40 protein-coding genes (1 of these 40 cut by a window edge) are annotated in these 44,136 nt (G+C 60.3%); 21 read left to right on the forward strand and 19 right to left on the reverse strand.

Annotated elements, in window-relative coordinates:
- The 6 genes from U1A53_RS02630 to U1A53_RS02655 form a co-directional block, all read left to right on the forward strand.
- Positions 1 to 10, forward strand: the final stretch of a protein-coding gene (locus U1A53_RS02630; RefSeq protein WP_322278807.1) for a PVC-type heme-binding CxxCH protein. Its footprint begins 5,393 nt before the window's first position; 10 of the gene's 5,403 nt are visible here — the last part of the coding sequence; its start codon lies beyond the left edge, outside the window; it ends in the stop codon at positions 8 to 10.
- Positions 11 to 56: 46 nt separating this feature from the next.
- Positions 57 to 2,483, forward strand: a complete 2,427-nt coding sequence (locus tag U1A53_RS02635; protein ID WP_322278808.1) for a DUF4838 domain-containing protein — start codon at positions 57 to 59, stop codon at positions 2,481 to 2,483.
- Between the two features lie 129 nt (positions 2,484 to 2,612).
- Entirely contained in the window at positions 2,613 to 3,011 is a 399-nt protein-coding gene (locus tag U1A53_RS02640; RefSeq protein WP_322278809.1) for a hypothetical protein, read from the forward strand.
- 19 nt (positions 3,012 to 3,030) lie between these two features.
- Complete coding sequence (locus U1A53_RS02645; RefSeq protein WP_322278810.1) at positions 3,031 to 4,140, forward strand: sialidase family protein; 1,110 nt, start codon at positions 3,031 to 3,033, stop codon at positions 4,138 to 4,140.
- Between the two features lie 9 nt (positions 4,141 to 4,149).
- On the forward strand, positions 4,150 to 5,127 hold the full coding sequence (locus U1A53_RS02650) for a sialidase family protein (protein ID WP_322278811.1): 978 nt from the start codon (positions 4,150 to 4,152) through the stop codon (positions 5,125 to 5,127).
- An 11-nt stretch (positions 5,128 to 5,138) separates the two neighbouring features.
- Positions 5,139 to 5,846, forward strand: a complete 708-nt coding sequence (locus tag U1A53_RS02655) for a hypothetical protein (protein ID WP_322278812.1) — start codon at positions 5,139 to 5,141, stop codon at positions 5,844 to 5,846.
- A gap of 72 nt (positions 5,847 to 5,918) precedes the next feature.
- On the opposite strand, the gene U1A53_RS02660 is transcribed toward U1A53_RS02655, so the two are convergent.
- Positions 5,919 to 6,626, reverse strand: a complete 708-nt coding sequence (locus U1A53_RS02660; RefSeq protein WP_322278813.1) for an FKBP-type peptidyl-prolyl cis-trans isomerase — start codon at positions 6,624 to 6,626, stop codon at positions 5,919 to 5,921.
- A 126-nt stretch (positions 6,627 to 6,752) separates the two neighbouring features.
- On the opposite strand from U1A53_RS02660, the gene ilvC reads away from it, so the two are divergent.
- Positions 6,753 to 7,781 (forward strand): ketol-acid reductoisomerase, encoded by a 1,029-nt coding sequence (gene ilvC, locus U1A53_RS02665; protein WP_322278814.1) that lies wholly within the window; start codon positions 6,753 to 6,755, stop codon positions 7,779 to 7,781.
- Positions 7,782 to 7,859: 78 nt separating this feature from the next.
- Here the strand turns inward: ilvC and U1A53_RS02670 are convergent, their stop codons facing one another.
- Both U1A53_RS02670 and U1A53_RS02675 read right to left on the reverse strand, forming a co-directional pair.
- Complete coding sequence (locus U1A53_RS02670; RefSeq protein ID WP_322278815.1) at positions 7,860 to 9,455, reverse strand: sodium:solute symporter; 1,596 nt, start codon at positions 9,453 to 9,455, stop codon at positions 7,860 to 7,862.
- A 56-nt stretch (positions 9,456 to 9,511) separates the two neighbouring features.
- Entirely contained in the window at positions 9,512 to 9,844 is a 333-nt protein-coding gene (locus U1A53_RS02675; RefSeq protein ID WP_322278816.1) for a hypothetical protein, read from the reverse strand.
- A 205-nt stretch (positions 9,845 to 10,049) separates the two neighbouring features.
- Here U1A53_RS02675 and U1A53_RS02680 point away from each other — a divergent pair, with 205 nt between their 5' ends.
- Positions 10,050 to 10,628 (forward strand): methyltransferase domain-containing protein, encoded by a 579-nt coding sequence (locus U1A53_RS02680; RefSeq protein WP_322278817.1) that lies wholly within the window; start codon positions 10,050 to 10,052, stop codon positions 10,626 to 10,628.
- A gap of 7 nt (positions 10,629 to 10,635) precedes the next feature.
- Here the strand turns inward: U1A53_RS02680 and U1A53_RS02685 are convergent, their stop codons facing one another.
- Complete coding sequence (locus U1A53_RS02685; RefSeq protein ID WP_322278818.1) at positions 10,636 to 12,075, reverse strand: sulfatase; 1,440 nt, start codon at positions 12,073 to 12,075, stop codon at positions 10,636 to 10,638.
- Between the two features lie 81 nt (positions 12,076 to 12,156).
- On the opposite strand from U1A53_RS02685, the gene U1A53_RS02690 reads away from it, so the two are divergent.
- Positions 12,157 to 12,966: a hypothetical protein gene (locus U1A53_RS02690; RefSeq protein ID WP_322278819.1), complete on the forward strand. Its 810-nt coding sequence runs from the start codon at positions 12,157 to 12,159 to the stop codon at positions 12,964 to 12,966.
- Here U1A53_RS02690 and U1A53_RS02695 read toward each other — a convergent pair whose 3' ends face one another.
- Positions 12,967 to 14,220 (reverse strand): serpin family protein, encoded by a 1,254-nt coding sequence (locus U1A53_RS02695; protein WP_322278820.1) that lies wholly within the window; start codon positions 14,218 to 14,220, stop codon positions 12,967 to 12,969.
- 43 nt (positions 14,221 to 14,263) lie between these two features.
- Positions 14,264 to 15,742, reverse strand: a complete 1,479-nt coding sequence (lysS, locus tag U1A53_RS02700; RefSeq protein ID WP_322278821.1) for a lysine--tRNA ligase — start codon at positions 15,740 to 15,742, stop codon at positions 14,264 to 14,266.
- A gap of 128 nt (positions 15,743 to 15,870) precedes the next feature.
- On the opposite strand from lysS, the gene U1A53_RS02705 reads away from it, so the two are divergent.
- Positions 15,871 to 16,716: a hypothetical protein gene (locus U1A53_RS02705; protein WP_322278822.1), complete on the forward strand. Its 846-nt coding sequence runs from the start codon at positions 15,871 to 15,873 to the stop codon at positions 16,714 to 16,716.
- A gap of 131 nt (positions 16,717 to 16,847) precedes the next feature.
- Here U1A53_RS02705 and U1A53_RS02710 read toward each other — a convergent pair whose 3' ends face one another.
- Entirely contained in the window at positions 16,848 to 17,750 is a 903-nt protein-coding gene (locus tag U1A53_RS02710; RefSeq protein ID WP_322278823.1) for a PIG-L family deacetylase, read from the reverse strand.
- A 112-nt stretch (positions 17,751 to 17,862) separates the two neighbouring features.
- Positions 17,863 to 19,359, reverse strand: a complete 1,497-nt coding sequence (locus U1A53_RS02715) for an MFS transporter (protein WP_322278824.1) — start codon at positions 19,357 to 19,359, stop codon at positions 17,863 to 17,865.
- 148 nt (positions 19,360 to 19,507) lie between these two features.
- On the opposite strand from U1A53_RS02715, the gene U1A53_RS02720 reads away from it, so the two are divergent.
- The 4 genes from U1A53_RS02720 to U1A53_RS02735 are packed head-to-tail and all read left to right on the forward strand — an operon-like array spanning position 19,508 to position 24,160.
- A complete protein-coding gene (locus U1A53_RS02720) occupies positions 19,508 to 19,903 on the forward strand; it encodes a BlaI/MecI/CopY family transcriptional regulator (protein ID WP_322278825.1) in 396 nt (131 codons plus the stop codon).
- On the forward strand, positions 19,900 to 22,518 hold the full coding sequence (locus U1A53_RS02725; RefSeq protein ID WP_322278826.1) for a M56 family metallopeptidase: 2,619 nt from the start codon (positions 19,900 to 19,902) through the stop codon (positions 22,516 to 22,518). Before U1A53_RS02720 ends, U1A53_RS02725 begins: the two co-directional genes overlap by 4 nt.
- A 46-nt stretch (positions 22,519 to 22,564) precedes the next feature.
- Entirely contained in the window at positions 22,565 to 23,590 is a 1,026-nt protein-coding gene (locus tag U1A53_RS02730; RefSeq protein WP_322278827.1) for a methyltransferase, read from the forward strand.
- A 51-nt stretch (positions 23,591 to 23,641) separates the two neighbouring features.
- A complete protein-coding gene (locus tag U1A53_RS02735; protein WP_322278828.1) occupies positions 23,642 to 24,160 on the forward strand; it encodes a cation transporter in 519 nt (172 codons plus the stop codon).
- 61 nt (positions 24,161 to 24,221) lie between these two features.
- Here the strand turns inward: U1A53_RS02735 and U1A53_RS02740 are convergent, their stop codons facing one another.
- The 5 genes from U1A53_RS02740 to U1A53_RS02760 all read right to left on the reverse strand — a co-directional run bounded on the left by U1A53_RS02740 (position 24,222) and on the right by U1A53_RS02760 (position 28,556).
- Positions 24,222 to 24,596 (reverse strand): hypothetical protein, encoded by a 375-nt coding sequence (locus U1A53_RS02740; protein WP_322278829.1) that lies wholly within the window; start codon positions 24,594 to 24,596, stop codon positions 24,222 to 24,224.
- Positions 24,597 to 24,608: 12 nt separating this feature from the next.
- Positions 24,609 to 25,442 (reverse strand): aldolase, encoded by an 834-nt coding sequence (locus U1A53_RS02745; protein WP_322278830.1) that lies wholly within the window; start codon positions 25,440 to 25,442, stop codon positions 24,609 to 24,611.
- Between the two features lie 110 nt (positions 25,443 to 25,552).
- Positions 25,553 to 26,647, reverse strand: a complete 1,095-nt coding sequence (locus tag U1A53_RS02750; protein ID WP_322278831.1) for an iron-containing alcohol dehydrogenase — start codon at positions 26,645 to 26,647, stop codon at positions 25,553 to 25,555.
- Positions 26,644 to 27,855 (reverse strand): class I SAM-dependent RNA methyltransferase, encoded by a 1,212-nt coding sequence (locus U1A53_RS02755; protein WP_322278832.1) that lies wholly within the window; start codon positions 27,853 to 27,855, stop codon positions 26,644 to 26,646. Before U1A53_RS02755 ends, U1A53_RS02750 begins: the two co-directional genes overlap by 4 nt.
- Positions 27,856 to 27,863: 8 nt before the next feature.
- The gene (locus U1A53_RS02760; protein ID WP_322278833.1) at positions 27,864 to 28,556 is read right to left on the reverse strand and encodes an outer membrane lipoprotein-sorting protein; all 693 of its coding nucleotides are present in this window, start codon (positions 28,554 to 28,556) and stop codon (positions 27,864 to 27,866) included.
- Positions 28,557 to 28,629: 73 nt separating this feature from the next.
- On the opposite strand from U1A53_RS02760, the gene U1A53_RS02765 reads away from it, so the two are divergent.
- The 6 genes from U1A53_RS02765 to U1A53_RS02790 all read left to right on the forward strand — a co-directional run bounded on the left by U1A53_RS02765 (position 28,630) and on the right by U1A53_RS02790 (position 35,643).
- Positions 28,630 to 30,075 (forward strand): glycosyltransferase family 39 protein, encoded by a 1,446-nt coding sequence (locus tag U1A53_RS02765; RefSeq protein WP_322278834.1) that lies wholly within the window; start codon positions 28,630 to 28,632, stop codon positions 30,073 to 30,075.
- 17 nt (positions 30,076 to 30,092) lie between these two features.
- Positions 30,093 to 30,803 carry a glycosyltransferase family 2 protein gene (locus tag U1A53_RS02770; RefSeq protein ID WP_322278835.1) on the forward strand — a complete coding sequence of 237 codons (711 nt, stop codon included), beginning with the start codon at positions 30,093 to 30,095 and terminating at the stop codon, positions 30,801 to 30,803.
- 60 nt (positions 30,804 to 30,863) lie between these two features.
- Positions 30,864 to 31,832: a hypothetical protein gene (locus tag U1A53_RS02775; protein WP_322278836.1), complete on the forward strand. Its 969-nt coding sequence runs from the start codon at positions 30,864 to 30,866 to the stop codon at positions 31,830 to 31,832.
- Positions 31,833 to 31,861: 29 nt separating this feature from the next.
- The gene (locus tag U1A53_RS02780; protein WP_322278837.1) at positions 31,862 to 32,236 is read left to right on the forward strand and encodes a hypothetical protein; all 375 of its coding nucleotides are present in this window, start codon (positions 31,862 to 31,864) and stop codon (positions 32,234 to 32,236) included.
- Between the two features lie 129 nt (positions 32,237 to 32,365).
- Positions 32,366 to 33,445 (forward strand): sugar phosphate isomerase/epimerase family protein, encoded by a 1,080-nt coding sequence (locus tag U1A53_RS02785; protein ID WP_322278838.1) that lies wholly within the window; start codon positions 32,366 to 32,368, stop codon positions 33,443 to 33,445.
- 44 nt (positions 33,446 to 33,489) lie between these two features.
- Positions 33,490 to 35,643, forward strand: a complete 2,154-nt coding sequence (locus tag U1A53_RS02790; RefSeq protein WP_322278839.1) for a RecQ family ATP-dependent DNA helicase — start codon at positions 33,490 to 33,492, stop codon at positions 35,641 to 35,643.
- Between the two features lie 45 nt (positions 35,644 to 35,688).
- Here U1A53_RS02790 and U1A53_RS02795 read toward each other — a convergent pair whose 3' ends face one another.
- From U1A53_RS02795 to U1A53_RS02815, 5 genes are read right to left on the reverse strand one after another with little or no spacing between them, the layout of a single operon-like run.
- Complete coding sequence (locus U1A53_RS02795) at positions 35,689 to 36,132, reverse strand: hypothetical protein (RefSeq protein WP_322278840.1); 444 nt, start codon at positions 36,130 to 36,132, stop codon at positions 35,689 to 35,691.
- A gap of 31 nt (positions 36,133 to 36,163) precedes the next feature.
- A complete protein-coding gene (locus U1A53_RS02800) occupies positions 36,164 to 36,379 on the reverse strand; it encodes a type II toxin-antitoxin system HicA family toxin (RefSeq protein ID WP_322278842.1) in 216 nt (71 codons plus the stop codon).
- A complete protein-coding gene (locus U1A53_RS02805) occupies positions 36,372 to 36,578 on the reverse strand; it encodes a type II toxin-antitoxin system HicB family antitoxin (protein ID WP_322278843.1) in 207 nt (68 codons plus the stop codon). Before U1A53_RS02805 ends, U1A53_RS02800 begins: the two co-directional genes overlap by 8 nt.
- 52 nt (positions 36,579 to 36,630) lie before the next feature.
- Positions 36,631 to 38,313 (reverse strand): hypothetical protein, encoded by a 1,683-nt coding sequence (locus tag U1A53_RS02810; RefSeq protein ID WP_322278845.1) that lies wholly within the window; start codon positions 38,311 to 38,313, stop codon positions 36,631 to 36,633.
- Positions 38,314 to 38,333: 20 nt separating this feature from the next.
- Positions 38,334 to 41,048, reverse strand: a complete 2,715-nt coding sequence (locus tag U1A53_RS02815; RefSeq protein WP_322278846.1) for a hypothetical protein — start codon at positions 41,046 to 41,048, stop codon at positions 38,334 to 38,336.
- A gap of 162 nt (positions 41,049 to 41,210) precedes the next feature.
- Between U1A53_RS02815 and U1A53_RS02820 the strand changes: the two genes are divergently transcribed.
- Complete coding sequence (locus U1A53_RS02820; RefSeq protein WP_322278847.1) at positions 41,211 to 41,573, forward strand: cupin domain-containing protein; 363 nt, start codon at positions 41,211 to 41,213, stop codon at positions 41,571 to 41,573.
- A 1-nt stretch (position 41,574) separates the two neighbouring features.
- Here U1A53_RS02820 and U1A53_RS02825 read toward each other — a convergent pair.
- The coding region (locus U1A53_RS02825; protein WP_322278849.1) for a DUF1549 and DUF1553 domain-containing protein at positions 41,575 to 44,136 on the reverse strand (2,562 nt) is incomplete at its 5' end.

Genomic DNA, 44,136 nt, shown 5'->3' on the forward strand with positions numbered 1-44,136 from the left:
CGGGAAGTAGTCCAGTTGCGCCGCAACTGGCGGCTTGTGATCAGCGTTGGTTCATCATGATCCGCGTCCTTCTCTCTGCACTCGCATTGACGGCTTTTCTTCATGCGGAACCCTTCACGCTCGCCAAGGAAGGGCGCGCGCTCGTCCCCATCGTCGTTTCTGAGCAAACGCAAAGCATTGGCGCCGAACTCGCTGGCATGCTGAAGCGCATCACGGGTGCGGATTTCACGATCGAAACCTCGACTGAGCCACATGGCATGTACGTTGGCCTCAACACGGCACCGCATGCCATCACCGAGCGCGAGAATTACACGCTGCGCTCCGCGAAGGACCGCCTCCTTATCCTCGGCAACACGCCGCAGGCGGTGGAGCATGCTGTGTGGGATTTTCTGCACCGCATCGGCTTCCGGCAGTTCTTTCCGGGCAAAACGTGGGAGATCGTGCCGCAGCAGCCGACGCTGATCATTGACGTGAATGTCACCGAATCGCCCGACTACCATGTGCGGAAGATCTGGGCTGGTTTTGCTTATCTCAAGGAGCGCAACGACGTTTATGACGAGTGGTGCCGTCGCAATCGCGCCACGTCAGGCATCACGCTGAGTTCAGGCCATGCTTACGACGGCATCATGAAGCGCCATGAGGCTGAGTTTGCACAGCACCCGGAGTATCTGAGCCTCGTGAATGGGGAGCGGAAGGGGAACAAGTTTTGCATCTCGAATGCGGAGTTGCGGAAGCTCGTTGTGGCTGACGCATTGGACCAGTTCGTGAAAAATCCGGCGCTCGACTCGATTTCCAACGAACCGAGCGATGGCGGTGGCTGGTGCGAGTGTGCGGAGTGCGCGAAGATTGGTAGCATCACAGATCGTGCACTGCTGCTGGCGAATGAAGTCGCGGAAGCGGTGAACACTAAGCATCCGGGCCGCATCGTCGGCATGTATGCTTACAACGAGCATTCGCCGCCACCTTCCATCGAGGCGCATCCGCAGGTCGTCATCGGCATCGCCACCGGCTTCATCCGTGGCGGCTACACGATGGACCAGCTTCTGGCCGGATGGCAGGCGAAGGCGAAGACGCTCGGCATCCGCGAATACTACAGCGTGAACACTTGGGATCGTGATCTGCCCGGCGCGGCGCGCGGCGGGAACATCGAGTATCTGCGCAAGACCATTCCGCACTTCCATGAAAGTGGCGCACGCTTCATGTCTGCCGAGGCGAGCGACAACTTCGGCCCCAATGGGCTCGGTTACTACCTGGCCAGCCGCCTGATGTGGGACGTGAGGGAAGCGAAGAATGTCGAAGTGCTCATCACCGACTTTCTCGACAAGTCCTTCGGTCCTGCACAAGCACCGATGTCGAAATTCTATGCACTGCTGGATGGCACGAAGCGTCAGGCGCTCAGTGATGATCTCCTCGGCCGCATGTATCGGCTGCTCAATGAAGCGCGCGCTTTGACTCGTGACTCCTCGATTCGCGCACGACTCGATGATCTATCGCTCTACACGCGCTACGTCGAGTTGTATCATGACTATGCCTCCGCGCAGGGCAAAGAAAGGCAGGCGACCTTTGAGCAGCTCTTCCGTTTCATCTGGCGCATCCGTCACACCGGCATGGTGCATGTGAAGGCACTGTGGCGCGATCTGCCGAACCGTGACAAGTCCGTTGCGCTGCCCGCGCTGGCCAAATACAGCGATCCTGAGGCCACGAATCCGTGGAAGTCGAATGAGGGCTTCACCGCCGATCAAATCGCCGGGTTCATCCGTGACGGCATCGCGAATCGCAAGCTGCTCGACTTTGAGCCCGTCGCCTTCAGTTCCAAACTCGTTCCTGCAACGGCTTTGAAGCTGGGGCAGGTGCCGAAAGGCAATGCGGGCATCTATTTGCGCGGCGTGCGCGATTTCTGGACGTGGATCGAGAGGGAGCCGGCAAGCATCACGCTCACCGGCAAGGCCGGGATCATTTATCCAACGCGTGGCAGCGCGAAGGTTGATCTCTATCCGCTGGCTGAGGCAGAGAGCAAAGCGGTGGCGCACTTCGAGATTCCGCCGGACAAGGCTGACCACGACATCGAACTCAAAACGGCCTTCAGTGGCCTGCATCGCATTGAAGTCAGCGATGCCGGGCAGGGAACGGTCATCACCTGGAAGGACGGCATGCCGATGACCGTCGTGAGCAGCCAGGAGCAGCCCGCGAAGCTCTATGGCCGCTGGCATTTGTATTTCTATGTGCCGAAGGGGACGAAGATCATCGGCGGCTTCAGCGAGGGTGAGGGCTTCCTGCTCGATCCCGCTGGCAAAACGACGCACACCTTTGCCGACAAGCCGGGCTACTTCAGTGTTCCCGTTCCCGAAGGCGGTGACGGCAAGCTTTGGAGCTTCAAGCACAGCGCTGGCAATCGTTTCCTCATGACTGTGCCGCCGTGTCTGGCAAGGGATGCGAGTGAGTTGTTGTTGCCGGAGGAAGTGGTGACGAAGGATTTGGAATGACGGAGCGCGAGTATGGCGCAGCCTACTCGCCACTTTTTCCTGGCGCGTCGAACTCCACGAAGCCAGTCTTCAAGCCATCCGACCCCGCCATAACAAACAGGCGAGTGGTCTTCGACACACTCGCGCTCCATGAAATCGACGATCATCCAGCAGGCACCGCTCCGGCTCATCACCGTGAAAGCGAAATCCTTCCCCGAAGGCATTCGCGCCGCATGGCAGGAGATCGAGTCGAAGCGGAAGATCAAAGGCCGCAAAGCCTATGGCTTGATCCGTGAGGGCGAATACTTTGCCGGATTGGTTTCGGATGGCGAACTTGAGGAGCGTGTGGCCGGCTTGCACGTCGTCGAAGTCACTGGCGGTCCATGTGCGCGCATCAAGCTGGAGGACTGGCAGAAGAACGTCGCTCAAATCGGCCCGCTCTTTGCGCAGATGGCGGCTGAGCATGAAGTCGATCCTACACGACCTGCGATGGAGTTTTACCGCAGTTTCACGGAGCTGCATTTGCTGCTGCCGGTGAAGAATGGCTGAGCAGTGGCGTTTATGGCGCATGAAAACGATTTTCGCGGTGCTGGCATTGGTTTCATTGTTGCATGCTCAAGACATCGCCCCGTTTCCGAAGGCGCATGTGCAGAGTGTGTGGGTGCAGTCGATCTGGGCGGATGGGAAGCACAACGGGTTCCCGGGCATTGCACGCGTGGGTGACTTTTATTATGTGACATTCCGCAGCGGGGAAGGACATGGCTCGGAGAAGTCGGACATCGTGGTGATTCGTGCTGCGGCCAAGGATTTGTCGAAGTGGGAGAAGGTGGCGTCGTTTACGCGTGATCATGATTGCCGTGATCCGCTGGTGTTTGATAACAAGGGCAAGGTACAGCTCGTGTTTCACTCAAAGGAGGACTTTTACTCGCAGTCGGCGGACGGTTTGACCTGGAGCGAGCCGAAGGAGCTGGAGACGGAGTTTGTGGAACCGGGGTCGGACAGCCGCCTGACATTCACCTCGCAGCGGAAATGGCTGTTTCGCATTCGCCAGGGCCCAGATGGGGCGTTTTACAGCCTGGGGCGCTGCGGCATTCACGGGAAGGACAGCAAGGGGTCGTTCGGGCTGATTTTGTTTCGCTCGGAAGACGGCGTGAAGTTCAAGGGCATGCACACTTATGGCGAGGGGCCGACGAGCGCGCTGAATCAAGCGGGCGGCACGGGCTGGGGCCATGAGGCGGATGTGGCGTGGACGCCGGACGGCACGCTGGTCAGCGCGATCCGCAATGGCAATCCAGGCATCGTGGTGCTTGGCAAAGCACCGCAGGGACCGTGGAAGGCGTTTGCGACAGATGCGTGGAACTTTGGCGGACCGGCGCTGCATCGCACCAAGGGCGGTGGCATCCTGCTGGCGGCACGTGCGCTGCCGGAGAAGAAAACGACGGGGTTCCCATCGGTGTGCAAGGTGTGGACGGTGACGGCGGAAGGTGTGGAGAAGCCGTGGGTCATGCCAAGCGGTGGTGATGGTGCGTATCAGAGCTTTGCGGATGGTGTGGGCGGTGATGAGGTGCTGCTGGCGTATTATTCCTCTCACGAGTACCCGCAACCAAACGGCGTGGGCAAGAATCCGGCGAACATTTATCTCGCGCATCTGCGTGTGAGACATGTGGCACCTGAATGATCCTTTTTTATGAAAACAACACACATCATCCTCGCAGCGGCCTGCTGCGCCTTGTCATCGGCAGCAGCCGAGGACCTCGTCAAACCGCTGGAAGTCCGCCAAGTCTTCGCCAACGGCAAACACAACGCTTTCACGGCGATGCGACGCTTCAAAGGCGAGCTGTTTCTCGCCTTTCGTGCGGGTGACGGACACAACTCACCCACGGCGGACGTGCTGGTGTTGCGCTCGAAGGATGGCAAGGAGTGGCAGCAGACGTTCAAGTTTGATGTGGCCAAAGATGATCGCGACCCGCAAATGGTCGTTACGGATCAGCGGCTGTTTCTGTACTGCCCGTCGATGAACGGCAAAGAGCTGACGACATGGCTCATGTACACCGATGATGGCCAAAAATGGAGCGATGCGGTGAAGATCTACGAGCCGCAGTTCATTCTGTGGAAGCCGTGCATCCACGACGGTGTCTTTTACTCCACCGCTCATAAAAAAGACGAGACGAGCGGCGGCAAGGGCCGCGAGGTGCATTTTGTGAAATCGGCCGATGGCGTGAAGTGGGAGAAGATCTCGACGATCCGCGCGGGGAACTGGGAGAGTGAGACGACGCTGTATTTTGAGCCGAATCATCATGTGGTGGCCTTCCTACGCCAAAAATACGGCAGCCCGCAGGCCCAGGTGCTGGAGTCGGACCCGCCCTATGCCGAATGGAAGGCGCGCCCGGCGGGTGTGCCACACTTCAGCGGCCACAGCGTGCATGTATTCAAGGGCGTGACCTACCTGCTCTCACGCTTCACGAAGCCTGGCAAAGAAGGATTCGGCTCGATGATCTACACCTTTGCCGATGGGAAGCTGACACTTTACTGCGAGCTGCCTGCTGGTGGTGATTGCGCCTACTTGGAGGCCGTGGAGGATGGCGAAAACATGCTGGTGAGTTATTATTCGACCCACGAAGGCACTACCAACATCTACCTCGCGGTGGTGCCGTTGGTGAGATAGAGGTCGCCAGCATGCCGAACTATTCGCAACTCAACCCGGAACTGCTGGTCACCACGGTGGAGCAGCTTTCCAAACGTGTTGGCGAGCGTTTCCCACAGGCGGGGCTTTTCAAGGTTTCGCGACATCTATGTGACATCGCGGCCGAATCCAGGAACCGGGTGAGTGAAACAGGGCGCCGCTCGCTCTGGATTCGCTGTTTGATCGGCCTGCTGCTGGTGCTGCTCATGGCGGGAATCGCGATGAGCGTCGTTGCGTTCAAGATTCAGCCGAAGCCGGGCTCGGTCACCTGGCTGGAGTTTGTTCAGGTGCTGGAATCCGGGATCAACGACATCATCTTCGTGGGCGCGGGCATCTTCTTCCTGGCCAGCCTAGAGACTCGCATGCGGCGGCGGCGCATTCTGAAGGCGCTGCATGAACTGCGCTCGCTGGCGCATGTGATCGACATGCATCAGCTCACCAAGGATCCGCAGCGTGCCGCAGGGGTGCTGATTGCCACGCCTTCCTCGCCTCGCAGCGAACTCTCGCCGGACCAACTCATCCGTTACCTCGATTATTGCAGCGAGATGCTGTCGCTGGTGGGCAAGCTGGCGGCGCTGTATTTGCAGCGTTCGGATGACGCGGTGGTGTTGAGCACGGTGGATGAGATCGAGGGCCTGACGACGGGCTTGTCACGTAAGATCTGGCAGAAGCTCATGATCATCCACGCGGGGCCGAAATAAGCGGCGTGATGTGGAAACAAAAAGGGCGACCCGGTTTGGATCGCCCTTCAGTGTGAATGATGATGACGTGAGTTACTTCACGATGCCGAGCAGCTCGACTTCGAAGACGAGGGCTTCGTTCGGGCCGATGTCGCCACCTGCGCCCTGCTCGCCGTAAGCGAGCTGGGACGGGATGAAGATCTTCCATTTGGAGCCGACCGGCATGAGCTGAAGGGCTTCAGTCCAGCCTTTGATGACTTCCTGCACGCCGAAAGTGATGGGCATGCCGCGCTCGACAGAGCTGTCGAACACTTTGCCGTCGATGAGGGTGCCGTGGTAATGGACGTTGACCTTGTCGGTGGCGGCGGGCTTGGGTCCGTCGCCGACTTTGACGATTTCGTATTGCAGGCCGCTGGCGGTGGTGGTCACGCCTTTGCGCTTGCCGTTGTCCGCGAGGAATTTGTCGCCGATCGCCTTGGACTCCTGACCGCGAGAAGCGGCCTTGGCCTGCATGCTGGCTTCAAAAGCCTGCATGGCGGCCATGAGTTCTTCCTGGGTGTACTTGGGCTTTTCACCGGCGAGACCGGACTTGATGCCGTCGGTGAGGGCGGTGAGATCAATGGCAATGCCCTGACCTTTGAACTGTTCGCCGAAATTACGGCCAATGAAGTAGCTGACTTTGTCCATGGGAACGGCGGTGGTGGCAGGGGCTGCGGCCGGCTGTGCGGGCTTGACCTCCTGGGCTTGAATGGCGGTGGCAGCCGCGAGCGCGGCACAGAGCAGGGCGATGGTGGGTTTCATATTGGAGGCGCGGAGACTACCCATGGCCCCGGTGCGGTCAATCAAAGCGTGCGCCGGACGGGAAAAACCCGGTTGACCCCGCCCCCCCCTTGAAGCACTATCGCCGCCCTTCAAACCAGAACCTATATGCCCGCGAAAATCTATACTGAAAAAGACGCCAGCCTTGCACCGCTCAAAGGCAAGACCTGCGCTGTGATCGGCTTCGGCTCCCAAGGCCACGCCCACGCCCTGAACCTCAAAGAGAGCGGCGTCAATGTCATCATCGGCCTCTATCCCGGCAGCAAGAGCCGCGCTGTGGCCGAAGAAAAGGGCCTCAAGGTCTATGACACCGCCGAGGCCGTGAAACTGGCTGACGTGATCTTCGTGGCCGTGCCGGACACCAAAATTGCCGGCGTTTTCGATGCGGACATCAAGCCGCACCTGAAGAAGGGCAAGACCCTGCTGTTCAGCCACGGTTTCGCCGTGCATTTCAAGACGATCAAGATTCCTGCGGATGTGAACGTCATCATGGTGGCCCCGAAAGGCCCCGGCCACATCGTCCGCCGTCAGTACACGGAAGGCAAAGGCGTTCCCGCCCTGATCGCCATCCATCAAAACGCCGACAAGCAGGCCAAGAAGATCGCTCTCGCCTGGGCGCACGGCATCGGCGGCACCCGTGGCGGTGTGCTCGAGACCACCTTCAAGGAAGAAACCGAAACCGACCTCTTCGGTGAACAGACCGTGCTTTGCGGTGGTGCCAGCGCCTTGGTGCAGGCTGGCTTTGAGGTGCTGGTGGAAGCCGGTTACGCTCCTGAGATGGCCTACTTCGAGTGCTTGCACGAATTGAAACTCATCGTCGATCTGATGAACGAGTCCGGCATCGCGGGCATGCGTTTCTCCATCTCCGAAACTGCCAAGTGGGGCGACGTCAAAGTCGGCCCGAAGATCATCGACAAGTCGGTGAAGAAGCGCATGAAGGAAGCCCTCAAGGACATCCAGTCCGGCAAGTTCGCCAAGGAATGGATCCGTGAGACCAAGACCGGCTACAAGAAGTTCAACAAGCTGCTCAAGGCAGGCGAGAAGCACCCGATCGAGAAGACTGGCGCCCGCCTGCGCGGCCTGATGCCGTGGATCAAGAAGCGCGACATCAAGGGCCAGCAGGCGAGCTACTCGTAAGCGAGGTCAAGACGGTCAAGCATCGTCAAAGAGTCAAGAAAGGCGCGGATCGGAGACGATCCGCGCTTTTTTGTGCCATCATTCCTTGGCGTGTGTTGCGTCAATGGCGCGGGCCGAGGCCTGGCGTGAGTCGGGTGTCTTGAACAAGATGGCCACGCCAATGGTCACGAACGTGCCGAGAGTGATGCGCCAGGGGAAGGACAGCACGAAGGGCTGATCGATGCCGAGCTTGGTCTGAATGCCGAGCACGTTGCTGAGGAACAGCACGGCCACGATGCCGCAGACCATGGCGATGATGTTGCCCGTGTCGCAGCCGCGTGTTTTTGTGAGCACGGCGAGCAGGAACACACCGAGGAGCGAACCGAAGGTGAAGCCGAGAATGCCGAGAACGAGCGGCAGAATTTCAACCTTCGGATTGTGCGCCATGAACCAGGCCGTCCAGATGCCCACTATGATGATCAGGAAGGCGAAAAACACCGTGCTCCAGCGCAGAACCGAGATGCGCTTCGAGTCCGGCGCGTCCGCAGGCAGTCTTGGCAGGATGAAATCGCGCGACAGGCTGGTGGCGAGTGCGTTGAGCGCCGTGCTGAGCGATCCCATCGCCGTGGCGAGGATGCCCGCCGTGACGAGGCCGCGCATGCCTGCGGGCATCTCATTCATGATGAAGAAGGGGAAGACCTCACGGCTTTCCACCGGCAGCGCCGCGTTCGGATGCGCCAGGTAGTAGGCCTTCAGCAGCACGCCGATGAGGATGAAGGCCGAAACGATCGGCAGATCGACAATGCCGGAGAGAATCGTCGCAAAGGCGCTTTGGCGGCGGTTTTTGGCCGTGAGCATGCGCTGAACGGTGTCCTGGTCGATGCCGTGCGTGCTCATCGTCACGAAGGTGCTGCCAATGATGGCGGCCCAGATCGTGTACTCGCTGGTGAAGACATTCTTGATCCAGGCCCACGCGCCTGTTTCCGCAGGCTTCGCAAAATCGAAGAACACGGGTTCCTTGATCACATCCACCACCGCGCCCCAGCCGCCGGGAATTTTCATCAGCAGATACGGGATCGTGAAGCCGAGCGAGGCCACCAGCACGCCCACTTGGATGAAATCCGTCCAGATCACCGCCCGAATCCCGCCCACCGAAGTGTAGAGCGCCGTCAGCAGCGTGACGACCACCACCGCGCCCGCGTAGAGCCAGAATTTTGTGTTCGCATCCACCGCGCCGCCCTGCCACATCGCCACGGCCAGCACGAGGATGATGGCTGAGACATACAGCCGCGTGCCCATCGCCAGCACACGGGTGAACATGAAGGTGATGGAGGCAAACTTCCGCGTCACCGGTCCGAAACGCGTCTCCAGGAACTCATAGAGGGAGATGACGCCGTGCCGGTAAAAGATCGGAATGAAGAGGAAGCTCACGATGATGCGCGCCAGCACGGTGCCGATGGCAAACTGCGCGTAGCTCCAGTTCTGCCGACTGTAGCCGGACTCCGGCGCGCCGAGAAACGTTGCCGCGCTGATCTCCGCCGCCAGGATCGATGCCAGCACCGCCCACCAGGCGATTTGGCGGTCTCCGAGAGTAAATCCCTCCACACTGCCGCTCTTGCTACGCTGCGAGAGACCGATGCCGAGGATGATGGCGAAGTAACCGAGGATGACGAGCGCGTCGAGGAGGTAGGGCATGGCGTGTGTGGCGCGAAGTCTCGCCGCAAAGCACCATGCCCGTCAAGCCTCACGACCTAACGCTTGGTGATGTTCTCCAGCTCCAGACGTGGCAGCGCGCGCACAATGACCCGCTGCTGCACCGAGGTGCCCCGTGGCGAGACAAGCGTCACCTCTTCATACACCTTGCCGCAGTCCGCGTTGGTCAGGGCGCGGTTGATCAGACGGCGTGTGATCACGGTGGCGTCACCCATGCGCTGGCTGGTGACGTAGCCTTGCGGCGTGACCTGCGTGGTCGCCACAGGCACTCCGCGCTTATTGTACACAGTTTGAGGTTTGGCACACTGGGACAGCAAGGATGTGGCGGACAAAGCAAGGACCAGACAGGGAACAGCGAGGATGTTTTTCATGGTTGGTTGAATCTACCGCCCGAATGATGCGGGCAGGCCATGTTTGATCATGTGCTTCAAGGCCTGTTCAAAAATCTCATTATCAGTGTTCTAACCTAACAATAATGTTACAAAATATCGCAAGACGTGTGCTTGGCCGCACGGTTTGACAGTGTTCACGAAAGCCCTCGCACTCTGGCGTTCAGTCGCTAGCATCCGCCCCCGAATGTCCGCCGCCACCTTCATCAAAGAACTCCGCCACAACTGGAAGACCATCGGCGCGGTGGCGCCTTCCAGCCCGGCGCTGGCGGAGCGCATGATGGAGGCTGCGGGCGTCTGGCAGGCGCGGCGCATTCTCGAACTCGGCCCAGGCACAGGGGCGTTCACGACAGCCATCGCCGATGCCATGCCGCACAGCTCCGAATACCTCGGTATCGAGCTGAATGACACCTTCGTGCAACAGCTCCGCCCGCGTTTTCAAAAGCTGCGCTTCGAGTGCGCGGACGCTCAGCATTTTGACTTCACCCAAGTGTTCGCCGCAGGCGAAAAGTTCGACACCGTCATCAGCGGCCTGCCTTGGACGGCCTTCCCGCGTGGTCTGCAGGAGGCGATCCTTGGCAATGTGCTCCCGCACCTCGCCCCTGGCGGCTGTTTCGTCACCTTCGCCTACTGGGGCTTTCATCAACTGCCCAGTGGCCGGCGCTTTCGCGGCCTGCTGCATGAGATGACCCACGGTGTCGAAACCAGCCGTGTCGTCTGGCGCAATCTGCCGCCGGCCTTCGTTTACATCGCCCGCAAGGCCTGAGCCGCGCTCACTCCGCCTGCTTCTTCTTTTTGCCTATGCCCTTCTTTTTGGGTTCGGAACTGGTCTGTGGCGTGTTCTTCGTCGGCATCGGCGCTTTGATTTCCTCTCGCCATGTGATCATCTTCGCATGCAGTTCCTTCGCCTTTTCCGGCATCTCGGTGGCGAGGTTCTTCGTCTCGCCGATGTCATCCTTGAGGTTGTACAGCTCCAGCCTGCCATCTTCGAAGAATTCCATCAGCTTCCAGTCGCCGACTTCGATCAAGCCCACCGGAGTTGTGCGCCAGGTGTTTTCGCCCGCGCCGAGATAACCGGGGAAATGCTGATAAATCGCCTCCCGCTTCAAACTGGCCGCTGAATCACGGAACAACGGCACCAGGCTCTCACCGTCCAGCGGCTGGCCTTCCGGCACAGCTGCCTTGCCGAGTTCCGCAAACGTCGGAAACAGATCCACATGGATTGTCGGCACATCGCTGCTCGATCCGGCCTGTGTTACGCCCGGCCAGCGTACTATGAGAGGCACTCGCGTCCCCCCTTCATACAAGCTGCCCTTGCCGCTGCGCAGCGGAGCGTTGTCCGTGGTATCACCGCCTTTTTTGATGCCCTCCCGCGTGTAACCGCCCACGCCGCCGTTGTCGCTGGTGAAAATGAGCACCGTGTTATCGGCCAGTTTGAGTTCATCCAGCGTCGCCATCACACGGCCGACGCTTTCATCCACGCTCGCGATCATCGCCGCATAGGTCGGATCGTGATGCCCGCCGACGGGAGCCTTGTCCTTGAACTTCGCGATTAGCTCCGGCTTCGCCTGATACGGCGAATGCACGCCGAAGTGCGGCAGGTAGAGGAAGAACGGCGCGTCCTTATGCCGCTGGATGAAATCCACCGCCTTGTCCGTCAGGAAGTCCGCCAGATACTGCCCTTTGGGATACTCCGTCTTGGGATTGGTTTTGAAGTCGAAGTGCTGGCCCGACGATGAGATAGCCTCGTCGAAGCCGCGCTTGCCTGGATGATGGTCACCGCTCTCGCCCAAGTGCCATTTGCCAAACATCCCCGTCGCATAACCCGCTTTCTTTATTGTCTGGGCGATGGTGATCTTCTCCAGCGGCAGATTCTGCGCGTTGTCCACCGGGCGCAATGGACGCGATTGCCAATCGAAACGGTCAATGCCACCGACGGTATAGATTCCCGTGCGCGGCGCATATTGCCCGCTCATCAACGCCGCCCGTGTCGGCTGGCAGTTCTGGCAGTGGTGATGTCGCGTCAGCTTCATCCCTTGCGACGCCAGCTTGTCGATGTTCGGCGTCTCGTAGTATTTCGAGCCAAAGCAGGCCACATCCGTGTAACCGAGGTCGTCTGCGAGGATGAAGATGACGTTTGGCCTGTCCGCCGAAGCCTTGGCGAAGGAGGACGCGAGAAGCAGGACGAGGAGAGCGATGGAACAGCGGTTCATGCGCCCGTGAACGCCGCCCGCAGCCGTCGGATTACACATTTCAGCATCGACATCGGTCAAACCTCCCGCTTTGATCGCGCCATGTCCCGCTTCTTCCTTCTTTTCAGCTTTTTTGCCGCTCTGGCCACCGCCGCCGACACCATCAAGCCGGGTGTCCGCTCTCCGATCACTTTCAAAACTTCGCCTCAGGTCTCTGACAACGAGCAGCTCAAAATGCGCATGCACGCCGCTGAGACGCCGCCGCCCTACGATGTCAGCATGGAGAAATTCGACATCATCGTGCCGAAGAAATACAAGAAGGGCGATCCCCACGGCCTCTTCATCTGGATCAGCCCGAGCAACGCCCCGTCCATCTCGCCCGAATGGGAGGCCGTGCTGGCCGACAAGAAGCTCATCTTCGTCGGCGCGCACAATTCCGGCAACAACCGCGAGGTCTTCGCCCGCATGCGCATGGCCGTCGATGCCAACGACAACCTCCGCGAGCTTTATGACATCGACGACCAGCGCGTCTATGTCTCCGGCTTCTCCGGCGGCGGTCGCGTCGCCAGCATGCTCGGCGTCACCTATGCCGACATGTTCACCGGCACCATCGCCTTCATGGGCACCAATTTTTACACCGACATCGTCAGTCTCGACAAAACCGAGGTCTTCCAGATGCGCTACATCCCGCACGACGAGATCATGGCTCACGCCAAGAACGAATGCCGCTACGTCCTCGTCACCGGCGAAAAGGACTTCAACCTCAAGAACACCAGCGCTGTGTTTGAGAACGGCTTCAAAAAAGAAGGCTTCAAGTCCGTCGAGCTGATGAACATCCCCGCCCAAGGCCATCAGCCGCCGAAAGGCGAATGGCTCAAGAAGGCGATTGAGTTTCTCGACGGAAAAAAGTGATCACATTGGATCATTCACCCGCCCAAAAAACAAGCACGCGCCGCTCTCCACATGCTGGATGGCAAAGAGGAACGGACGGTCCGCTTTGAGTTCGATGGGTTTTTGGGTTGGAGCTGCCGCCCCTGCATCGGTCATCACCACCACCGTTGCCGCAGCGGCCTCCGTGCCCTTTTCATTGAGTTCGATGAATGTCTTGTGGAAGACCTCGGAGATAGCGAGGTAGTCATCCGGCTTCTTCGGAGCCATCGCGTCGAAGTCGGCACTTCCCTGCGGTTTGTCGAAGGCCGTGGTCATGCCCATCTTTTGCAGCACCTCGCCGAGCGGCACCGTCGGCGGTGTGATCTTGAATTTTGGCAGATGCAGGATCACCTCGCGAGTATCTGCCTTTGCACACGCGAGCAGCGTTTCCGGCGTCAGCTTCTTCTCCAAGTTTGATACGCCATTGATGTCATCTGGCACGATGAGCAAAAAATGCAGGTCATTGCCCGCATACGGCAGCGTCACCGCCTGAAAGCCGCTTCCGTTCAAATACCGCATGTGCTCCTGTTTGCTCATTGTTGGCACTTCGGCGGTCGTTTTGGCTCCGTTGACATGAAATGGCTTCGGAGCTGTCGCCTGCACGTTGAAGTCGTCCGCCCACGCCGCTTTGAAATACAGCGCGTTCACCAAAACGAGCCTTGTCTCCTTGCTGAGGCCGTTTTCGGGGATCAAGTCGCGAATGCGCTTCTGCGTCTGCTTTTCCACCCAGCCATTGATCTCCCGCGTGGCTCCGGCGTGGTCCTTGAGGAAGTTCATGAACTCCATCGGTGCTCCAAAATGGCTCTTCACGCTCGAAAGGAACGTCTCGCGGAATTCATAGCCCTGCTGCCCAAAGAGACGGTTCGCCACATGCAGCTTCAGCGCCTCGCCGGAACCGCCAAATTTCTTCATCTGCTCCACCTCCTTTGCCGAGTTCTCCCGTGCCTCTTCCAAAGCCTCATTCAGCGCCGCAAAGGACTCTCCCAGCGCCTCCTTGTCCTTTGGAAAATGCAGCACCCGCGCCATCTCCTCCTGCGTCGCGCCGCTCGCCCCGAGATAAGTCATCCCCAGCGCTGACTGGATCGAGTACGGCGAAAGGCAAACGTTCCCCGCCTTCGGCATCTGCCGGTGCAGGTCGAGCCCGAGCGCATTGACTGCCGTTGCGGCGATTTCTGGTGATGCCGCGACGACGTGGGCGGCCAATGACAGCGACAGGACAAAGGCGATGATTTTCATCGCCGCCAGTTTGCCCGTTCGCGAATCGAACAGCCAGATGATTTTAATCTTTCCGCTTCAACTGCGGGAAGAGCACCACATCACGGATGCCTTCGGCACCAGTGAGCATCATGATCAGGCGGTCGATGCCGATGCCGATGCCACCGGCGGGCGGCATGCCGTGTTCGAGGGCGAGGATGAACTCTTCGTCGATCTTCTGCGTTTCTTCACCGGCCTGATGCTCCAAGCGCTCGCGCTGGACGATGGGGTCGTTCAGCTCGGAGTAACCGGGGCTGATCTCCTGGCCATTGATGATGAGTTCATACACATCGACGATGGAATCGTCCTCCGCGTTTTGCTTCGCCAGCGGCACGAGTTCTTTCGGGCAGTGCGTGACATAGAGCGGATCGAACTGCGGAGCCTCGACCAGACGCTCAAATACATGTTGAGTGACCTCGTAGTCCTCGAAGTTCGGCCCGATCTCGACACCCAGCTCCTTCGCACGCGCCTTGCGCTGCTCCGGCGTGTATTCATACCACTTCGGATCAACGCCCTTCAGCAGATCCGTGTAGCGCACACGCCGCCATGGGCGATCGAGATTGATCGTGCGCGTCACATTGCCGTCCTCGTCCTTGTGCTCAATTTTCAAACCGCCGCAGAAAGTTTCCGCGAGGTGGCAGATCATGCCTTCGACCAGATCGGCCATCTTCTCGAAGTCCGCGTAGGCCCAGTAGGCCTCCAGCATGGTGAACTCCGGATTGTGACGACGGCTCATGCCTTCGTTGCGGAAGTTGCGGTTCAACTCAAAGATCTGCGTGAACCCGGCCACCAGCAGCCGCTTCAGGAACAGCTCCGGCGCGATGCGCAGGAACATCGGCTGGTTCAGCGCGTGGAAAAACGTCTCAAACGGCTTCGCGGCAGCTCCACCGGGCACGTCCTGCATCATCGGCGTTTCGACTTCGAGGAAACCGCGTTCCTGCATGTAGTTGCGGATCGCCGCGACCATCTTGCTGCGCGTCACGAAGATCTCGCGGCTGCGGTCATTGGAAATGAGGTCCAGGTAACGCTGGCGGTATTTGATCTCCTTGTCCGCGATGCCGTGCCACTTGTCCGGCAGCGGACGCAGCGCCTTCGACAGCGGCGTCAGCTTCTTGATGTGGATGGATTTCTCCCCGCGCTTCGTGATGAAGGTGAAACCTTCCACGCCGACGAAATCGCCGATGTCCACGAGCTGGATGAACTGCGCATAGGCCTCGTCACCCACATCGCCCTTGCTCAAATAGCACTGCATGCGCCCGCTGATGTCGCCGAGATCAAAGAACGTCGCCTTGCCCATCTCACGACGGGAAAGAATGCGGCCCGCCACGCGCACATCGAGCGCTTCGGTGAAGTCCGCCTTCAGCGCGCCGGGCTGATGCGTCGTGTCAAACCGGCTGCCGAACGGGTTCAATCCGGCCTTCACCTGCGCGTCGAGCTTTTCACGGCGGATTTGCAGGAGTTCGGATTCGGAATGTTCGGGAGCAGTGGCTGGCGTCGGTTGCATGGTTGTGCGGATAAGTGGGCCGTGTCTTTAGCCGCTTCCAGAGCCTTTGCCACCGCAAACCTTGCCCCGAGGGCCGGCGTCGTGTTGGGATTTGCCAGACGCGGTCACGGATGCCAGTATCGGCCCGCATGCGGCTGCTCCACATACTTTCTCTCTCCACCTGGATTTCTACCGGACTCCTTTACAGTCAGCAGAATGAATGGCCCGAGGTGCAGAAGTTCGCCGTCGGCCTCAAGGACGTGATCTGGGATCTCCAGGGCACGAATTCCCTCAAGTACCTGCGCTTCGATGGCGAAAACTTCCACGCCGTCACGCAGGCGGGCCAGTCGCGCAGCAAATACAAGGAGCATGCCTTTGTGGATGTGGGCGTGTTCCAGCTCGTCTTCAGCGAATCACGATCCGCGTGGTATTTTGTCAGCGATGATCTCAAGCTCGTCACGCCGGTGAACGTGAGTGGCGAAATCGAGTTCAAGGCGGAGACCGGCACGGCGGTCAAACCGGTGACCAATTTCTCGCAAGACATCCAGAATGTCGTTTGGGTCGGCGGACCTGAGAAAACGCCGATCAAACTGCGCTGGAACGGTGCGGAGTTTGAGGTCGGGGTGAAGACCAAGACCTGGGAGGTGCAGAAGGTGCGGCCAGTCATCGCGAACCGGCGCGTGTTTGAGTTCGTGCATGAAGGCGACCCGATCTGGATCACCTTTTCCGCCGATGGCACCGAAGCCTGGTGGCTGAACATCACGGATGTCTTCGGTGGCCATGCGCGTTCCAATCCTAGCACGACCGCGCTGGATGTTAAAACGACCGGCCTGCCGCCCACGCAAAACGATGTGGCGAATCACGCTGAAGACCTGCTCAAGGCCGGCGACCGCATACGCGCGGCCACCCTGCTGCGTGAGCTGGAACGGAAGAACGCCACGAAGCCAGAAGCGCTCCAGCATTTGCAGGAGCGCTTCAAAGCATTGAAGCCCTGACGTGGCTCACCTTGGAGCGCGAGTATGACGAAGCCTACTCGACACTTGAGTGCGGGCGGTGGCGCGAATGACCGCAGCGTGGTCGAAAACACCGCAGGAAAGTCAGGCGAGTTGAAAACTCGCGCTCCGGCTCACTTCGCGTCGTAAAATGGAAAGAGCTGCTTGATCTCCTCCGCGCTCGGACGGCGGCCATACTCGCAGACCTCGAAGGTCTCGGCGTATTTCACCGCCTTGCCTCTTTCCTCGCCATAGAGCTTGATCAGCAGTTCACGATACTTTTCCGCCTCGCTGCCCTGACGTGCGCCCCAGCGCCGCTTCAGCCATGCGCGGCGTCCTACTTCATCACTGGCCGGTGGCACGCTCTTCACGTGCTCCTCCGAGCCATTTGCGCCGCCTTCGTAGTGCTGGGAGGTCAGTTCGTGAATACCATCGAGTTTTTGCTCAAAGGAGTCGTCCACGCTCACGGCGATGTCCGGCGTGAAGGGATAGGGCTTCTGGAAGCCGTCGCTCGAATACAGGAACACCGGATTCTTCGTCAAGTGCGGCACATCCGGGCAGATGAACGGCACCGTGACCATGAACGCCGCGTCCTGGAGCAGCACGCCGACATAACGATGGTCGGGATGATAATCCCATGGCCGATGCGTGATGACGATGTCTGCCTTCCACTCGCGAATCACGCGGGTGATGAGCTTGCGATTCTCCAGCGACGGCACCAACTCGCCATCATGAATATCGAGCACCTGGGAGGTCACCCCGAGCTTTTTGGCGCAAGCGGCGGCCTCGGCTGTGCGACGCATCGCCAGCGGTCCGCCCGCCTCATTCCAGTGGCCCACGTCACCGTTCGTGACCGACACCAGCTTCACATGATGCCCCAGCCGCGCCCACTTCACCGCCGTGCCCGCCGTTTTGTACTCCGCATCATCCGGATGCGCACCGAAAACGATGATGCGCAGTTTGCCATCGTCTTTATCTTCGGCGTGGAGGGTGAGACTGACGAGACAGACAGCGAGGGTGAGAAGGGAGCGGATCATGACGGCAGGATTACGCCGCGAGGGCAGTACGTTGTTCACGCTTTAGCGTGAGAACACGGGCCAACATCACGCTGAAGCGTGAACAACGTACACAAACCTGTCTCGCCGCGAATTACTCCTCCGCCTTCGGTTCCGGCAGGAAGAAACCGACGATGAGGGCGATCACGGCCATCGACGTGGCGATGTAGCCTGCGGCCATGGCCACATGCGAAGGACGCACGTTCTGGATGCCGCCAGCGAGCAGCGGCGCGAGCCAGCTCGTGTTCACGACGGCCATGCAGGTGCCGATCATGCGTCCGCCGACGTTCGTGGCAAAGCTGCCACCAGTGCCGCGCAGATGGAGCGGGAAGATTTTCGGCAGGTACTCACCAAAGTAGCTGAACTGCGCCACAGTCACGAGGCCGCAGAAGAAATAGCCCCACAGGAAGGCCTCGCCACCGCCGGCGAACAGCATGAAGTAAGTCACGGGCAGGATGATCAGCGCCGGAACCTGAAACACCTTCAGCAGCGCCACGCGGCTCATGCCGATGATCAGCAGCACGGCCAGCAGCACGCGGCCCGTGAGTCCGCCCATTTCCTGGCGGAACTGCACCTTGCTGCTCATCTCATCGACCACTTTCTTGTGCGGAGCCTGCTGGATAGCGTTCTCCTTGATCTTCCCTCTCAGTTCGCCCTGCTTGGCCTGATCGCCAGCTTTGATGGCGTCGTTCAGCGTGAGATTCAGCGCCTTCGCCTCGGCAATCATCGGTGCCATGATCTTCGCCTGCGGCGCGAGTTCCGGCAGGCCGGGTGTCACGCGTGCCACCGTCACCTGCAATGCGCCGAAGGCGATGCCGTAGGCGCACGCGGATAGAATCGTCGTTACCAGCGTGACCTTACGCAGCTCCGGCGAGAACAGGCCGCTGAAGCTCGGCCGCTTGAGTGCTCCAGAGGCTTTTTTCTCCTTCCACACCTGGCTTTCCGGCACAAACGGCAGCAGCAGCGCGATCGGAATGGCAGGCAAGATGCCCGTCATGAGCAAGTAGCGCCATGAGCCGACCGCACCATCCAGTCCGGCAGGCAGACCGAAAGAAGCCAAGCCTCCCTCCTTGAGCTTCGCATTGATCCAGATGCTCATCAACGTCACGGCCACACCGCCGACGGAGGCAAAGGCCTGTGTGATGCCGAGCCACTTCTCTTTTTGTTTCTTGTCCTGAAACACCTCCGCCAGCCACGTCACCGCTGCGATGAACTCCACGCACACGCCGATGAACGTGGCGCTGCGGAAAATGATGAAGGTCGTGAGCGTGGTCGAATACGCCGCGCAAAAGGGTGCGGCCGAATACAGGAAGATGCTCGCCGCCATGATCGTCTTCCGACCGAACTTGTCGATCAGCCAGCCGCCCAGCAGGCCAAAGACGCCGCCACACACCGCCGCGATGGTCAGCAGGTTGCCCACCCAGCTTGTGACAATCGGATTGCTCGGCGGCAGCTTCAAAAGCTCCGCTATGGCCGGCGCTGCTACCAGCGGCGTCATCAGCAACTCATAGGTGTCAAACAGGAAGCCGATGCTGGCGATGACGATGATGAGCCAGTGCTTGGTCGTGAGCGTGGGTGCGGGGGAGGACATGGTGGGCGCGATGCTGTCAGGAATTCGGAGGCAAGTCAACGCGCAGCATGCGCGGAATCCATCAGCGAGAGTGATGGCGGGCGAACATCCGACACCTGTAGGACTTTTGTCTCGACAAATCCGACACTTGTCGGCAAACTCGCGAATTATGGCGAAAAAATCACTCCCACCGCTCTCCGCCGCCGAGCAGGCGATGATGGACATCCTCTGGAAAAAGCATCCCGCTTCCGTGCTGGAACTGCTCGAAGCCGTGAACCAGGGCCGCAGCGAACCCGTCACTCGCAACACGCTGCAAACCCAGCTCACTCGTCTCGAAGCCAAAGGCTGGATCGTACGCGATGACTCCAGCCGCAGCCACGCCTACGAACCCGCCGTGCCCGAGCAGCGCGGTCGCACCAGCGTGCTCGCGGAGCTGAAGCAGCGCTTCTTCGGCGGCAGCAATCTCGCCCTCGTCCGCTGCCTCGTCGAAAACGGCGACATCACCGAGGAAGAGCTCGCCGAACTGCGCAAACTCGTCCGCGCAAAGAAAGGAGGCGAGTCATGAGCACCGAGACCATCACCCTGCTCAATTTCATCGTTCATAGCCTCGTCATCGGCGCGGCGGCTTGGCTGCTGGTGCGTTTCGTCATCCGCGATGCCCTGCGGCGCTGCATCCTCGCGAATCTGGCCATCTTGATGTGCCTCTACAGCCCTTTCGACATCTCCATGCGCGACCTGTTTCCGCCGCAGCAGCCCGTGCCGGTCTGGACGCCGTTGCGCGAGACGTTTGAGGCCGACTGGCGTGTCAGCGTCGCACCTGTGACTTCGCCGGTTGTGATGACCGCGGCTCCAGCACCGACTTGGGATGTCAATGACGTGGTGAAGAGCCTTCGTTGGCTAGCGTGGCTGGTCACGGCGGCGCTACTGCTTCGACTGATCCTGCAAAGCGTCCGCGTGCAGTGTTGGGCGTGGCGTCTCAAAAGACTCACTCAAGATCAGGAGGCATTCATTCGCGACAGCGTCCTGGAGTGCTCCAGTCCTCTGGAGCTTTCCGCAGGCCAAAAAACGCTCGAAAGCGCCGGAGGGCCGGCGCACTCCAAAACGCTCTCGCGGCTGCGCGTGTTCAATCATCAAGGCACGCCTTGCGTGGCTGGCTGGTTTTTCCCGGTGATCGCCGTTCCCGCCTCTGCGTTTGAAGAACTCACACCACGGCAGTGGCGTTGGCTCCTGCGACATGAATCCGAGCACCTGCGCTGTCACGACACCGTGGCCGTGTTGCTGCAAAACATCGTCCGCGCCTTCCTGTGGTGGAATCCCTTCATCCACGCTCTCATCGAGGAATATGCCCGCGCCCGCGAGGAGGCATGCGATGCCGCCGCCGTTGGCGAAGATCGCGATCATGACGATTACGCCGACTTCCTGCTCGCCTGGGCCGCCAAAGCCTCGCCGCAGACGAGTTGCGTGATGCCCATCGCCCATTCGCGACCGGCCCGCCGACTCAAAGCGCGTCTCGTCGCTCTGATGGAAGCCCGTGGCGTGCGGAAGAAGCTCGGCGCGTTGTTTGTGCTCGGCTGTGCTGCCTTCGCCGTGCTCACGCCCTTCTTCGCGGCTTCGTTTGGCATTGCGACGGCAAATGCGCAGCCCGCGAAGTCTTCCGACAAAGACCCCACGATGTTCACCCGGCTCTACCGCGTGGCTCCGGATTTTCTCGCCGATGCGGACAACGCTCGCTCGAAGCTCGAAAAGCAAGGCATCATCTTCCCGGAAGGCGCCAGCGCCTTGTTCCAAGCCGCCACCTCCAAGCTCATCGTGCGTCATCACCAAGCGGCGCTCGATCAAATCGAAGCCATCATCGACCGACTGCATCAGCGGCTGCCGCAGGTGTACTTCCAATGCAAATTCATTCAGGCCGACGATTACTTCGGCACGCACGAAGGCATTTTGAAACCGGATGAAGTCAAAGAACTCCTGGCGAAAATTTCGCAGCGAAAGGGCATCGACTTGCTGAGTGCTCCGGCCGTCACGACCAAAATGGGCCAAGGAGCCACCGTCGAGGTCGTGCGTGAGATTCTCCCTGAGAAACCATGGGACAAGAACATCGCGATCACCGTCAAATTCATCGGCCCGAGCATCAAACTCGTCGCCAATCCGGCACCGGAAGGCAAAGCCACGGTGGAAGCGAAAGTCGATCTGGGTGTCGATCCCGATGCAGAGCAGCCGTGGCTGCCCAAGAAGGTTGCCAATGCGGCTTGGGACCGAGTGCAGGTTCACACCACATCAGCCAAAGCCGTGCTCGCGAGCGGTGAAGCCTTGGTGATGCATCTGCCGACCTCCAAAAAGCCCGTCACCGTGATTATCACCACCGAGGCGCTGAATCCGTTCGGCCAGAAGGCGATCAGTTTTGAATCGACCGCCACCATGCAGCCATCAAGCACTGGCATCAATGTGCCTGACAAAGTCGCCAGCGAGTGGGCCGTGCGTGTTTACAAACTCCCCGCTAGCTTCATTGAGGGCAAACCACCGCTCGAAGTGCTCAAAGCCGCAGGCATCGCTTTCCCAAAAGGTTCAGACGCGATTCTCAAGGATGGAAAACTCACCGTGCGGAACACCAAGACCAATCTCGAACTCATCGAGGCATGGTTCGATGCTTTGATCAATATCGAGGTGAAAAAGCAAGCGCGCCTTACCGTGCAGGCCGTCGAGATGAAGGGCGATTTTTTGAAGCAACTGAATGACTGGCTGCCACCGCTGCCCGGAACAATCGAAAACAAGGGAGCGCTGGCAGAGAGCAACCTGCCGCCACCGCCCGAGGTTCTGCGGCAGTTCAGCTTGGGTGGCGTCTTCACCCCAGCTCAGTTTGAGATTGTGGCGAAGCATCTCGCAGACTCCGGCGCAAAACTCGAAACCCTGAAGCCGAACAAAAAACCGCAGATGTACGACCTGCCTGCTGCCTTGGGCGGCAGCGAGATCAAGGCGGAGCCAGTGATCGGCCCGGACGGACGCACCATTGACCTTATCGTCCACACGCCGAGTCATGATGCCAGCGCATCGAAGGGCCTCTCTACCTCAGTCACGATTTGGGAGGGCCAGACGATCGTTTTGGGCGCACAACCGTCCGAAGGCGTTTCGAGGCTCCTTTTCATCACCGGGATCATCAAGGAAGAGAAAGACAAAAAGTGAAATCAGCTTTTGCCGCTCATCGGCGACGCCTTCATCATGCGGCCCCATGCCGCACGACATCACCTCCACGCCGAAGACCGATCCGCTCAGCATCTATCGCTACCGCGACAGCCTTTACGCGGTCGATTTGATCACGGCGGCGCTGAGCATCGACTTCTTCAGTTGGTTGTCGTCGAATCCATCCACCGTGAGCGGCATCTGTGAGCACTTTGGTTTCAAAGAGCGTCCGGTGGACGTGATGCTGACGTTGTTCGCGGCCAACGGCTGGGTGGAGAATCAAAACGGCACCTTTCATGCCTCGGCGATGGCGAAGGAACATCTCCGCGCAGGTTCGGTGTGGGATGTGCGGCCGTACTATGCCTCGCTGCATGATCGCCCCATCGCGCGGGATTATCTGGAGGTGCTCAAATCCGACAAACCCGCAGGCTGGAGCGGTGACAAGGCGTCCTTCGACTGGCACAAGGCGATGGAGCAGGAAGACTTCGCGCGGAAATTCACCGCAGCGATGGATTGTCGCGGCCTGTATCTCTCCCAGGCACTCGCGAAGAAGCTTGATCTCACCGGGCGCTCCTGTTTGCTCGATATCGGCGCCGGTTCCGGCATCTACGCGTGCTCCATCGCGGCTCAGCACACGCATTTGAAGGCCATCGCGTTTGATCAAGCGCCCGTGGATCACATCGCGGCTAAATTGATCGAAGAACGCGGCTGCGCAGATCGCGTGAGCGTGGCGACGGGCAACATGTTCGACGGCTTGCCGAGCGGATGCGACGTGCATCTTTATTCCAACGTGCTGCACGACTGGGGCGTGGCCGAGGTGAAGAAGCTGCTCGCTGCATCACACGCGGCGCTGCCTGCGGGCGGAATGCTCATCATTCACGACGCCATCGTCAATGCGGAGAAGAACGGTCCGCTGCATGTGGCGGAGTATTCGTGCTTGCTGATGCATTCTACGCAGGGCAAATGCTACAGCACGAGCGAATATGCGACATTGCTCGATGAGGCTGGATTCACTCCCGGCGCTTATCACGACACCGCTGTCGCGCGCGGCTTCATGACGGCGGTTCGCAGATAATTGAAAATGAATCAAAGAAACACACGAGTCCTTCCGTCTCAGAACACGCTTATGAAGCTCCTTACTCTGCTCTCCCTCCTTGCTGTGGCCGCCACTGTGCGTGCCGAAACCACTCTCACGATGACCGGCGTTCACAACTGCTGCAAAGGCTGTGCCAATGGCATCATCAAAGCTGCCGCTGATTTCAAAGACGTGACCGTCACGCCTGAAGGCAAGAAGGTGACGATCGTCTCGAAGAAGAAGTCCGACGCGAAGAAAGTCGCCGAGGCCATCATCGCCGCTGGTTACTTTGGCACCATCGAAGGCGACGAGTCGGCATCAAAGTCTGCGAGCAAGCCTGCAACAGCATCGAAGCCCGAAGCAAAACTCACCAAGGCCACGGTGTCCGGAGTGCATCTCTGCTGCCAGAAGTGCGCGACCGCCGCGACCGATGCTGTAAAATCAGTGGCAGGCGTCACGAAGTATGAGATCGTTTCCAAGGCTGAGTCTTTCACCGTCGAAGGTGAGTTCGCCAAGGCCGACCTCGTCGCCGCGCTGAACAGCGCCGGCTTCGCAGGCGACATCAAATAATTACCGCAACCAACAACGAGCGGGGCCGGGGTTCGCGAAAGCGGCCCCGGCTTTCTTGTTTTTACTTATCAGATCCACTGCTTTTGTCGGGCAAATAAAAGCTGAAGATCATACGAAGCTTGTTAGTGACATAATATGTGATGATTGCAGCCAAGAGCGCCAGAATCACCACGCCGGGGTTGCCGCCAAAAATAGCCGACACCACGCCAACCGCCCAAAGCAAAGGCTTTAATCGCCAAAAGGCGAGCGCACCAACCAAGCTTAGCAAAGCTGAAGCGACCACAATACCAACGGTCATGGCCACATGCATCGCATCTGCGGCGGCAAGCTGCGAGTTTTTGTCATTGATCCAAATGCCAGCAACGAAAGTGCAGGCCATGCCCATTAAGAATAAGCCAACAACTTCAGCAGCGAATGCTCTCCAAGGTGAGATCATAGTTTTGAAAATTTATTCCACCATCGCCAGCGCAGCGTCCACGCTCGCGCCGTCATGTACCATTGCCATCAACGCGCGGGTGATGCCTTTCGGATTCGGGTGCTGGATGACGTTGCGGCCATAGACGATGCCGGAGGCGCCTTGTTGAAGCAGTCCCTGCGTGCGTTCGAGGATTTCGCGGTCGCTGACACGGCCACCACCGCGCACAAGCACCGGGATGCCGGAGGCGGCTTCGATGATCTTGTGGTAGATGCTCACGTCATCGGTGGGATCGGCCTTGATGATGTCGGCACCGAGTTCGACAGCCTGGCGCACGAGGTAGGTGATGGCGGTTTCATCGCCGTTGACCATGTAGCCGCCGGCTTTTTCGTTCGGCTGGAACACCAGCGGCTCCACCATCATGGGCATGCCGTAGTAATCGGCCTGAGGCTTGAGTTTGAGGATGTTTTCGACGCACTCGGCATGCACTTCAGGAGCGCCGGGGATTTGGAAGAGGTTCACGCACACGCAGGCGGCGTCGTAACGCACGGCCTGGAGCATGCAGTCCTCAAGCATGAGGCTGAAGCGGCGGTTCTCCGGCAGCGTCTTGCCATAAATGTTCGCCACATCGGTGCGCAGCACGAGGCTGGGCTTCTCGCGGCCCGGCATCTCCTGCAAATGCCGCGCCATGCCCAGGGTGAGCTGAATCGCATCCGGCGCGGCCTCGACGAGCGTCTTCACCACCGTGCGCATGTCTTCGATGCCTTGCAGGAAACCGGCTTGGTTGAAGAAGCCGTGATCGACAGCCACATCGAAGCAGCGGTTGGACTTGGCGTTGAAGAGACGTTTGAGGCGGAAGGATTTCATGGTGGGGGTGAGCATTTACAAGCGCACCGGGAAGCGGTCAACTTTCGGAAAGTAGCCCAGTTGCGCTGCAACTGGAGTTTGGATCCCGGTTGCGGCGCAACCGGGCTACTTTACAAGGCCGCTCGCAAGATCGTGACCAGCTCGTCATGCGTCAGCGAGACAGGATTCGCCTTCATGCTGCTCGCAGCAGCGGCTTTGCGGGCGATCTCGTCGAGATCGCTGTCTTGAATGCCCCAGGCGCTGAGTTTGGGGATTTGGAGACGCTGGGTGATACTGTGCAGCCACGAAACGGCATCGCCGCCGAGCATCGCGTCGATCTGATCAAACTTCGTGCGGTTCTGCACGCGTTTGGAGTTCATTTCCCAAACGGGAGCGAGCAGAGCGGCGCAGACGGCGCCGTGTGGCGCGTGAAACATGCCGCCAATCGGTGCGGCGAAGCCGTGGACGGCCCCGAGACCAGCGTTGGCGAGAGCAATGCCGCTGTTGAGAGCGCAGAGGGCCATGTCTTCGCGTGCATCGAGGTCGTGACCGTTTTGAAAGGCGCGTTCGAGCGAACGCACGGCACGCTGAATGCCGTCGAGGCACAACGCGTCGGTCATGGGCTGCGCACGGGAGCAGACGAAGGCTTCGAGGCACTGCGTGAGCGCGTCCATGCCGCTGGCGGCGGTGACATGCGGCGGGAGATCGATGGCGAGTTCGGAATCGATCAAGGCGATGCGCGGCAGCATCGAGAGATGGCGCAGGCTGGCTTTGACGCGGTGTTCTTCACTCGCAATGACGGCGTTGCGCGTGGCCTCGGCACCGGTGCCTGCCGTGGTGGGAACAGCGATGAAGGGCAGCGGCGTGGCTTCGAGCGGTTTGCCTTCACCGATGACTTCGATGTAGCGCATCAAATCACCCGGCTGTGTGCTCATGGCGGCGATGGCCTTGCCCGCATCGACCACACTGCCGCCGCCGATGGCGACGATGACATCGGCGTTGAACTGTTTCGCGAGTTCAACACCGCTTTGGATGTCCTCGACGGTCGGTTCGCCACAAATTGTTTTGAAGCCAACGTAAGGCAGCCGGGTTGTCCATTGTGCTGGGCGGCTGCCGGTGATGAGGAGTGCTCTTTGGCCGAATTCAGCGGCGAGAGCAGGCAGTTCACGGATCACGCCACGACCGAAAATGATGCGCTGGGCGGTGGCGAATTCGAAGCGGTTCATCGGCTCAACGTCATGACGCATTCGAGATGCTTGGTCTGCGGGAAGAGGTCGAAGGGCTGTACGGTGCCGAGTTTGTAGCCGGCTTCGGTGAAGAGGACGAGGTCGCGCATCTGCGTGGCGGGATTGCAGGAGACATAGACGACGCCTTTCGGGCCGAAGGCGAAAAGCTGCTGCAAGAACTCGGGGCTGCATCCTGCACGCGGCGGGTCGATGAGCACGACGGTGTCGGCTCCGGCCTGCGGCACGTCTTTGAAGACATGCTGCGCATCGGCGGCGATGAAACGGCAGTTGGTGAGCGAGTTGATCTCGGCGTTGTGCGCGGCTTTTTTGACGGCGCTCTCGGAGATCTCGACGCCGATGACCTGCTCGAAGTCGCGGGCGGCGCTGATCGCGAAGAGGCCGCTGCCGCAGTAGGCATCGACGAGATGCCTCGCACCGGTGGCTTTGGCCTCGTCGATGGCGTGGCGGACGAACTTGGGCAGAATGAAGGGATTGTTCTGGAAGAAATCGCCGGCCTGGAACTCGAAGCGGACGCCGTCCACGTCTTCGATGGCTATTTCATCGCTGCGGGTGAGGACGCCGTTTTTCGCGGCACGCATGAGCAGCGTGGCACCGTTTTTGAAGGTGTCGGAGTTGGCACGGGCACGTTCGCGCACGGCGGCGAGTTGAGCGTTCAGCTCGGGCATGGCGATGGGACAGTGCTCGACATCGACCATGGCGTTGCGCGTCCTTGCACGCAGAAAGCCAATAGCACCGATGCCGCCGCTCTTCGGGCGATGAAAGTGCGGCGTGATCTTGGAGCGATAGCCGTATTCGACGGGCGAGGGAATGACCTCGCGCACGGGGTGCTCGATCTTCGCCATGTGCTTGAGCAGTTCGGCGACCTGGCGCTGCTTTGATTGAAGCTGCTCGGCATACGCTAGATGCTGATACTGGCAGCCACCGCACTGGCCAAAGAGCGCACACTTGGGCGTGACACGATTTGGCGCTGGCTCCAGCACCTCCATGAGATCGGCCTCGCTGTAGTTCTTGTGATTGCGGAAGACGCGGCACTTCACCAGTTCACCGGCGAGCGTGAACGGCACGAAGACGACCCAGCCATCGACACGGGCGACACCGGCACCTTCGTTGGTGAGATTGTCGATCCTGACGTCGAGCTCTTGATGATAGGCGAAGGGATGCGGATTGAATTTGCGCGGCGGTTCCATGTTGCGCGTCACTTCTTCTCCGGGTTTTCCATGATCATGTAGGTGCGGCCTTTGACGTCGCCGTTGAAGGGATTGATCGTCTCGATCTTCAACTCCTTGAGCACGGTGGCTTTGTCCACTTTCTGCACCTTGGTGACCTGGTATTTCTTCACGACCTTGCTGTTGCGGTCGTAGGCCTCCATCTTCGCGGCACCGCCGCTGCCCTGATGCACATAGATGTCCACGACGTAATAAGGGCCGTCTTTTCCAGGATTGGTGACGCGCACGATCCAGCACTTCTGTCCACTGACGCGACCCTCGCCCATCAACTGCGGACGCGGCCAGTAGAGGAAGCGCAGGGAGAGGTCTTCATAGTTGAATGCCATGCCGCGCACGCTGGCAGCGTATTGATTCCCCTGAACCTGCGAGGAGCCGCCTGCGCGCACCTGATAGAGCGTGGCAGGAGAGGTGTTCAGGTCGAGGTGGACGATTTCCTTCGGCGGGTTGGTGAAAAGGAAACGCATGACCTGATTCTCCATCGTGAGGGTCAGCGGTTCGATGCGGCCCGTGGCGTCGTCGCGGAGATGGCCGCTCATCTTGTGGTTTTGCAGGGCGTAGCTGAGACGCACGATGCGGAGGATTTCCTCGGCGGTTTTTGGCTGGGCTTCCTGGGCGCGCAGAACGGGCGCGAGCAGCAGAGTGAGAAGAAGGAGGTGTTTCATGGTGATTGGGAAAGGGATGAGATCCAAGACGACGCTTTGACACGCGGGCAGCGTCCACTATTCAATGCGCTCCATGCAGCGCCAGCGCTTTCTCTTTGCCGCTCTCGGCCTGCTCACGCTCTGGCGCTGGGCCCTGCTGCCGACGCTGGAACTCGCGCCGGACGAGGCGCTGGCGGTTTTTCGCGTGAAACAAGGACATTGGGGCGGATTTCTCGAAATGGGACCGTTGGTGCCGTTGTTCGTGAGGCTGGGCATGCTGATCGGTGGCGCGGGCGAGTTTGGCGTGCGTTTCTTCGCGCCGCTGCTCGCGTTGGTGGCCTCGCTCGCGGTGTGGCGACTGATGCGCGGGTTGTTTGATACGCAGATCGCCGCCTGGGCGGTGGTGATCGTGAATGTGCTGCCGGCTTTCAATCTCGCCGCCGTGACGCTCACTTCGTCCACGGTGGTGTTTGCGCTCGTGCCGGTGGCGGCGCTGTGTCTGCGTGTCGCACTGCTGCATGCGCATCCGTTGCATTGGGCCTGGTGGGCCGCCGCGGCGTGCGTTTTTGGCACGGTGCTGGCACAACCGCCGGCGTTGGGCACGATGGCAGCCGTGGCGTTGGTCTTCGCGTTGCCGGAACGGCTGCGGCACCATCTGCATGCGTCTGGATTCCTCGTGATCGTCGCCGCTTGGGTGCTGGCGGTCCTTTACTGGCTGATCTGGCAAGGCGGCTTCACGTGGCCGGAGTGGCGGCTGGTTCCGAATCTGTTCCGCTGGTCCGTGCTCGCCTCGCCACTGCTGCTCGTGTTGTTCGTACTCGCCGCGAGGATGGCATGGGATCGCGCCACGCTGATGTCACAACGCAGCCTGCCGCTGGCGATGTTGCTGCCGCTCGCGGCGCTGGATCTGCTTTACGGGCCGAATCATCGCTGGCCGGACATGGGTGGCGCGGTGTGGATGGTTTTCGCGGCCATGCTCCTCGCTCACCGCGGCACGGTGCTTGGCGGCATCGCCAGCGAGGAGAAAATCAGCCTGCGCACCATCGCGCTCGTGCTTGCGGCGCTGCAAAGCGCCTTCTTGCTGCAAACCGACCTCCCGCGCACGCTCGGGCTGTCGTGGCGATTTTCGCGGCAAATCGACACCGCCTCCGATTACACGCATTTTTTCACCGCTGACCCTTCCAAGTGCATGCGCGGCTGGCGGGAGAGCGCGAAACTTGTTTCGGCGGTTTTAAAACAGACGGAAGGCAAGGACACCTGGTTCGTAGTGGCGAATGACTGGCGGCTCGCCGTCGAACTCGATCACTACCTTGGGCAAACCGAGGCGGTAATGTCGGTTCAGGACGATCTGCACGCTCAAACCGGCCGCAGCGCCATCTTCGTCACCGATGATCCCGCCGCCATCGCGCCGCCTGCGATCTTGGAGGCCCGCTTCGGGCGCTTCGAGGTTCTTTCCGTCGCCCGCGTCATGCATGCGGGCAACGAGGTGCGCTGGCTGAAAATCTTCGCTTGCCACGATTATCGAGCGCCCGACTTTTGACGCCCTTTTGCCCTCCCATGCCTTCTTCACCCGCCATTTCCATCGTCGTGCCTCTTTACAACGAGGAGGACAATGTCGTGGAGTTGCAGCGGCAGATCGACGCCGCGCTTGCCGGACGTGATTATGAACTCGTGCTCGTCGATGACGGCTCGAAGGACCAGACGCTGTCCCGCGTGCAGCGAGGCGACCGCGTGCGCGTGATCATCTTTGAAAAGAACAGCGGCCAGAGCGCCGCCATGCATGCCGGCATTTATGGTGCGAAAGGCGATGTCATCGTCACGCTCGATGGCGACCTGCAAAACGATCCCGCCGACATTCCCGCCCTGATAGCGAAGCTCGACGAAGGCTTCGACCTCGTCTGTGGCTATCGCGCCAAGCGCAAAGACACGCCGTTCAAGCGCCTGCAAAGCCGTGTCGCCAACTTCGTGCGCTCACGTTTTGTCGGCGACCATGTGCGCGACACCGGCTGCACGCTCAAGGCCATGCGTCGCGACTGCCGCGAGGCGCTGCTGCTGTTCAACGGCATGCACCGCTTCATTCCCGCGCTCATTCGCAACATGGGCTGGCGTGTCACCGAGGTTCCCGTCAATCATCGCCCACGCATCCATGGCGTCAGCAAGTACGGCTTCGGCAATCGTGCTCTGCGTGCCACGACCGACATGTTCGGCGTGCGCTGGCTCAACAGCCGCCGCACCCGTTACAGCATCCGCGAGGAACGGCACGGTTGATGCGTTTCTGTTGTTGACGAAGACGCCGTTGCTCCGGCATGCTGAGAAAATCTTAGACGGATGAACCTGCGCGAACAACTGCGACACCTGCTCCCCGAAATTCTGCCCGATGATCCGGCGGAGGCCATCAAGGGCACCGAGCTCATTCGTCTCGTGCGTCATCGCCTCGGCGAAGGCTACAGCGACGCCACGCTGCGCTACCATTTTTCCATCCTCAGTTACGATCCCACCTCGCCCATCGCGAAGGTCGATCAAGGCCAGGGCTACTACCGCCGCCAGAAAAAAACCGCCGGCCCGAACGGCGTCACCCGCGCGAACCTCTTCGATGAGGAGGGCGACAGCGACCAATGCTTGTCGCGCTTCCTGCGCATGGTTGCCATTTACGAGCGCCTCAGCCTCCAGCGCTCGCGCTATCCCTTCCTGCTGAATCGCAACAGCAGCGGCGCTCCCAGCATGGAGGGCGAATGGGACATCCCCGACCTCGTCGTCGCCGACTGGGATCTCGACGCCGGCAGCGACGACGCCCCGCGCTTCGACGCCTCCATGCTCGATCTCCGCCGCCACCTCGGTGGCCCCGAGGTTGGCATCACCGGCGTGCAGTTGAAGCTCAGCGTCTCGCTCGAAACCTTCAGCGCCGACTTCTTCCAGGCTCTCAGCGCCACGCGCTGGACCTTGCAGAGCGAGATCGTCATCGCCGAAGGCCTCAACGACGAGGCGCTCGTCGATGCGTTGCGCAGTCTCGGCCATCAGTTCGGCGTCGGCATCAGCAGCCTTGGCATCCAGCTCACGCAGCTTGATGAACTGCCTTCCGCCAAAGAAATCCGCGCCATGAGCGCCGCCGAGTTCGAGGCCGTGCAGAACCTGCTGCGCATCCAAAAAATCACCCTGCCCACGCCTCGTCACAACATCGACTGGCCCGCGCTCAACGCCCTGCGCAAAAAGCACGACTCCGTCGCCGACCTCGTCCGCTGGCTCTCCGACTGCCTCGCCAAGCGACAGCCGGAGTGGGTCGGTGGTGTGGTGAAGTGATTTATACGAGATGCCTTCCTTTGAAGGAAATGTTAAGCCGTGAAATCATGACCATCATTGAGGCCATCGAAGATTTTCGTGAATCTGCAATTGCTAAGGCCGACGGCGCTAAGCCCGCATCCAAAGATCACGAACTACACGCACGCATGACTCGTGCTTTTGTTTGCCTGACTTCTCACGGAGAGAATGGCATTGCAGCATTTACTGAGTTGCTTCAGGACGAGTCATCTCATGTTAGAATCTGGGTGGCCGCGCAATTTCTTGCCGAGGGATGCCGCTCTGCGATTCCAATCATGGAGCAGTTGGCGACTCAGCCAGGCATTCAGGGCTTTTCTGCTGCCATGACACTCAAGGAGTTTCACTCTGGGTGTCTGCGTTCTCCGTTTACAACCTCTGTCGTCTAAGCGCACGCCCACCCAATGTAAAACCCGGCTGCTTGGCATCTTTTCAAATCTGAAATCGCGAATCGCTGCGGCAGAAGCTGCTGAGGTCGAAGAAACCTTTCTGCTTTCGAACGCGTTCCCTAAACCTGCATGACCCGACGCGCCTTTCTCACCTCAGCCGCTGCTTTGGCAGCCCTGCCGCTGCCGGCGGCGTTGCGTGGGAAGCGGATGGGGATTGTGATTCATTCGTACGGTAAGCGGTGGCAGGGGAAATACTCCAGTCTCAAATTTCCGCCGTTCGAGCATGCGCTGGATGTTCTGGATCATGTGCGCGGCCTCGGTGTGGGTGCCTTGCAGATCATGGTCAATGGCTGGACGGCGGAGATGGCCGCGAAGGTACGCGCCACCTGTGAATCTTACGGCATGCAGCTCGAAGGCAGCATCACGCTGCCGAAAAACGAGAACGATGTGGACCGCTTCGACAAGGAACTGCGCATCGCCAAGGAGGCTGGCGCGACGATTTTTCGCTCAGCGACCGGTGGCAGACGCTACGAGCTGTTTTCCAGCCTGGAGGAGTTCAAGCACTTCAAAGCGAGCGCGTTCAAGTCCATGCAGCTCGCCGAACCGATTGCGAGGCGGCAGCGCGTGCGGATCGGCATCGAGAATCACAAGGATTTCCAAGCGGCAGAGCTGGCGGAGCTGCTCGGACGCCTCAGCAGCCCGAACATCGGCGCCTGTGTCGATACCGGCAACAGCATCGCTCTTCTTGAAGACCCGATGCAGGTCGTCGAAACGCTCGCTCCCTTTGCCGTGACCACGCACATCAAGGACATGGCCGTGCAGGAGACGCCCACCGGCTTCCTGCTCTCCGAAGTGCCGCTGGGGGAGGGCATTCTCGATCTGCCGCGTATGTTCGCGCTGTTTGAAAAGCACAATCCGCAGATCGCCTACCACCTGGAGATGATCACGCGTGATCCACTGGACATTCCCTGCCTCAAACCCGGCTACTGGGCTACTTTTCCCGACAAACCCGGCGTCGAACTCGCCCGCATGCTCACGCTGGTGCGCGAGCGCAAGGCGGCGAAGCTGCCCAAAGTCACCGGCCTCAGCACGGAAGCAGCGCTGGAATACGAGGAGGCCAACATCGTGAAATGCCTGGATGCAGCCGGGGCCAAGCTCGGCTTTGACCAGCCTGCGGCGGCGAAGCCGAACGGCAAGGATGAGAAGTGAGTGGTGGTTGAGGATTCCCGTGCTGCATCCATGATGCGTGGCCCGTGCCCGAATCTCCTCCAGCCGCTGAATCCACTCCCATTCACGACGCCAAACTGGCGTTGCAGAAGTATTTTGGGTTTCGAGAGTTCCTTGATGGTCAGGAACAGGTGATGGCGGGCATCCTGAGCGGGCGCGATACGATGGTCATCATGCCGACCGGCGGCGGCAAATCGCTGTGCTACCAACTGCCAGCGATGGTGATGGAGGGCGTGACGGTGGTGGTGAGTCCGCTCATCGCATTAATGAAGGACCAAGTCGATGCGCTGGAGCGACGCGGTATTCCAGCGACGCTGATCAATAGCTCGATCTCGCTTGGAGAGCAGCAGGAGCGCATCGAAGCGCTACGGCGGGGCGAGTACAAGCTCGTCTATGTTGCGCCGGAGCGCTTTCGCAGCCGGATGTTCACCAATGCGTTGCGGCAGGTGCAGATCGCCCTGTTTGCGGTGGATGAGGCGCACTGTCTCTCGCAGTGGGGCCACGACTTCCGACCGGATTACATGCGTCTCGGCGAAGCGCTGGAGCATCTGGATCGTCCGCAGGTCATCGCGCTGACCGCCACGGCCACTCCGGAGGTGCGGGGGGATATTTTGAAGACACTGCAACTGCGCGATCCCTACGTGGTCATTCGCGGCTTTGAGCGGCCCAACCTGAGTCTGAACATCGCGCAGACGAAAAACAGCGGCGACAAATACGAGCGGCTGAAGAAAATCATCGCGCAATACAAGACAGGCATCATCTACTGCTCCACCCGCAAGCGTGTCGAGGAGGTCGGCTCCGAACTTCGCGACTGGAAGCTCAAGGCCATCGAATACCATGGCGGACTCGACGACAAGGAACGCGAGTCACGCCAGACGAAGTTCATCACGAAGAAAGCCGATGTCGCCGTGGCCACGAACGCGTTTGGAATGGGCATCGACCGCTCCGACGTGCGGTTTGTCGTCCATTTCGACGTTCCAGGAAGCGTGGAGGCCTATTATCAGGAAGCAGGCCGTGCTGGACGCGATGGCGAGCCTTCACAGTGCGAGCTGTTCTTCAATTTCGCCGACACAAAGACGCAGGAGTTTTTCATCGACGGCAACAACCCGAGCGTGGACATCATTCGGAACGTATATCAGACGCTGCTGAACGCGGCGGACTCGAATCATGAGGTTCAGGCCTCGATTGATGACATCACTGACCGTGCCGGTGCCAAGAACAGCATGGCGATTGGCTCCGCGCTGAGCCATCTCGCCCGCAACGGCTACATCGAGCGCTTCGACATTCCGGGGAAGCGCATTCGCGGCACACGGCTGTTGCAACCGAAGGTGCTGACGCGTGATCTTGAAATCGACATGGACGCATTGCGCGAAAAGGATCGCCGCGACCGCTCGAAGCTCAAGTCGATGATCGAGCTGTGCTATGACGACAAAGCCTGTCGCCAGGAGCAGATTTTGCGCTACTTCGGCGAGACTGAGAGCACGCCCTGCGGCACCTGTGACGTGTGCAAAGCCGAAGGCGTGCAGCCACCGCGTGAAGGCACGGCGGAGGAAGTCACCATGCTGCGTCAGGCGCTCAGCGGCATCGCCCGCATGTCCACCAAGCATGCGGATGGTTCGTGGGAAGGCCGTTATGGCAAAGGGCGCATCATTCAGATGCTGGTGGGCAGCAAGTCGAAGGAGATCGTTGATGCGGGACTCGACCGGCTCACGACCTACGGCCTGCTCAAGCACGTCGGCACGCAGGCGTTGCATCCGTTGTTCGCCGAGCTGGAGAAACTGGGCCTCATCGAGACCAGCACCGGTGAGTATCCCATCGTGTCACTCACCGTACGCGGCATTGAGGCGATGAAGGCCGGGCAAAATGTGAAGCTGCGCTGGCCGTCGATGCATGCGCCGATGACGAAGCCGAAGGGCAAAACGGCGCTGAACGAAGAACTCGCTGCCCGTGAGCTTGGTTTCGATGATGCGTTGTTCGAGAAGTTGAAGCGCCATCGCACGACTCTGGCGGAATCGGAAGGCGTGCCATCTTACGTCATCTTCAACAACCAGACACTGGAGTTCATGACGCGGTTGAAGCCGAAGACCATTGAAGCAGGGCTCAAAATCCGTGGCGTGGGCGAGAAGAAGGCGAAGGAGTATCTGCCGGACTTCATTCAAATCATCAAGAAGCACGGGTGAAGCGCAGGGCGAGACCGCCTGTCTCTTTTTGACTGACGAAAGTGGTCATTGGATCCAATCATAAATCGGCCCGATGATGCGTGCCTTTCGAATGATGTCCGCCGGATGTTCCGGGGTGCCGCGATCCATGAAATTGTCGATGCTGCGAGAGGCATCGAGAATGGAGCGGACCTGGCCGCCGATGGTGGGTGCTGGATTGAGGTAATCGTCAATGCCCGTCACCGCTTTGTATATGACGGACATATCGACACCAAAATGGTCATCAATCGGGTAGAACTCATTGCCGGTGAGCAAGCCGGACCCGCTGTTGCCCGTGGGGCGCGCTGGCAACGCGGGGCGCAGTGTTTTGTAGAGGCGTGCGCGAGTGACGGGGAATTCGAGACGGCTCAGGCGTTGCTCGTAAACCTGGCGACGGCTGGATTCATCACGCGGGAGGATCGTGCAGCCTGCGGTGGTGAGGAGAACAAGCAGAAGGATGCGAAAGGTCATGGCTGGTAAGTCAGGGGTGGCATCCAAATGCTCAAAGAGCGGCGATGAATTCTTCGGCAGAGACTCCCGCCTGCCGCAACACGCCCGCCAGTGTGCCAGTCTTGATCTCGTGGTGGTTGGGGACGACGCAGCCATCCGAACCACGTTTCATGACGATGTGGCTGCCTTTTTGCCGTGCCACCTCGAATCCCAGATTTTGCAGGGCTCGCACCGCTTCTCTGCCTGAGATGTGCGGCAGTTTAGGCATTCGACAGATCGAAGGTGGTCATGATTGCGTGCCCGACACTGCGGCGCTGTGGGAACTCTTCGAGGAACAGTTCCGTGGCCTCACGCAAGTTTTGCACCGCCTCGTCCACTGATTCGCCCTGGGTGGTGGTGCCGGTTTCAGGATTGAAGGCGACATAGCCGCCTTCTTCAGCCGGGGTGAGCACAGCGGTGAGTTGCATGCCTGACTGTGCTGGAAAGGAGGGATGGAATCAAGCCCACGTTGTCATCCGTTCACTTCGCTTCCACCGCCGTGCTGAAGCTGGAGGCTTCGCCGGTGGAGGTGGGAGCAATGAGTGATTTGTGAAATTCGGCCTGTGCGGGAAGTTTGGCGATCGTTGCGGCCAGCACGGCATCGGCGGCGGCATCGGGATTCTGCCGGTTCAAAGCAACGAGGGCGAGGACATCACTGATGGCGGGTTGTTTGGAGCCTTGCACGAGGAGCTGTTGCGCGCGGTGGGCGATGGGGAGGTCATCGAGCTGGATGGCGAGGGAGGCGATCTGGCGGAGCGTGGGTTCGTCGAGATGCTCGCCGGGAATCTGCTGCAAGGTGCGCAGGGCTTGGGAGAATTGTGCGTGGTGGAGTTGAAGACGGGCGAGCTTTTGCAAGGCGGGGACATCGCCGGGGAAGCGTTTGAGGAAGCCTTCCCACAGCGCGGGTGCGGAGGCGCTGCCACGCAGGGTGACGTCGATCTCGGTGAGCAGACGCCAGCCAGCGCGGTTGTTGGGCGCGGTTTTGAGATGTGCGGCGAGAAGATCGCGCGCGGGAGCAGGCGCGTTGCCATCGGCGAGTGACTGGGAGAGTTCGAGAATGGAAAAACGGCGCTGCAATGTGGTGAGAAGTTGCGCGAGTTCTTTGCCACGACCGATCTGGGTGGCGAGAGCATGCAAACGGGCGAGGACGCGGGTTTCACCGGCGGCGGCGAGGCGGAAGAAGCCATCACAGGCGATGCTGGTGTGCTGATGGCGGTCGGCGATGGCGGCGGATTCGCTCAACCAGCGCAAGTAGTCGGCGGAGACGGTTTTTCCGGCGGCGATGTCTTCGACGGTGAGTTTGTGATCGGGGAAAGTGCGCAGATGGCGCTCGATCCAGGGCAGCAGCTCGGCGGATTCTCCAGCGGCATGCGTGGCGAGCAACGCGCGCTGCATGAGGCGCGGTGGGATGGCCGCGTCGAGCTTCAGAGAGCGCAATTCATCAAGCACGATGCGGCTGGCCTCGGCGTAACGCGTGCCTTCGAGCAGGAGTGTGGTCTGCAAATCGAACGCGTCTTCACGTTGCACGGCATCGAGGCGTGGTTTGGATTCATCGAGCCAGACATTGACGACACGCAGGGCCGCTGCCGGACGGCGGGCGAGGCGCGCGGCCTCGGCGAGGTTCAGCACGTTTTGCCACGAGGCGGCGGGAGATTCGCAGGCTCGTTCATGGATTTCGAGGGCGAGACTGAGTTCGTTGTTTTCAATGGCCTGCGAGGCGAGCAACTCCAGCACTTCGATCTTGTGCGGTTCTTCGAGTCGATCGCCTGATGCCGAGATGAGCAGACGGCTGTCGTCGATGAACGGCGCGTCGGCGCGGGTGAGTTCGGCAAAGATGAGCGCGGTGTTGAGCGGGCAGGGGGCGTGAAGAGGCCCCTCCTGCACCGTGAGCTGGCGCAGACGCTGTTCGGGCACGGTTTTGCACCACTCCTGCAAAGCCTGGACTTCGCGCTCCGGCAGCATGGCGAGCTGAAAGACGGCGGCCTGCTGCAGATGCTTGGGCGCATGAGCGAGATGTGCGGCGATCTTGGTGCGCGTGGCTTCGAGCAGTGAATCGCCTTTCGTGGAGGCGGAGTCGTTCGCATGCAAACGCCAGCCCCAGGTGACGGCCAGCGAGGCGTAGGAAAGGATGAGCAGGGAAACTTGGCGTGAGCTGCGTGACATGAATCAGAATGGAAAGTGGATCAGCGCATCGCGGCCTGGGTGGCGGGAGGCAGAGATTGGAGGGAGACGGTGGCGCGGCAGGCGAGTTCGAGACGAACGGTGCCGTTGCCGTCCGCCGTGGCGGTGTAAGGACGGCCGTTTTCGAGATACGCACACATGCCACGCGGCTCGAAGCCGCCGAGAACGACTTCCACCGGGCGCAGATCGCGCACCTGGAAGGTGGCACGGCGCGAGGACAGCTCCATGAACTCGACCGGAGCGCTGCTTTCCGCGAGATGGACGTGTTGTGAAGGTCTGTTCTTGGTGAGAACGAGCTCGGTGCGCGCTGCGCCCATGGTGTGGATGTAAATCTGGCCCTGATGCGTGGTGTAACCGGAGACGCCCTGACATTGTGCCATGTCGGGAACACCAGCAGCAACAGGGAGGCGCAGGGTGCGGCTGTCACCTGCGTTGAGGATGATCCAGCGGTTGTCACCGGCGCTGAGGATGCGTGTGTGGCGTGCATCGCGAACGCTGGCGGCATAGGCGGCGGCGGTCATGGCATGCAGCGGTTCTCCGGCGCAGGCGTCGAAGGTTTTTTCGAGCGCGGCGACGCCCTGCTCGGTGCGCACGTCGGAAAAACGGCAGCGCACGGCCAGCGGCGTCAGGCGCATCGAATTGAAACCAGCCGCAGCAGCCGGGTGGGTCATTGATGTGGCCTGCGAGGCGGCGGGAAGATGCTCGACATTCATGGCACGGCAGAAGCGCAGCGCTTCAGCGCTGGGAGTGGCGTTGTCGGGCCAGAGCATGAGGTTCACCTCTTTGCCCAGCGGGAGCAGCCGACGATGGATGTAGTTCATGGAGCCGGCGATCTCGCGTTCCATGTCGTGACGCGTGGTTTTGGCGCGATCATTGAGCGTGCTGCTGATGTCGATGCCGGCGGTCCACTTTGATGGACGGGAGAAGGAATTTGAGGCGGCCTGCACCTGCGGCATGTCTAACAGGCTGCGGGCGATGTGTTCGAGACGCGGGGCGTCGGTGGCTTTCTGCTTTGGCAGCCAGCAGCGCATGTCAGCTTCGCAGACGGACACGGTGACTGGCAGCAGGTAGCGGTCGAGGATGCGGTCGCGCATGACTTCGGCGCAGAGCGGAAAACCGGGCAGGGTGGAGGGCTCGGAGAAGCCGGTGCTGTCGATGTGGCTGTAGAAAACGCGACGGCCTTCGCGGGTGGTGGTGTCGGGAACGGGAGCCAGTGTGACGCTGCCGAGCCACTGCGTGAGGAAGGCGGCCACGTCGATTTGAGGTTCAGCGGTTGTGATTGCGGGTTCGATCCATGCACCGCCCCATTTGGTGAGGAAGGCCTGATCGAAGCGATGGTCGGAACCGAGCGCATCCTGACCGTGCAAGGCGAGGACGATGCGGGCTTCGGCGGGGGCTTCGAGATCAAGGAAGCCGAGCGAGCGGGCGGTGATCCTCGCATTCGCACGCAACAAGGTGGAATCCATGCTGGCGACGTTTGTTTTGACGAGGCGTGCGGGTGTTTTGGCACTGCCGCCGAGGCCGAGATGCTGCATGGCGAGATGGCGGGCGGCCTCGTCGGTGAATGGCATGCCGGTGAGGAGCAGCGGGATGTTTCTGGCACGCAGCGAGGGCAGCCAGGCGGCGAGGGTGCGCTGTTGTTCGGCGCTGAGCACGAGGCTGGAGTCCAGGATGACGGCGGCGAAGCGGTGATCCTGCGGGAGGAAATCAGCACCGGTGGCGTTGTGGAAGTCTAGCTCGCAGCCGAGCCATTCGAGCGACTGGCGCAGGAGGCGTGCGGTGTTTGTGGCGTCAGCGGCGGCGGCTGTTTCACCGACGTGCTGCTTGTCCCAGCCGTGCAGGACGAGGACACGGCGTGAGATTTCCTCCAGCGGGCCGAGATTGACTCCGGTCAACGCGAGCGTGGTGATGAAGGGCAGGGTGCCGATGGTGGTGAGACGCTGCGCGGCCTCGCGGCAGGCGGAGCGATCATCGGCAGGGGCATAATCGACGGCGAAGACCCGCATGCCCTGCATCTGGACGCTGCGGATGAGGCGTGAGAGGCGCTGTGTTTCGGCGATGGGCGTCCAGTCCATCGTGCCGCTTTTGCCTTCACGAGTGTAAACGCCGAGCGCGAGGAAACCATCGGCCACATGAACGGCTTCGATGCCAAGACCGAGATGCAGGTCGAGCAGGAGGTGTTTGTCGGGATAACGCTGGCGCAGCGTGGCGGCGAGGGTGAGCACGGCGGTGCGTGCGGCGGGATTTGCCTCTTCATCACCGAGGCTGAGAACGAATCCGTCGAAACCCTTTTTTGCCGCCGGATCGACGAGCGCTTCGACGGCCCAGGCGATCCATCGAGGATCAGCGGGATCGACGATGCGGGTCCGCTTGTCGGAGGCGGACGGCTTGGTGGACACCTGGCGGTCGGCAGTCAGCAGGGCTTCGCGTGATCCGGTGCGCACATGAGCGAGGTCGAGCAGCACGAAGTAGCGGTTTCCCTGCGCATGGCCGGGCTCCATGTCGAGCTCAGCATGCGGATGGAGCACACAGAGATCGAAGGCAGCGAGAGAACGGGCGTCGGGACGCAGGGATTGATCCACCCAGAAGCTGCGAAATGCCGGCATCTCGGCCGCCATTCCGGCGATTCCGGTCAGTCCGAACAGCACCCCGCACAAGAGTTGGCTCAGAGCGGACGATGACTTCGGAAACCGGGGGGTGGGTGATGCGGTAGGCATGACAGCGTGCGTGGGGCTTTCAAAATTGCGAACGCTGGCATTTTAGAGTCTTGAATTATAGAAGCAATAATTGACGGCTCGTTTACAAAACACTTACCTGCCACGCAGCAGGCCAAAAACAGGTCGCTAAACTGGGCGCTGAAAGAGAACATCGTTTTCACCATGAACACCTCCCCGATTTGCATCTTTGCCGAAGGCATCCTGATCGACCAGGCGTGGGGAAAACTCACCTGGCTGGCCTCCCGCGAACTGGGGAACTCAACCACGATGACCTTTGGCCGGGTGACGATTCCTGCCGGTCAAACGAACCCACGTCACCGCCATCCGAACTGCGACGAAATCCTGCACCTCCTCTCTGGCAGGCTCGAACACAGCCTCGGCGATCAGAAATTCCTCCTCAACCCGGGCGACACCATCTCCATTCCTGCCGGTCAGTGGCATAATGCCCGTGCGCTGGATGGTGCGGACGCGGAGATGGTGATCTGCTTTTCGTCAGCGGACCGGGAGACGGAGTTTGAGGGGTAAATCAGCCCTTCGTCACGACTTCATCCAGATTCATCACCAAATTCGCCGCCATCGTCCAAGCGGCGAGTTCGGCGGGGTTGAGTTTCTCGTCGGGCTTGGATTCGCCGTAACTGATGGCTTTCTTGGCCTCCTCGGGCTTCGCGGTGTAGGCGGCGAGGTGCTTTTCGACGGACTGGCGGACGATTTCGGCCTCCTGAGCGTTCGGGAAGCGGCCGGTGGCGTTGCGGAACAAGGCGGTGATACGCGCATCGGTGCTGGTGGCAGTTTGGAGCACGCGCTGGGCGAAATTCCGCGAGGCCTCGAAGAACTGCACGTCGTTCATGAGCGTGAGCGCCTGCAACGGCGTGTTGCTGCGCTCGCGGCGCAGGCAGTAGCTCTCGCGGTTTGGCGCGTCGAAGGAGGTCATGTTTGGCGGCGGCGCGGTGCGCTTCCAGAAGGTGTACAAACTGCGCCGGTAGAGCGATTCGCCGTGGTCCTGGATGTAGTTGCGCGTGTTGCTGCCGCCAAAACCGACCGGCTCCCAGATGTTCTCGGGCTGGTAGGGCTTCACGCCCTTGCCGCCGATCTTCGGACTCAGCAAACCGGAGACGAACAACGCTGAATCACGCACCACCTCGGCATCGAGGCGGAATCGCGGCCCGTGCGCCAGCAAGCGGTTCTCCGGGTCCAACTGCGAACCGAGAACCGAGAACTGCGAACTCTGCCGATAGGTGTGCGAAGTCACGATCAGCTTCACGAAGGCCTTCATGTCCCAGCCGCTCTCGCGGAACGTCACCGCCAGCCAGTCGAGCAGTTCGGGATGGCTCGGGGGTTCGCCTTGGGAGCCGAAGTCGTTGCTCGTTTTCACCAATCCGACGCCGAAGAACTGCTGCCAGAGGCGGTTTGCCTGCACACGGGCGGTGAGCGGGTGCTGCGGGCTGACGAGCCATTTCGCGAGATCGAGGCGTGTGTAATTGTCCTGCTTCGGCAAGGCCGGGAAAATCGCCGGTGTGCCGCGGGTGACCTTGTCCTTCGGCTTGTCATACTGGCCGCGATCCATGATGAAGCTCTCACGTGGCGTCGGCAGATCGGCCATGACGAAGGTGGCGGGGATCACTTCATCGAGCGCTTTCTTTTTGGCCTCCAAGGCCAGCTTTTCTGCCCGCACGCCATCCACGATCTCGCGTGCGCCCTGATATTCGTTTTCAAACCACCACTCCTGCAGGCGCTTCACGTCTTTCTCCGGCCATTCGGGCTGCTTTTTGCCGCGCACGAGTGTTTGCAAGTCATTCGGCAGGCCTTCGATGCGCTTGCCCTGGCTTTTCTCGATCCACATCTTCCAAGACCACTGCGGATCCTTGGCTGGATCGACGCGTGAACTCATCGCTAGGTGATCCCAATGCACCGTGCCGCCAAACTGCGTGAACGCGTAGCCCGTGACCTTCGCTCCGGGCTTCAAACCGAGACGATCAGCCGCAACTTCGAGCTTCACCCATTTTCCGGCCTCTGGCAGCGCTCCCATCTGCACCTTTTCGGGCGTGCGCACCTGACCGAAGGGAATCGCCCCTTCCTCGCCCCAAACCGCGCGATGATTCCATCCTGCGGTGTGAAATTGCAGCATGATGGCCTTCGGCGGATTTTTCTCGTCGATGAAGCACTGCACGCTGAGTTTTCCGTTCGGCGGGATCTCGTATTTTCCGCCCGCTGAGAAGAAATCCTGAGCAACACCTGTCGCCGTGCGTTTCAGCGCGGTGGTGCCGCTGAAGACAGGGGCTTTGTCCTTGGTCACGAGTTGAGTGGGATGCCCGCCGCTCGATTCCACCTTCGCATTCGCGGGAAACGCATCCTCAAACCACACCAGCTCGCTCGTCTGTACCGGTGGCGGCGGATTGAGCGACGCTGGATCGGTGTAGTTTAGCTTCGAGATCGACTCGCGGATCTTTGACTGCGCCGCCGCGATGCCTCGATCGAGTTCCGTGATCTGCTTTTTCTGCTCGGCGGTGCTCAGGCGCAAAATCGGTGGCGTGAGCAGGATGTTGCCGTCCATGGCCGGATCGGCGGCGCTGTTGAAGAAGGCATACATCGAGTAAAACTCCTTCTGCGAGATGGGATCGAACTTGTGATCATGACACTGGGCACACCCCACCGTCAGACCCATCCAGGTTGAGGCCGTGACATCCAGTCGATCGACAATGGTCTCCACGCGATATTCCTCATCGATGATGCCACTCTCGTTATTGGCCATGCTGTTGCGTTGAAAGCCGGTGGCAACGAGTTGATCCCGCGTGGCATTCGGCAGCAGGTCGCCGGCCAGTTGCTCGATGGTGAACTGATCGAAAGGCATGTTGCGATTGAAGGCATCAATGACCCAGTGCCGCCAGGGCCACGCGCTGCGCGTCTTGTCGCCAAAATAGCCGTTCGTATCCGCATAACGGGCGGCATCCAGCCAGTCCACCGCCATGCGCTCGCCAAACCGCGGCGACTTCAGGAGACGCTCCACCGCGCGCTCGTAGGCATCGGCCGAGCGGTCGCGAAGAAGGTCATCCAACTCGCTCACCGTTGGCGGCACGCCGGTGAGATCGAG

It is taken from the genome of Prosthecobacter sp., assembly GCF_034366625.1.
GTDB lineage: Bacteria > Verrucomicrobiota > Verrucomicrobiia > Verrucomicrobiales > Verrucomicrobiaceae > Prosthecobacter.

What these genes read in the sequence shown, in the direction of transcription:
- U1A53_RS02675 (WP_322278816.1), bottom strand. Translation starts at nt 9,844, where the DNA reads ATGAAAAACATCCTCGCTGTTCCCTGTCTGGTCCTTGCTTTGTCCGCC.
- U1A53_RS02735 (WP_322278828.1), top strand. Translation starts at nt 23,642, where the DNA reads ATGAAGCTCCTTACTCTGCTCTCCCTCCTTGCTGTGGCCGCCACTGTG.
- U1A53_RS02730 (WP_322278827.1), top strand. Translation starts at nt 22,565, where the DNA reads ATGCCGCACGACATCACCTCCACGCCGAAGACCGATCCGCTCAGCATC.
- ilvC (WP_322278814.1), top strand. Translation starts at nt 6,753, where the DNA reads ATGCCCGCGAAAATCTATACTGAAAAAGACGCCAGCCTTGCACCGCTC.
- U1A53_RS02780 (WP_322278837.1), top strand. Translation starts at nt 31,862, where the DNA reads ATGTTAAGCCGTGAAATCATGACCATCATTGAGGCCATCGAAGATTTT.
- U1A53_RS02740 (WP_322278829.1), bottom strand. Translation starts at nt 24,596, where the DNA reads ATGATCTCACCTTGGAGAGCATTCGCTGCTGAAGTTGTTGGCTTATTC.
- U1A53_RS02770 (WP_322278835.1), top strand. Translation starts at nt 30,093, where the DNA reads ATGCCTTCTTCACCCGCCATTTCCATCGTCGTGCCTCTTTACAACGAG.
- U1A53_RS02760 (WP_322278833.1), bottom strand. Translation starts at nt 28,556, where the DNA reads ATGAAACACCTCCTTCTTCTCACTCTGCTGCTCGCGCCCGTTCTGCGC.
- U1A53_RS02705 (WP_322278822.1), top strand. Translation starts at nt 15,871, where the DNA reads ATGCGGCTGCTCCACATACTTTCTCTCTCCACCTGGATTTCTACCGGA.
- U1A53_RS02795 (WP_322278840.1), bottom strand. Translation starts at nt 36,132, where the DNA reads ATGACCTTTCGCATCCTTCTGCTTGTTCTCCTCACCACCGCAGGCTGC.
- U1A53_RS02680 (WP_322278817.1), top strand. Translation starts at nt 10,050, where the DNA reads ATGTCCGCCGCCACCTTCATCAAAGAACTCCGCCACAACTGGAAGACC.
- U1A53_RS02800 (WP_322278842.1), bottom strand. Translation starts at nt 36,379, where the DNA reads ATGCCTAAACTGCCGCACATCTCAGGCAGAGAAGCGGTGCGAGCCCTG.
- U1A53_RS02815 (WP_322278846.1), bottom strand. Translation starts at nt 41,048, where the DNA reads ATGCCTACCGCATCACCCACCCCCCGGTTTCCGAAGTCATCGTCCGCT.
- U1A53_RS02690 (WP_322278819.1), top strand. Translation starts at nt 12,157, where the DNA reads ATGTCCCGCTTCTTCCTTCTTTTCAGCTTTTTTGCCGCTCTGGCCACC.
- U1A53_RS02655 (WP_322278812.1), top strand. Translation starts at nt 5,139, where the DNA reads ATGCCGAACTATTCGCAACTCAACCCGGAACTGCTGGTCACCACGGTG.
- U1A53_RS02750 (WP_322278831.1), bottom strand. Translation starts at nt 26,647, where the DNA reads ATGAACCGCTTCGAATTCGCCACCGCCCAGCGCATCATTTTCGGTCGT.
- U1A53_RS02755 (WP_322278832.1), bottom strand. Translation starts at nt 27,855, where the DNA reads ATGGAACCGCCGCGCAAATTCAATCCGCATCCCTTCGCCTATCATCAA.
- U1A53_RS02820 (WP_322278847.1), top strand. Translation starts at nt 41,211, where the DNA reads ATGAACACCTCCCCGATTTGCATCTTTGCCGAAGGCATCCTGATCGAC.
- U1A53_RS02765 (WP_322278834.1), top strand. Translation starts at nt 28,630, where the DNA reads ATGCAGCGCCAGCGCTTTCTCTTTGCCGCTCTCGGCCTGCTCACGCTC.
- U1A53_RS02805 (WP_322278843.1), bottom strand. Translation starts at nt 36,578, where the DNA reads ATGCAACTCACCGCTGTGCTCACCCCGGCTGAAGAAGGCGGCTATGTC.
- U1A53_RS02720 (WP_322278825.1), top strand. Translation starts at nt 19,508, where the DNA reads ATGGCGAAAAAATCACTCCCACCGCTCTCCGCCGCCGAGCAGGCGATG.
- U1A53_RS02670 (WP_322278815.1), bottom strand. Translation starts at nt 9,455, where the DNA reads ATGCCCTACCTCCTCGACGCGCTCGTCATCCTCGGTTACTTCGCCATC.
- U1A53_RS02810 (WP_322278845.1), bottom strand. Translation starts at nt 38,313, where the DNA reads ATGTCACGCAGCTCACGCCAAGTTTCCCTGCTCATCCTTTCCTACGCC.
- U1A53_RS02745 (WP_322278830.1), bottom strand. Translation starts at nt 25,442, where the DNA reads ATGAAATCCTTCCGCCTCAAACGTCTCTTCAACGCCAAGTCCAACCGC.
- U1A53_RS02710 (WP_322278823.1), bottom strand. Translation starts at nt 17,750, where the DNA reads ATGATCCGCTCCCTTCTCACCCTCGCTGTCTGTCTCGTCAGTCTCACC.
- U1A53_RS02685 (WP_322278818.1), bottom strand. Translation starts at nt 12,075, where the DNA reads ATGAACCGCTGTTCCATCGCTCTCCTCGTCCTGCTTCTCGCGTCCTCC.
- U1A53_RS02645 (WP_322278810.1), top strand. Translation starts at nt 3,031, where the DNA reads ATGAAAACGATTTTCGCGGTGCTGGCATTGGTTTCATTGTTGCATGCT.
- lysS (WP_322278821.1), bottom strand. Translation starts at nt 15,742, where the DNA reads ATGCAACCGACGCCAGCCACTGCTCCCGAACATTCCGAATCCGAACTC.
- U1A53_RS02695 (WP_322278820.1), bottom strand. Translation starts at nt 14,220, where the DNA reads ATGAAAATCATCGCCTTTGTCCTGTCGCTGTCATTGGCCGCCCACGTC.
- U1A53_RS02640 (WP_322278809.1), top strand. Translation starts at nt 2,613, where the DNA reads ATGAAATCGACGATCATCCAGCAGGCACCGCTCCGGCTCATCACCGTG.
- U1A53_RS02635 (WP_322278808.1), top strand. Translation starts at nt 57, where the DNA reads ATGATCCGCGTCCTTCTCTCTGCACTCGCATTGACGGCTTTTCTTCAT.
- U1A53_RS02775 (WP_322278836.1), top strand. Translation starts at nt 30,864, where the DNA reads ATGAACCTGCGCGAACAACTGCGACACCTGCTCCCCGAAATTCTGCCC.
- U1A53_RS02660 (WP_322278813.1), bottom strand. Translation starts at nt 6,626, where the DNA reads ATGAAACCCACCATCGCCCTGCTCTGTGCCGCGCTCGCGGCTGCCACC.
- U1A53_RS02650 (WP_322278811.1), top strand. Translation starts at nt 4,150, where the DNA reads ATGAAAACAACACACATCATCCTCGCAGCGGCCTGCTGCGCCTTGTCA.
- U1A53_RS02715 (WP_322278824.1), bottom strand. Translation starts at nt 19,359, where the DNA reads ATGTCCTCCCCCGCACCCACGCTCACGACCAAGCACTGGCTCATCATC.
- U1A53_RS02785 (WP_322278838.1), top strand. Translation starts at nt 32,366, where the DNA reads ATGACCCGACGCGCCTTTCTCACCTCAGCCGCTGCTTTGGCAGCCCTG.
- U1A53_RS02725 (WP_322278826.1), top strand. Translation starts at nt 19,900, where the DNA reads ATGAGCACCGAGACCATCACCCTGCTCAATTTCATCGTTCATAGCCTC.